Source organism: Cloacibacterium normanense, assembly GCF_002943105.1.
Classification (GTDB): domain Bacteria; phylum Bacteroidota; class Bacteroidia; order Flavobacteriales; family Weeksellaceae; genus Cloacibacterium.
Genome location: NZ_PTPZ01000002.1, coordinates 149,582 through 207,252, shown reverse-complemented (window position 1 = coordinate 207,252; position 57,671 = coordinate 149,582). Strand labels below are relative to the sequence as shown.

The 57,671-nt window shown below is 33.3% G+C and carries 52 protein-coding genes and 2 pseudogenes; 19 read left to right on the top strand and 35 right to left on the bottom strand.

Annotated elements, in window-relative coordinates; translation table 11 throughout:
* Nucleotides 1-69: 69 nt before the first annotated feature.
* Nucleotides 70-1,758 (bottom strand): DUF6909 family protein, encoded by a 1,689-nt coding sequence (locus C3729_RS03965; protein WP_104792968.1) that lies wholly within the window; start codon nt 1,756-1,758, stop codon nt 70-72.
* A 308-nt stretch (nt 1,759-2,066) separates the two neighbouring features.
* On the opposite strand from C3729_RS03965, the gene C3729_RS03960 reads away from it, so the two are divergent.
* The 3 genes from C3729_RS03960 to C3729_RS03950 all read left to right on the top strand — a co-directional run bounded on the left by C3729_RS03960 (nt 2,067) and on the right by C3729_RS03950 (nt 5,736).
* Nucleotides 2,067-4,262 carry a glutamine synthetase III gene (locus C3729_RS03960; RefSeq protein ID WP_104792967.1) on the top strand — a complete coding sequence of 732 codons (2,196 nt, stop codon included), beginning with the start codon at nt 2,067-2,069 and terminating at the stop codon, nt 4,260-4,262.
* Nucleotides 4,263-4,310: 48 nt separating this feature from the next.
* Entirely contained in the window at nt 4,311-4,769 is a 459-nt protein-coding gene (locus C3729_RS03955; protein ID WP_104792966.1) for a GNAT family N-acetyltransferase, read from the top strand.
* 304 nt (nt 4,770-5,073) lie between these two features.
* The gene (locus C3729_RS03950; protein WP_104793213.1) at nt 5,074-5,736 is read left to right on the top strand and encodes a C40 family peptidase; all 663 of its coding nucleotides are present in this window, start codon (nt 5,074-5,076) and stop codon (nt 5,734-5,736) included.
* A 64-nt stretch (nt 5,737-5,800) separates the two neighbouring features.
* On the opposite strand, the gene rodA is transcribed toward C3729_RS03950, so the two are convergent.
* Genes rodA through C3729_RS03925 form a run of 5 tightly spaced genes read right to left on the bottom strand, consistent with a single transcriptional unit; the run spans nt 5,801 to nt 11,420 of the window.
* Complete coding sequence (rodA, locus tag C3729_RS03945) at nt 5,801-7,030, bottom strand: rod shape-determining protein RodA (protein ID WP_104792965.1); 1,230 nt, start codon at nt 7,028-7,030, stop codon at nt 5,801-5,803.
* A 3-nt stretch (nt 7,031-7,033) separates the two neighbouring features.
* On the bottom strand, nt 7,034-9,031 hold the full coding sequence (locus C3729_RS03940) for a peptidoglycan D,D-transpeptidase FtsI family protein (RefSeq protein ID WP_104792964.1): 1,998 nt from the start codon (nt 9,029-9,031) through the stop codon (nt 7,034-7,036).
* Nucleotides 9,028-9,534: a rod shape-determining protein MreD gene (locus C3729_RS03935; protein WP_069797432.1), complete on the bottom strand. Its 507-nt coding sequence runs from the start codon at nt 9,532-9,534 to the stop codon at nt 9,028-9,030. The genes C3729_RS03940 and C3729_RS03935 overlap by 4 nt, the downstream gene beginning before the upstream one ends.
* A complete protein-coding gene (gene mreC, locus C3729_RS03930) occupies nt 9,524-10,375 on the bottom strand; it encodes a rod shape-determining protein MreC (protein ID WP_069797430.1) in 852 nt (283 codons plus the stop codon). Before mreC ends, C3729_RS03935 begins: the two co-directional genes overlap by 11 nt.
* Before the next feature lie 19 nt (nt 10,376-10,394).
* Complete coding sequence (locus C3729_RS03925) at nt 10,395-11,420, bottom strand: rod shape-determining protein (RefSeq protein WP_104792963.1); 1,026 nt, start codon at nt 11,418-11,420, stop codon at nt 10,395-10,397.
* Between the two features lie 201 nt (nt 11,421-11,621).
* On the opposite strand from C3729_RS03925, the gene C3729_RS03920 reads away from it, so the two are divergent.
* From C3729_RS03920 to hemE, 6 genes are all read left to right on the top strand, one after another.
* On the top strand, nt 11,622-12,038 hold the full coding sequence (locus C3729_RS03920; protein WP_104792962.1) for a GNAT family N-acetyltransferase: 417 nt from the start codon (nt 11,622-11,624) through the stop codon (nt 12,036-12,038).
* 68 nt (nt 12,039-12,106) lie between these two features.
* Complete coding sequence (hemA, locus tag C3729_RS03915) at nt 12,107-13,384, top strand: glutamyl-tRNA reductase (RefSeq protein WP_104792961.1); 1,278 nt, start codon at nt 12,107-12,109, stop codon at nt 13,382-13,384.
* A gap of 68 nt (nt 13,385-13,452) precedes the next feature.
* A complete protein-coding gene (locus tag C3729_RS03910) occupies nt 13,453-13,770 on the top strand; it encodes a hypothetical protein (protein ID WP_104792960.1) in 318 nt (105 codons plus the stop codon).
* A gap of 6 nt (nt 13,771-13,776) precedes the next feature.
* Entirely contained in the window at nt 13,777-14,685 is a 909-nt protein-coding gene (gene hemC / locus C3729_RS03905; RefSeq protein WP_104792959.1) for a hydroxymethylbilane synthase, read from the top strand.
* Between the two features lie 7 nt (nt 14,686-14,692).
* Nucleotides 14,693-15,370 (top strand): uroporphyrinogen-III synthase, encoded by a 678-nt coding sequence (locus tag C3729_RS03900; RefSeq protein WP_185117724.1) that lies wholly within the window; start codon nt 14,693-14,695, stop codon nt 15,368-15,370.
* 22 nt (nt 15,371-15,392) lie between these two features.
* Nucleotides 15,393-16,418 (top strand): uroporphyrinogen decarboxylase, encoded by a 1,026-nt coding sequence (hemE, locus tag C3729_RS03895; RefSeq protein ID WP_104792957.1) that lies wholly within the window; start codon nt 15,393-15,395, stop codon nt 16,416-16,418.
* Between the two features lie 53 nt (nt 16,419-16,471).
* Here hemE and C3729_RS03890 read toward each other — a convergent pair whose 3' ends face one another.
* The 17 genes from C3729_RS03890 to mraZ form a co-directional block, all read right to left on the bottom strand.
* The gene (locus C3729_RS03890; protein ID WP_104792956.1) at nt 16,472-17,104 is read right to left on the bottom strand and encodes a nitroreductase family protein; all 633 of its coding nucleotides are present in this window, start codon (nt 17,102-17,104) and stop codon (nt 16,472-16,474) included.
* 105 nt (nt 17,105-17,209) lie between these two features.
* Entirely contained in the window at nt 17,210-18,724 is a 1,515-nt protein-coding gene (locus C3729_RS03885) for a GH3 auxin-responsive promoter family protein (protein WP_104792955.1), read from the bottom strand.
* Between the two features lie 101 nt (nt 18,725-18,825).
* On the bottom strand, nt 18,826-19,236 hold the full coding sequence (locus tag C3729_RS03880) for a BrxA/BrxB family bacilliredoxin (protein ID WP_069797407.1): 411 nt from the start codon (nt 19,234-19,236) through the stop codon (nt 18,826-18,828).
* A gap of 192 nt (nt 19,237-19,428) precedes the next feature.
* A complete protein-coding gene (locus C3729_RS03875; protein WP_069797405.1) occupies nt 19,429-19,875 on the bottom strand; it encodes a GatB/YqeY domain-containing protein in 447 nt (148 codons plus the stop codon).
* Between the two features lie 22 nt (nt 19,876-19,897).
* Nucleotides 19,898-21,817: a cell division protein FtsZ gene (gene ftsZ, locus C3729_RS03870; protein ID WP_104792954.1), complete on the bottom strand. Its 1,920-nt coding sequence runs from the start codon at nt 21,815-21,817 to the stop codon at nt 19,898-19,900.
* A 52-nt stretch (nt 21,818-21,869) separates the two neighbouring features.
* A complete protein-coding gene (gene ftsA / locus C3729_RS03865) occupies nt 21,870-23,225 on the bottom strand; it encodes a cell division protein FtsA (protein WP_104792953.1) in 1,356 nt (451 codons plus the stop codon).
* Between the two features lie 19 nt (nt 23,226-23,244).
* Entirely contained in the window at nt 23,245-24,066 is an 822-nt protein-coding gene (locus C3729_RS03860) for a cell division protein FtsQ/DivIB (RefSeq protein ID WP_104793212.1), read from the bottom strand.
* A gap of 26 nt (nt 24,067-24,092) precedes the next feature.
* Nucleotides 24,093-25,445, bottom strand: coding sequence for a UDP-N-acetylmuramate--L-alanine ligase (gene murC / locus C3729_RS03855; protein ID WP_104792952.1), 1,353 nt, complete (start codon nt 25,443-25,445; stop codon nt 24,093-24,095).
* 60 nt (nt 25,446-25,505) lie between these two features.
* Nucleotides 25,506-26,612 (bottom strand): undecaprenyldiphospho-muramoylpentapeptide beta-N-acetylglucosaminyltransferase, encoded by a 1,107-nt coding sequence (gene murG / locus C3729_RS03850; protein ID WP_104792951.1) that lies wholly within the window; start codon nt 26,610-26,612, stop codon nt 25,506-25,508.
* Nucleotides 26,613-26,648: 36 nt separating this feature from the next.
* Nucleotides 26,649-27,878 carry an FtsW/RodA/SpoVE family cell cycle protein gene (locus C3729_RS03845; protein WP_104792950.1) on the bottom strand — a complete coding sequence of 410 codons (1,230 nt, stop codon included), beginning with the start codon at nt 27,876-27,878 and terminating at the stop codon, nt 26,649-26,651.
* A 59-nt stretch (nt 27,879-27,937) separates the two neighbouring features.
* Nucleotides 27,938-29,269, bottom strand: coding sequence for a UDP-N-acetylmuramoyl-L-alanine--D-glutamate ligase (gene murD, locus C3729_RS03840; protein WP_104793211.1), 1,332 nt, complete (start codon nt 29,267-29,269; stop codon nt 27,938-27,940).
* A gap of 92 nt (nt 29,270-29,361) precedes the next feature.
* Complete coding sequence (gene mraY, locus C3729_RS03835; RefSeq protein ID WP_104792949.1) at nt 29,362-30,600, bottom strand: phospho-N-acetylmuramoyl-pentapeptide-transferase; 1,239 nt, start codon at nt 30,598-30,600, stop codon at nt 29,362-29,364.
* 69 nt (nt 30,601-30,669) lie between these two features.
* Nucleotides 30,670-32,130, bottom strand: a complete 1,461-nt coding sequence (locus C3729_RS03830; protein ID WP_104792948.1) for a UDP-N-acetylmuramoyl-L-alanyl-D-glutamate--2,6-diaminopimelate ligase — start codon at nt 32,128-32,130, stop codon at nt 30,670-30,672.
* Nucleotide 32,131: 1 nt separating this feature from the next.
* Nucleotides 32,132-34,147, bottom strand: coding sequence for a penicillin-binding transpeptidase domain-containing protein (locus C3729_RS03825; protein WP_104792947.1), 2,016 nt, complete (start codon nt 34,145-34,147; stop codon nt 32,132-32,134).
* A complete protein-coding gene (locus C3729_RS03820) occupies nt 34,134-34,502 on the bottom strand; it encodes an FtsL-like putative cell division protein (protein ID WP_104792946.1) in 369 nt (122 codons plus the stop codon). The genes C3729_RS03825 and C3729_RS03820 overlap by 14 nt, the downstream gene beginning before the upstream one ends.
* A gap of 19 nt (nt 34,503-34,521) precedes the next feature.
* On the bottom strand, nt 34,522-35,415 hold the full coding sequence (rsmH, locus tag C3729_RS03815; protein ID WP_104792945.1) for a 16S rRNA (cytosine(1402)-N(4))-methyltransferase RsmH: 894 nt from the start codon (nt 35,413-35,415) through the stop codon (nt 34,522-34,524).
* A gap of 40 nt (nt 35,416-35,455) precedes the next feature.
* Complete coding sequence (mraZ, locus tag C3729_RS03810; protein WP_104792944.1) at nt 35,456-35,920, bottom strand: division/cell wall cluster transcriptional repressor MraZ; 465 nt, start codon at nt 35,918-35,920, stop codon at nt 35,456-35,458.
* A 245-nt stretch (nt 35,921-36,165) separates the two neighbouring features.
* On the opposite strand from mraZ, the gene C3729_RS03805 reads away from it, so the two are divergent.
* Genes C3729_RS03805 through C3729_RS03790 form a run of 4 tightly spaced genes read left to right on the top strand, consistent with a single transcriptional unit; the run spans nt 36,166 to nt 38,569 of the window.
* Nucleotides 36,166-36,927 carry an alpha/beta fold hydrolase gene (locus C3729_RS03805; RefSeq protein ID WP_104792943.1) on the top strand — a complete coding sequence of 254 codons (762 nt, stop codon included), beginning with the start codon at nt 36,166-36,168 and terminating at the stop codon, nt 36,925-36,927.
* A gap of 52 nt (nt 36,928-36,979) precedes the next feature.
* On the top strand, nt 36,980-37,600 hold the full coding sequence (gene yihA / locus C3729_RS03800) for a ribosome biogenesis GTP-binding protein YihA/YsxC (protein WP_104792942.1): 621 nt from the start codon (nt 36,980-36,982) through the stop codon (nt 37,598-37,600).
* 2 nt (nt 37,601-37,602) lie between these two features.
* On the top strand, nt 37,603-38,118 hold the full coding sequence (locus C3729_RS03795) for a hypothetical protein (protein WP_104792941.1): 516 nt from the start codon (nt 37,603-37,605) through the stop codon (nt 38,116-38,118).
* Nucleotides 38,111-38,569 (top strand): GNAT family N-acetyltransferase, encoded by a 459-nt coding sequence (locus C3729_RS03790; protein WP_104792940.1) that lies wholly within the window; start codon nt 38,111-38,113, stop codon nt 38,567-38,569. The genes C3729_RS03795 and C3729_RS03790 overlap by 8 nt, the downstream gene beginning before the upstream one ends.
* 345 nt (nt 38,570-38,914) lie before the next feature.
* Here the strand turns inward: C3729_RS03790 and C3729_RS03785 are convergent, their stop codons facing one another.
* From C3729_RS03785 to C3729_RS13170, 7 genes and pseudogenes are all read right to left on the bottom strand, one after another.
* Nucleotides 38,915-39,580 (bottom strand): response regulator, encoded by a 666-nt coding sequence (locus C3729_RS03785; RefSeq protein WP_260204416.1) that lies wholly within the window; start codon nt 39,578-39,580, stop codon nt 38,915-38,917.
* Between the two features lie 2 nt (nt 39,581-39,582).
* Nucleotides 39,583-41,226 (bottom strand): tetratricopeptide repeat protein, encoded by a 1,644-nt coding sequence (locus C3729_RS03780; RefSeq protein WP_104792939.1) that lies wholly within the window; start codon nt 41,224-41,226, stop codon nt 39,583-39,585.
* A gap of 76 nt (nt 41,227-41,302) precedes the next feature.
* The gene (gene msrA / locus C3729_RS03775) at nt 41,303-41,941 is read right to left on the bottom strand and encodes a peptide-methionine (S)-S-oxide reductase MsrA (protein WP_104792938.1); all 639 of its coding nucleotides are present in this window, start codon (nt 41,939-41,941) and stop codon (nt 41,303-41,305) included.
* A gap of 42 nt (nt 41,942-41,983) precedes the next feature.
* Nucleotides 41,984-42,511, bottom strand: a complete 528-nt coding sequence (locus C3729_RS03770; protein WP_104792937.1) for a DUF3575 domain-containing protein — start codon at nt 42,509-42,511, stop codon at nt 41,984-41,986.
* Between the two features lie 122 nt (nt 42,512-42,633).
* On the bottom strand, nt 42,634-45,708 hold the full coding sequence (gene secA / locus C3729_RS03765) for a preprotein translocase subunit SecA (protein ID WP_104792936.1): 3,075 nt from the start codon (nt 45,706-45,708) through the stop codon (nt 42,634-42,636).
* 107 nt (nt 45,709-45,815) lie between these two features.
* Nucleotides 45,816-46,037, bottom strand: a complete 222-nt coding sequence (locus tag C3729_RS03760) for a DUF2795 domain-containing protein (RefSeq protein WP_002662059.1) — start codon at nt 46,035-46,037, stop codon at nt 45,816-45,818.
* A 248-nt stretch (nt 46,038-46,285) separates the two neighbouring features.
* Nucleotides 46,286-46,369 (bottom strand): annotated as a pseudogene (locus C3729_RS13170) (NAD-dependent epimerase/dehydratase family protein); the annotation flags it as partial.
* 177 nt (nt 46,370-46,546) lie between these two features.
* On the opposite strand from C3729_RS13170, the gene C3729_RS03755 reads away from it, so the two are divergent.
* Complete coding sequence (locus C3729_RS03755) at nt 46,547-47,341, top strand: DUF2797 domain-containing protein (RefSeq protein ID WP_104792935.1); 795 nt, start codon at nt 46,547-46,549, stop codon at nt 47,339-47,341.
* 87 nt (nt 47,342-47,428) lie between these two features.
* Nucleotides 47,429-49,546: a hypothetical protein gene (locus C3729_RS03750; protein ID WP_104792934.1), complete on the top strand. Its 2,118-nt coding sequence runs from the start codon at nt 47,429-47,431 to the stop codon at nt 49,544-49,546.
* A 43-nt stretch (nt 49,547-49,589) separates the two neighbouring features.
* Here C3729_RS03750 and C3729_RS03745 read toward each other — a convergent pair whose 3' ends face one another.
* The 4 genes from C3729_RS03745 to rplU all read right to left on the bottom strand — a co-directional run bounded on the left by C3729_RS03745 (nt 49,590) and on the right by rplU (nt 53,793).
* The gene (locus tag C3729_RS03745; RefSeq protein WP_104792933.1) at nt 49,590-51,704 is read right to left on the bottom strand and encodes a prolyl oligopeptidase family serine peptidase; all 2,115 of its coding nucleotides are present in this window, start codon (nt 51,702-51,704) and stop codon (nt 49,590-49,592) included.
* Nucleotides 51,705-51,767: 63 nt separating this feature from the next.
* Nucleotides 51,768-52,946, bottom strand: a complete 1,179-nt coding sequence (locus C3729_RS03740; protein ID WP_104792932.1) for a T9SS type A sorting domain-containing protein — start codon at nt 52,944-52,946, stop codon at nt 51,768-51,770.
* Nucleotides 52,947-53,077: 131 nt separating this feature from the next.
* Complete coding sequence (gene rpmA / locus C3729_RS03735) at nt 53,078-53,335, bottom strand: 50S ribosomal protein L27 (RefSeq protein ID WP_104792931.1); 258 nt, start codon at nt 53,333-53,335, stop codon at nt 53,078-53,080.
* 29 nt (nt 53,336-53,364) lie between these two features.
* Nucleotides 53,365-53,793, bottom strand: coding sequence for a 50S ribosomal protein L21 (gene rplU, locus C3729_RS03730; RefSeq protein WP_104792930.1), 429 nt, complete (start codon nt 53,791-53,793; stop codon nt 53,365-53,367).
* A gap of 126 nt (nt 53,794-53,919) precedes the next feature.
* On the opposite strand from rplU, the gene C3729_RS03725 reads away from it, so the two are divergent.
* Together C3729_RS03725 and C3729_RS03720 are read left to right on the top strand one after the other, a co-directional pair.
* On the top strand, nt 53,920-55,032 hold the full coding sequence (locus C3729_RS03725; RefSeq protein ID WP_104792929.1) for an acyltransferase family protein: 1,113 nt from the start codon (nt 53,920-53,922) through the stop codon (nt 55,030-55,032).
* Nucleotides 55,033-55,060: 28 nt separating this feature from the next.
* On the top strand, nt 55,061-55,639 hold the full coding sequence (locus C3729_RS03720; RefSeq protein ID WP_104792928.1) for a tRNA-(ms[2]io[6]A)-hydroxylase: 579 nt from the start codon (nt 55,061-55,063) through the stop codon (nt 55,637-55,639).
* Between the two features lie 52 nt (nt 55,640-55,691).
* Here C3729_RS03720 and C3729_RS03715 read toward each other — a convergent pair whose 3' ends face one another.
* The gene (locus C3729_RS03715; protein WP_133159935.1) at nt 55,692-55,898 is read right to left on the bottom strand and encodes a hypothetical protein; all 207 of its coding nucleotides are present in this window, start codon (nt 55,896-55,898) and stop codon (nt 55,692-55,694) included.
* Nucleotides 55,899-56,033: 135 nt separating this feature from the next.
* Between C3729_RS03715 and C3729_RS03710 the strand changes: the two genes are divergently transcribed.
* Nucleotides 56,034-56,663 carry a DUF502 domain-containing protein gene (locus tag C3729_RS03710; protein ID WP_104793209.1) on the top strand — a complete coding sequence of 210 codons (630 nt, stop codon included), beginning with the start codon at nt 56,034-56,036 and terminating at the stop codon, nt 56,661-56,663.
* Nucleotides 56,664-56,755: 92 nt separating this feature from the next.
* Nucleotides 56,756-57,671, top strand: a pseudogene (locus tag C3729_RS03705) (tryptophanase); the annotation flags it as partial.

Below are 57,671 nucleotides of genomic sequence, written 5' to 3'. Positions count from 1 at the left end.
ACTGCTATATTAAATAAAAATCCTTCCAAAAGCAAAGTTTGGAAGGATTTTATTAAAAGTTTATGATTTTTACTTCTTTGTCTTGTTTTTAGCAGAAGATTGTAAAATCTTTTCTAAAATTCTTAACGTGATTAAATAAGTAGGTTTTACACCCGTTAATCCTAATCCGCCAGAAGAAAGGGTAGAACCTGTTTCTAATGGATTATCAGAAGCGTAATATGCATACATTACAAATAAATCTTCTGAAATGTGTTTTCTGATTTTAGAAGCTACTTGAATCGCTTTTTGGTAATGAGCTCCTTCCATTTCTAGACCGATTGATTTCCAAGAAGTAGTCATGAAATAGGTTAAAATATCTTTATTCTGAAGAGAAGTTCCTAGAACGGTAATCATGCTTCCTTCGAAAGCTCTTAATTCATCATCTTGGAAATCTTCTAATTTCAAAGCGTTTTCAAATGGATAATTATCTGCAGTTCCTTCGAAAATGTGAGAAGTAGGAATCATAATGTCTCCTTTTTCACCGGTAAGAATCCCTGCTTTACCCATGATAGAAACAGATTTTACATTCATGGTGTACACATTTCCTTCATATTCGAATGGTCTTAACAACTCATCCATAACTTCATAAGCTTGTTCACCAAAAGCGTAATCGAAAACCATTAGAACATCATCTCCTTTGTATCCAGAATTAGCAAATGGAGAGTTTTTGAGGTCTACTTTTGATAAATCAATTAACTGTACATCTATGTTACTACCAGAATTATCATCTATGTAAATCATTTCTTTAGAAATTGCATATTCCAAAACTTTGTCTCTAAGTTCCTTTTTGTTAGAAATTTCTTCGTAAAGTGAATAATCTATATCTTTAGTATTCTTTTTCTTCAATGCGTCATTGGCAAAAAGCATGTTTTTCACCGAGTGCATATTCGCAGAAATAATATGTAAAGGTCTGTTTAATAAATTGTTATCTCCTAGAACTTGTTTTACGTGATTTGCCCATTTTTCACCGAAATAATGGTGACCAACTCTTTCTTTTAGAATGGCACTGAAATGAATTTCTCTTTCTCTCACTTGTTTCAAGTCGTCAAAACTTACTTTTCCTAAGTGATAAATAATTTTGAAAAGTCTATCAGGATTATTGTCTTCGCCGAAATTATTATAAGCATTAAGCGTTTCTTCGAAAGTTCTTCCCAAAAGTGAAGAAAGATGAATAAGGGCTACTTCTTTTTCTTTTCTGCTGAATTTTTTCTCACCTTTTGCTACTTGTTCTATAATTTTCCAAGAGCGTTTTGGTTCTCCGTCTTCATCGATTAAGAAAGCAATGTTTCTTATTTTGTCTGCTTCTATATATAAAAAGGTAAGGTGAGTAAGAATATCATAAATTTCTGAACGACCGAGTAGAACCTCTATGTTCATTTGGTGTTCATCTATTCTATAGCAATTTCTTCTACGTTTTTTAGGAACTATAGGTTCAAAACTTCCTTTGTCAAAACCTTCGTCTGAAGTAAGGTGAATAAATGCGCATTCTTCTATACCTTCTGGTAATCTGTCTAATACATATAATAAACCATCTAGTTCTACTTTATTAGGAACATTCATGGTTCCGTAGATTTCTGGATTGATGATTTTTAGAAGGCTTCTAATGCTATCACCCGAAACTCCTGAAGGTTTAAAAAATCCTCTGTAAAACAAATGTCTCATAGAGACATAAATTCTTTCGATTGCTTCTGTTGTTTCTCTTGCTCTAGAATTTGCCATATATATTTTGTTTTTAAAAAAGTCTACAAAGATACAACTTTTATTTTGAATTTATGATAAGAGTGCTTAATTGTATTGATTTTGAGTAATTTAAGTTCCTTTTTGTTCAAAATGATTTTGTTTCTCTAAGGTACGAAAAATAACCTAAACTAAAATTAATTTTACATTAAAATAGATTTAAGTTATCGGTTTTATTGATTTTCTACTTTAAAATCTATATAAAATTTACGAATACCCTTAAAATTTTAGGGGTGTTTTATAAAAGTTTCGATTTTTTACTTAAATTTGCTGAAAATTTTAACACCTATATGTCAACATTAAGATTTAAAGCGTTAGAAACGCTTCCTTTTAAAAACTTTAGAAAAGATAATCACGTAGAAGTTCCTGCAAAATTATCAGAATTGTATTGCGAAAATGTTTTCTCTGAAGAAACCATGAGAGAATATTTAACCAAAGAAGCATTTCAGTCTATCTTAGATGCTATAAGAAAAGGAACAAAAATCCAAAGACATATCGCAGATCAGGTTGCTGTAGCAATGAAAGATTGGGCTTTGTCTAAAGGAGTGACTCACTATACTCACTGGTTTCAGCCATTAACAGGAGCTACTGCAGAAAAGCACGATTCATTTTTTACTCCAATTGAAGGGGGAAGAGCTATCGAAAGATTTAATGGTGGAATGCTTATTCAGCAAGAACCAGACGCTTCTTCTTTCCCAAATGGTGGAATTAGAAATACTTTCGAAGCGAGAGGTTATACAGCTTGGGATCCTACTTCTCCAGCTTTTATTATGGGAACTACACTTTGTATTCCTTCTATTTTTATTTCTTATACTGGTGAAACATTAGATTACAAAGCACCATTGTTAAGAGCTTTACACGCTGTAGACGAAGCAGCAACAGAAGTAATGCAATATTTTGACAAAAATGTAACAAAAGTGGTTCCTACTTTAGGTTGGGAACAAGAATACTTTTTAGTTGATTCTGCATTATATCAATCAAGACCAGACTTAGTATTAACTGGTAAAACATTGTTAGGACATTCTCCTGCGAAAGGTCAACAGTTAGATGATCATTATTTCGGTTCTATTCCTACTAGAGTGATGAATTTTATGAAGGAGCTAGAAATAGAATGTATGAAATTAGGAATTCCTGTTACAACAAGACATAATGAAGTAGCTCCAAATCAATTTGAGTTGGCTCCAATGTTTGAAGAAGCAAACGTAGCAGTAGACCACAATTCATTATTAATGGATGTGATGGCAAGAGTAGCTCACAAACATCATTTCCATATTTTATTACATGAAAAACCATTTGCTGGAGTAAACGGAAGTGGAAAACACAATAACTGGTCACTTTCTACAGATACTGGCGAAAATTTACTAAGCCCAGGGAAAAATCCTAAGAAAAACTTACAGTTTTTGACTTTCTTCGTGAATACGATTAAAGCAGTTCATGAATATGCAGACTTATTAAGAGCAAGTATTGCTTCTGCAAGTAATGACCACAGATTAGGAGCAAACGAAGCGCCGCCTGCAATTATTTCTGTTTTCATCGGTTCTCAATTATATAGTGTACTTTCTGAATTAGAAAAAGTGACTAATGGTAAACTTTCTCCAGAAGAAAAGACAGAATTAAAACTAAATGTAGTAGGTAAAATTCCAGAAATTTTATTAGACAATACAGATAGAAACAGAACTTCGCCTTTCGCATTTACAGGAAATAAATTTGAGATTAGAGCAGTAGGTTCTTCTGCAAACTGTGCAGAATCTATGACGGTAATGAATACCATCGCTGCAAAACAATTAAAAGAATTCAAAAAAGAAGTAGATGCTTTAATTGAGAAAGGCCTTAAAAAAGATGAAGCTATTTTCAATGTGTTAAGAGAATACATCAAACAATCGAAAAACATTATGTTCGAAGGTGATGGATATTCTGATGACTGGGCAAAAGAAGCGCAGAAAAGAGGTTTATCTAACCTTAAAACTACTCCAGAAGCTTTAGAAAGAGAAATGGACAAAAAATTCGTGAAACTTTACGAAGAAATGGGCGTTTTCTCTCATGTAGAAGTAGAAGCTAGAAACGAAATTAAGTTAGAAAAATATTCTACAGTAATTGATATTGAAGCTAGAGTTTTGGCAGATATTGCTAGAAATCACATCATTCCAGCAGCATTAAACTATCAGAACAGATTGATAGACAATGTAAAAGGATTAAAAGAAATTTTCGGAGATAAAGAATTCAAGGCTTTGGCAAAAGAACAAATGAGTTTAATTACTCAGATTTCTGAAAACGTTTCTATTATTAAGTTAGGAGTAGAAGAGTTGTTAAAAGCGAAAGATAAGGCTAAATCTACTACCAACTCGCAGAAACAGGCAGAAGCCTATTGTAACGAAGTGAAGCCATTGTTTGATAAAATTAGGGAAGCATCAGACGCATTAGAAATGATGGTAGATGATGAGCTTTGGCCACTCACAAAATACAGAGAATTATTATTCACTAGATAATCACACTTCCCTCTCCTTTTCGAGAGGGTTTTTTTTTTAAAAATTAATATGAAAATAGATATCCTAAAAACCGAATCACATCACAAAGATTTCCAAAAATTAGTCTACGAATTAGATCTTTATCTTGCAGAAATAGATGGAGAAGACCATTCTTTTTATGCTCAATATAATAAGCTAGATGCTATAAAAAACTGTATTATTATTTATATAGACAAAGAACCCATTGCTTGTGGTGCTTATAAAAAATATGATGACCAAACCATCGAAGTTAAAAGAATGTTTACCAAAGAACACTATAGAGGAAAAGGATATGCTAAAATGGTTCTATTGCTTCTTGAAAAATGGGCAAAAGAAGAAGGTTACAATTTTTCTGTTTTAGAAACTGGAGTTCAGCAAGTTTCGGCGGTTCATCTTTATGAAAAGTCCGGCTATTCTCGTATTCCTAATTATGAACCTTATGAAAATGTAGAAAATAGCATTTGTTTTCTAAAACAGTTAGTGTATTGATTTTAAGAAATTTACATAATAAATTTAATAATAAAGAATTTCCTTCGTTAAAGTTTACACCATTATAGACTAGCGTTATATAATTTATAGATTTTGACAATATTTTGTTAAAAAGTCTTAAAAAAAAATTCCGCAGGATTTCCAAAATAGGAGCCTCGCGGAAATTTTTTTTTAACATATGAAAGACAAATGTTAAAAAATGTTAAATTTTTTGATTAGCTGACAATTATCAAGTCCTAAAAAACTTGTATGATATACTTTTGTCTTGTCTAAAAAAGAAATCTACACAGATAATCAAATAAATATGAAGAAAAGAGTTTTGCTAAGTTTGGTTGCAATTATTTCCATCTTCTCGTTGCAATCTTGTGTAACAAACTACGTTGTTTCTACACCTACAAAATACAAATCTAGTACCAAACTAGATAAAATAAATACTAGAAATCTAAATTCTGCAAGCAAAAGTTCTTATGATAGCTATAATGCAACTTTTGAAATGGCAAAAAAATCAGAAATGGCTGCTTTGATTACAGGAGCGATTTCTCATGCTAAAACGATTGATGATATTCTAAGTGAAGCGAATACTTATTTAGGAACTCCTTACAGATTTGGTGGTTCTACCAGAAGTGGAATAGATTGTTCAGCATTCGTTTTAAATGTTTATGAAGAAACTACAGGTTTAGAATTGCCAAGAGTTGCTGCAGAACAAGCTGAGCTAGGAGAAAGAGTAGAGAGACAGCAATTGCAAAAAGGAGATTTAGTTTTCTTTGCGCACAACAGAAGAATCTCTCACGTAGGAATAGTACAAGAAGTTACACCAGAAGGAGAAATTAAATTTATTCACGCAGCTACATCTAAAGGCGTTATGGTTTCTTCACTTAACGATTCTTATTGGGGACCAAAATATAGATTTGCTAAAAGAATTCTAAAAGAAGATCAAAATATTGCTACAGCAGAAGCAACGAATTAATATAGATTAATTAAATTAAATAGTGATAAAAAACCTCCGCAACTAGTTGCGGAGGTTTTTTTATTTATACGAGTGAATTCTTATCTGCGTAATTTAATTTAAAGAAAATAGCGGTCATAATAGAGAAAGCTAAAAGAGAACTCCCTCCATAACTGAAGTAAGGCAGTGGAATTCCCACTGTAGGAAATAGTCCCATTACCATTCCTAAATTGATGGAAAAGTGCATGAGTAATATTCCAGCAAAACAATAACCGAAAACTCGATTAAAAGTATTTTTTTGAGTTTCGGCTAAGTAAAATATTCTGCCAATATAAATAGCATAAAATAACACCAAAAGAAAACTTCCGAAGAAGCCCCATTCTTCTCCCACAGTACAGAAAATGTAATCTGTTTCTTGCTCAGGAACGAATTTCCCTTGAGTTACCGAACCTTGCATGTAACCTTTTCCCCAAAATCCGCCAGAACCAATAGCAGTTTTAGAATACAATAAGTTATAACCAGAAGTATCTCGGAAAGCTTTTTCGCCTTTGTAGAGAACTTCTATTCTTTCTCTCTGGTGATTTGGTAATTTCTCCATGATTTTTGGAGTTCCAAAGCTGATTCCGGCTAAAATTCCTAAACTTCCGACAATGGTGACTATAGTAGGAACGCTCCAATGAATTTTTTGATAATTAAAGAGTATAAAAATGAGGACTAAACCTACTAAAACTCCAGTAATGTATAAAGGATTAAACGCAATCGACAAAAGAAAAACAGCTGCTAAAACAAATCCTACTATAAATAACCAACCATTTAATCCTTCTCTGTATAAAGCAATCGCAAACGCAGTAAATACTAATAATGAACCTACATCTGGAATGGATAAAACAACTAAAGCTGGCACTCCAATAATCGCCAGAACTGTCAACTGTGATTTTCTCATTTTCAGATTAAAATCTGGTCCAGAAACGTAATTGGCGAGCATAAGTGCTGTTCCGATTTTTGCAAATTCAACGGGTTGCATGGTAAATCCGCCAAACTTATACCAGTTTTTTTGACCTAAAATTTCAGTTCCAAAAACATGTAGACCTGCTAATGAAAGGACACCCAATATGAAAAAAATTCCCGCAAAGTTTTCGAAAAACTTTGTTCTCATAGTGAAAATTACAAGTCCTACCACGATGGAAATTCCAAAAAATATAAATTGTTTGGTTCCTAATCCTTCATCTACACTATAAATATTTGCTATTGCAAAAAGTGAAATAGCCAAGTATAGAAAAATGCCAAGTTTATCAATTCCTTCTGCCCATTTCATCTTTTACGTTTTATTATTTTTAGTGGTGTCTTTTAATTTTTTTGGATTTTGTGCTGCCTTTTTTTCATTGAGTAATCTTAGGCTGTCTTCTAGTTTTTTCAATTGAATAGGGTCTGGTTTAGGCGCGGTATACCAACCTTTTTTGGTAAGATGATTGATGTACATACGCTTGTACTCTCCCATGAAACTAGATTTTATCATTCTATCGTAGAGATAAGTTCTCTTAATATCTCCTAACAAATATTTTTCAGCGATAATGGTAGAAGCTGGACCTGCCCAAGTTGCACCAAAACCAGCGTGTTCTATTACTGCAACTACTACAATTTTTGGTTTATCAGCAGGTGCTGCCATTACAAAAATTGAATTATCTCTTCCTCCAGGAACCTGTGCAGTTCCTGTTTTTCCGAGTTGTGTGAATTCTTTAGAAAGTAATCCTCTTGCAGTTCCGCCGATGAAAACATCTTTCATTCCTTTTAGAACCACATCAAAATATCTAGGTTCTACTTTGGTCACATGTTTTTTCTTAAATCTTTCGTCTGGATTAGGTTTTCCATCTATGGATTTTACAATATGTGGCGTAAAATACCAACCTCTATTAACAATAGCGGCAGTAAAATTTGCCATTTGAAGCGGAGTAAGTAGAACGTCTCCTTGTCCCATTCCATTAAAAATAGCAGATTGATACGGATGCCATTTTTCCCCTAATCTTTTCGTGTAAAATTCTCCAGAAGGAATTTTTCCTTTTGCACCAACTGCTAAGTCGTTATTCATGAATTCTCCTAAACCGAAGCTATTCATGATTTCTTTCCATTCATCTATGGCTCTATTTCTTCCTTTTGGACCGTATTTTTCGGTGATTTTATAATAAACACTAGAAAAATAGTTATTGCAAGATTTTTCTATGGCTTTTTCCATTCCGATTGGCCAAAAAGTTCCACAGTGACAACCGATGGTATGTCTTCCCATTCTATAGCCATGTCTACATGTAAATTTTGTAGAATCACTGATGACTTTCATTTGATAACCAGCTAATGCGGTCAACAATTTGAAAGGCGAACCTGGAGGATAAGCTGCTTGAACTGAACGGTCATAAGTAGGTTTGTTGTCATAGATGGTGTCATTTGCCAATCTATAAATATTTCTTTTTTTGTTAGGACCTGTAAAAAGATTTGGATCTATGTCTGGCCCAGTTGCGAGCGCTAATATTTCTCCATTGTTTGGGTCAAGTGCTACAATTGCGCCATGCTTATTCACGAGCATTTCTTCGGCGATTCTTTGCAAATCATAGTCTATGGTAAGCGTTAAATCTTTACCAGAAACCACTTCTTTATCTAACTCACCGTTTTTATAAGGACCTACATTTCTCAGTTTAATGTCTTTCTGAATGTAGCGCATTCCTTTTTCACCACGTAATTGTTTTTCGTAGGCGCGCTCTATTCCTGTAATTCCAGCAATATCACCAGGCAAATAATAAAGAGAATCTTTTTTGATGTAATTTTCGTTGACTTGATTGGTATAACCAAGTAGATTTCCTGAAGTAGAAACTTCATACTTACGTTGAGGTCTTTCTACAATATTAAAAGCCGGATATTTGAAGATAATTTCCTGAATTCTAGCGATTTCCTCTCTGCTCATATCACTTTTGAAAGTCATAGGAGTGAGCTTTGAGTAATATTTTTCCTTTTTAATGGACTCTATTTTTTTGATGAAATCTTTTTTGCTGATTTTTAATAAATTACAAAAACCCAAAGTGTCAAAATCTGGCGTCATTTGACTTTGGGTGAAAGAAATTTCATAAGAAGGTTGGTTACCTACTAAAATTTTTCCGTTTCGGTCAAAGATGATTCCACGTTGAGGAATGACATAGTCTATTTTGATAGAAGTATTGGCGGCATTGAGTGCATATCTATCTGTAAGCAACTGTAAATAGACCAATCTTGCCACAAAAATTGCGGCAATGAGAAAGAGAAATAAGGTAATTTTATAATAGGCTGTTTTCAAACTTTTTCTTTGATTTTAAATGCTAACGAATAGAGGAGTACAAATATTATAGAAATAACACTAGTTACTAAAATATTAAGTATTACTTCAAAAAACCTGTCGAATTTAAAAAATTCTATACTCTGAACTAATAGTTGATGCACAAAAATACTTGAAAAAATATAAAATAGAAACTGCGACCACTGAAGATTATGGAAAGAAAATACATCCGAAGAGACTTCTGTGGAAGTTTTGAAAATAATGGTTCTAAAATAGGCGATAAGTGTAGTGGCAAATGCATTGATACCCCAAGTTCCTAAAAATGCATCTATAGATAATCCTAAAATAAAACTCGCCGATAGGAAAATATAGAGATTTCTATAAAAAGGATAAAACAAAACAAAAATAATGTAGATGACAGGAGTATATTTACCAGCAATATCTATTCTGTTAAATAAAAATATTTGCAATGTGACTAACATTGCGATTAATAAAACATCTGTAAATAAATTTCTACTGATCATTGTTTATCGTGGCATCAAGAGTATCTTGAATTTGTTTTACTTCTAATTTTTTTAAATTTCTTACAACATAAACTTTGTTAAGTTGTCCCATTTTTTGGCTTAATTCTACAGAAATATCCCAATATCCTGTTTTAGAATCTACTTCGTAACCTGCAACTCTACCAATCATAATTCCTTGTGGGAAAATTGCAGATTTGCCATCTGTAACTACCGTGTCGCCAACTTTTATCGGCACATATTTAGGAATGTCTGATAAATGCATCGTTCTAGAATTTTCGCCTCTCCAAGTAAGCGTTCCGAAAAATCCAGAATCTTTTAGCGAAGCATTAATTCTAATTTTGTTCATGCTGAGTACAGATTGTACCAATGCATAATTATTAGTGGTATTGATCACAATTCCTGCAATTCCTTGTGGTGCAATTACACCCATTTTAGGGAAAACACCATGTCTTTTTCCTCTGTTAATGGTAAAATAATTATCTTTTCTAATGATAGAATTATTTACAATTTCACCATCTACGAAAGTGTAAATCTGTCCACCACCAATCGTGTCGGTAACTCTTACAAAACTAGGATTTTTAATTTTTTCTTTACCGTATAATTCCTGCATAAGCGTTTTATTCTGAGCAACTAATTCTTCATTAATTTGCTTCAGTTTTAAGTAGCTGGTTCCTTCGTCTATGTAACCAGAAACCCAAGCATTAAACGCGGTAGTCTGTGCTGCAATAAAAGATTGTTGCATTGAGTTTCTACTGAAAATCAATGTTACGGCAATTATTTGTAAAAAAAGAAAGAACAGAAATAATCCGTTCTTGCTAAATAATCTTATCAAAAACCCCATTCTATAACTAGGTTTTTACTTATTTTATAAGGAAATTAAATTTATCCATGTTTTTAAGAGCAATACCTGTTCCACGAACAACCGCTCTTAATGGGTCTTCTGCTACGAAAACTGGTAATCCTGTTTTCTTGTGAAGTCTGTCTGCTAAACCTCTTAATAAAGCACCACCACCAGCTAAATAAATACCAGTTTTGTAAATATCTGCTGCTAATTCTGGCGGAGTAAGAGAAAGCGTTTCCATTACTGCATCTTCTATTCTGATGATAGATTTATCTAGAGCTCTTGCGATTTCTTTATAACCTACCATAATTTCTTTTGGCTTACCAGTAATTAAATCTCTACCTTGTACTGGAATATCTTCTACTTCTACGTCTAAATCTTCTACTGCAGAACCTACTTCTATTTTCACTCTTTCTGCTGTTCTTTCTCCGATGTATAAGTTGTGATGCGTTCTTAAGTAATAAGCAATATCATTCGTGAAAACATCTCCTGCAATTTTTACAGATTTATCACAAACAATACCACCAAGAGCCACTACTGCAATTTCTGTAGTACCACCACCTATATCGATAATCATGTTACCTTCAGGTTTTTGTACATCAATTCCTACACCTATTGCTGCAGCCATTGGTTCATAAATTAATCTTACTTCTTTAGCATTAACTTTTTGAGCAGAATCTCTTACCGCTCTTTTTTCTACTTCTGTAATACCAGAAGGAATACAAATTACAATTCTAAGAGAAGGTTGAATTAATTTTCCTTTGATACCAGGAATTTGTTTAATAAATTCCTTAATCATGTGTTCTGATGCAGCAAAATCTGCAATTACACCATCTTTTAGCGGACGAATCGTTTTAATATCTTCGTGCGTTTTTCCTTGCATGTGTTTCGCTTGTTCTCCTACAGCAATTGCCTTTCCAGATGAACGCTCGATAGCCACGATTGACGGTTGGTCAATCACGATTTTATTATTATGTATGATAAGTGTGTTCGCTGTTCCTAAGTCTATCGCAATTTCTTGCGTGAACATATCAAATAACCCCATTTTCTTCTATAAATTTTTAAGTGACAAAGATATAAATTTCAGAGCATTTAAAAATAATGAAAAACAAAAAATATCGTTAAAATTTTATTAATTTTTAAATGCTTGTTGTAACTTTAAACTCGAAACTTTAAAAATTATTTTTCTCTGTTGAGAATTTAATGAATTTCAATTCTTAAAATAATTTAACATTCAGATTTTCAAATGATTAAAAGAATTAGCCCAGAAGAAACCTATCTTCTTAGACGAGAAATCCTTAGAAAAAATCTTCCTCAAGAGTCGCATGAGTTCAGTGGTGATTTTGATGACCAAACTTTTCATCTAGGTTATTTCGTGGAAGATAGAATTGTGGGAATTATCACGGTCTTGCAAAATGGAGAAATTGCTCAAATTAGAGGAATGGCAGTTTCAGAAGATTATCAAGGAAAAGGAATAGGAAAAAAATTAGTAGAAAAAGTTGAAGAAATTTTGAGAGAAGCACAAATTCAAAAAATTTGGATGAATGCCAGAGAAACAGCTGCCGAATTTTACGAAAAATTAGGGTATGAAATTGAAGGTGAATTGTTTAACATAAAACCCATCGGGTTTCATTATGTAATGACCAAATATTTCAATTCATAACATCTATTAAAATATGATGAAAATTAGAAAATTTATATCATAATAATGATTAAATTTGCAGACTTGAAATGAATTCTCTTGCGAAGACATATAATACACAGAACTTCACTGTTTTAAGCATTAGTTTTGAAAAAGCCAATGCCGAAATCAGAGGTAAATTTGCGTTTTTTGATGAACACGTAAAACAGTTCGTAAAAGAAATTCATGAAAAGAAACTAGGTGATGCGTTTGTAGTTTCTACTTGTAACAGAACCGAAATCTATACTACTTCTCATAATTATATTGCGATTGCAGAGATGTATTGCAAGAGTGTAGACGTAAGTTTGATGGATTTCATGCAGTTTGTAAATGTGATGAAAAACGAGGAAGCGCTTTATCATCTATTCAGGGTTTCTGCAGGTTTAGAAAGTCAGATTTTAGGAGACTTCGAAATCATAGGTCAGATAAAAAATGCTTATCATCGATTCAAAAAACACAAAAGTTTTAGCAATCCTTACTTAGAGAGAGCCATCAACTCGGCGATTCAAATTTCTAAAAGAATTAAAAACGAAACCGCCCTTTCAAACGGAGCAGCTTCCGTTTCTTATGCAGCGGTTCATTATATCTTAAAAACTCAAAAACAGATTTCAGAGAAGAATATTCTTCTTTTGGGAACTGGCGAAATCGGTCAAAATACTGTAGAAAACTTGGTGAAACATGTTTATCAGCCAAAAGTAAAAATCGCCAACCGTTCTTATGAAAAAGCAGAGAAAATTGCAGAAAAGTATAGTATTCCGCAAATTGCTTTTGAAAATTTCGAAGAAGAACTGAAATCTACAGATATTCTTATCGTTGCAACTGGCGCTTCACATCCTATTATTCACCAAAAACATTTTCCAAATGGAAAAGAAACATTGGTGATAGACCTTTCTATTCCAAATAATGTAGATAAAAAAGTAGCGGAAAATAAAGCGGTGCAATTGGTAGACGTAGACGAATTGTCTAAGCATATTCAGGAAACCATAGAACAGCGCAAGAAAGAAATTCCTAAAGCGGAGAAAATCATCAAGGAAATGACCAAAGAATTTTTGGCTTGGGAAAGAAAAAGAAAATTCGCACCGAATATTCATCAGTTCAAAGCTGCGCTGAAACATATAGAAGACCATGAAATGCATAATTTCCACAGAAAACACAGATATGTGGATATAGAAGACATGGAACTCACTGAAAAATTGATTCAAAAAATTACCAATAGATTTGCGAAATATATCATCGAAAATCCGCTTCGTGCCGAAGAAGTTACTAAGTTGATGAACGAAATTTTGGTAGAACAACCGAAAGAAGAATTTAATAAAAAACATCAATAGATTTTCGATTTGGGATTTATGAATTTTCACACATTTTTGTCATTCCGAAGGAATCTAAATTTTTTTAAATGAAAGCAATCAAAGTTTTAATTACAAAATTTGTAGATAATTCTCAACCAGGTTGGGTAGAATGCGAATTTTTAGATATAAATAATAAAAAACATATTTTTCAAGATAAAGTTCCAATTATTACAACAGAATATCTTGACGAAGAGAGTATTTATCCAAAAAAAGGGTTTCTAGGTTGCGAAATTTTGGAAGAATTAGTTTTTGATGAAAAAAAAGCTTTAAAAGTAACAACTGAAAAACCTTGGGATATTGAAACTTATGAAGGGTTTAATGAGTTTTATGTTTTTCCAAATCAAATAATTGATATCAATATTTAAAATATAATGATTAGAATAGGCACCAGAAATTCGCCATTAGCAATGTGGCAAGCAAAAGAAGTAGAACAAAAATTACAAAATTTAGGTTACGAAACAGTACTGGTTCCTGTGCTTTCTTCTGGTGATAAAAACCTCAATCAACCACTTTATTCTCTAGGAATTACGGGCGTTTTTACCAAAGATTTAGACATTGCATTACTCAATAATGAAATAGATATTGCAGTGCATTCTCTGAAAGATGTTCCTACTATTTTACCTCAAAATATAGAAGTTTCTGCCGTTTTGGAAAGAGATTTTCCACAAGATGTTTTGGTGAGAAAATCTTCTTCTAAAAATAAAGATTTAGCAGAACTTAAAATTGCAACCAGCAGTTTAAGAAGAAGAGCTTTTTGGTCAGAAAAATTCCCGAACACTCAGTTTTCAGATATCAGAGGAAACGTACAGACGCGTTTAAAGAAATTAGAAGAAGGAGATTTTGATGCTACGCTTTTTTCCTTAGCGGGGATTAAAAGAATGGAAATGGAGTTGGAATATGAAATGCTAGATTTTATGATTTCTGCGCCTAGTCAGGGAGTTGTGGCGATTTCAAGTAGAGTAGATGATGTAGAAACCAAAGCAATTTTGCAAAAAATCAATCATAAAACCACTCAAATTTGCGTTGAAATAGAACGTAATTTCCTCAGAACTTTAGAAGGTGGCTGTACTGCGCCAATTGGAGCAATAGCAGTTTTTGAAGAAAATAAAATCAAATTTTCGGGAAGATTAAATTCTTTGGACGGAAGTAAAACGATAAATGTAGTTGAAGAATTTGAATATGATGAATCTGAAAATTACGGTAAAAAGTTTGCAGAATTTGTGCTAGAAAACGGAGGAAAAGAAATGATGGAGGAGATTAAGAAACAAATAAAGGAATAGAGTCATCATGAAAATCCTTTTCACCAAAACCGGAATTGAACATGAGGTTTCAGAGAAATTAGAAACCGGTTTTTCTTGTGATTTTAAGGATTTTATCGCGATTGAAAAAATTAAAACCAAACCTTTTCCACTCAAGAATTCTTCACTTATTTTCACGAGTGTAAACGCTGTAAAATCTTTCTTTGAAAATGGTTTTCAACCGAATGAAAATTTCCAAGAAGCCCATTATAATAAAATCTACGCAGTAGGTCTTAAAACCAAAAAAGAATTGAGAAATAACGGTTTTGGAACTTTTAAAGTGAAGAAACATCTTAATGATTTGTCTGAATTTATTCTCAAGCATAGCCAAAAAGAAAATTTTATTCACTTCTGTGGAAATTTAGCACTTGATATTTTAGATAAAGCATTACCGCTTCAGAATATTTCTTACAAAAAAGTGGTGCTTTACAACACTAAAATTCTCTACCCAGAAATTCATGAAAAATATGAGGCTGTAGTTTTTTTTAGTCCAAGTGGAGTTCGTAGTTTTGCAAAGTTTAATTCTTTAGAAAATTTAAAACTCTTTTCTATCGGACACACCACAGAAAAGGAGCTGAGAAAATTTACACAAAATAAAATTTTTACCAGTAAAGAAAGCAATTTAGAAGATTTGTTAACCATTATAAAGCAAAACGCTCATTCTTAAAAGCCGATTGCAAACAAGAAAAATGATAAAAAACGACCTATATTTAAGAGCATTACGAGGCGAAACTGTAGAAAGGCCACCAGTTTGGATGATGAGACAAGCAGGAAGATATTTGCCAGAATTCATCGCACTTCGTGACCAATATGATTTCTTCACGCGTTGTCAAACTCCAGAATTGGCAGCAGAAATTACTGTTCAACCGATTAGAAGATTTCCGCTAGATGCAGCGATTTTATTTTCTGATATTTTGGTAGTTCCGCAAGCGATGGGAATTGATTTCAAAATGAAAGAATCAGTTGGACCATGGTTAGACACACCAATAAGAACTTTAGAACAAGTACAAAATCTGCAAGTAGAAGGAGCAGAAGAAAATCTGAAATATGTTTATGATGCGATTGACATCACTTTACAGAAATTAGAAAACGAAATTCCTTTGATTGGTTTTGCTGGTTCACCTTGGACTTTGCTTTGCTACTGTGTTGAAGGAAAAGGTTCTAAATCTTTTGATATTGCAAAATCATTTTGCTTTACTCAACCAGAAGCTGCACATTTGCTTTTACAAAAAATTACAGATGTAACCATCGCTTATTTAAAGAGAAAAGTACAAAGCGGAGTTTCTGCGGTACAGATTTTTGATTCTTGGGGTGGAATGCTTTCTCCTGAAGATTATCAAGAGTTTTCTTGGAAATACATTAACCAAATTGTAGAAGCTTTAGCTCCAGAAGCTCACGTTGTAGTTTTTGCGAAAGGTTGTTGGTATGCTTTAGAAGAAATGACGAAATCCAAAGTTTCTGCTCTTGGTGTAGATTGGTCGATTACACCAGAATTGGCAAGAAAATTTACCAATAATTCTATAACCCTTCAAGGGAATTTTGATCCTGCAAGATTACATTCTTCGCCAGAAGTGATTAGAAAAATGGTTCATGAAATGATTGATAGATTTGGCAAAGATAAATACATTACTAATCTAGGTCACGGAATTTTACCTAATGTTCCTTTAGAAAACGCCGAAGCTTTTATTAGAGCGGTAGTAGAATGGAAAGTTTAAAATCCTTCTTTATATCAACTAAAAATCCTCAGAATTTTCTGAGGATTTTTGTATTATTTCACTTCTGTGATAAATTTATCTTTTGGTTTTCTTACTTTTTCAAGTTTTTCTAACCAGTCTTTTTCAGTGTCTCTGTAACCAAGAGGTAAAAGTAAAACACTTCTTAATCCTTTTTCTCTTAAACCAAGAATTTCGTCTACTTTTTCTGGGCTGAAACCTTCCATTGGAGTAGCATCTACGCCTTCGAAAGCGGCAGCAATAATCGCAGCGCCAAATGCAATGTACGCTTGTTTTGCAGTGTGTACGAAGTTTTCTTCTGCAGATTTAGGAACGTAAGCGTTCAATAAAAATTGTCTGTAGTTTTCCCAACCATCATTGGTGAACCCTCTTACTTCGTTCGTTAAATCAAACATATAGTTGATTCTTTCTGCAGTGTAAGTATCCCAAGCTGCGAAAACCAAAACATGAGAAGCATCTGCAACTTGCGGTTGATTACTTGCGGCTTCTCTCAATTGATTTTTAACCTCTTGATTAGACACCACGAAAATTTCGAAAGGCTGTAAACCACTAGAAGTAGGAGCAAGACGTGCTGCTTCTAAAATTCTTTCTAATTTTTCATCACTTACTTTTTCTCCGTTCATCGCTTTTGCAGCGTATCTCCACTTTAATTTATCTAATAATTCCATTTTATAAAAAATTTTTACAAAGATAAGTTATGATGAGCGGTTTTGTCATTGATTTATGTTAAGAAAAGCATAGAAAAAATAAACCGTTCTATTTTTTGAACGGTTTTATTTATTCAGCTCTAAAAGTGGATCTATGTATTCTCTGTCGTTGCTCAATCGTGGCACTTTGTTTTGTCCGCCCAGTTTTCCTCTAGATTCCATCCATTGATAGAAAAGTTTTTCTTTTGCCGTGTGAATAATTGGCGGATTCAGCGTCATGTTGAGGTAACGCTTCGCTTCGTAATCTGAATTGATAGATTTCAAAGTATCATCAAAAATTTTAGAAAATGCCTCAAAATTATTCGGATGTTTGGCAAATTCAATCAACCATTCATGCGCTCCAGATTTTCCTTCGCTCATAAAAACAGGCGCTCCTGTATAATCTAAAACGTGAGCTTCTGTAGCATCACAGGCTTTTTTAAGCGCAGTTTCTACATTGTCTATCATTAATTCTTCGCCAAAAGCATTGATGTAATGTTTGGTTCTGCCAGAAATCTGAATTCGATGCGGAGAAAGAGATGTAAATTTTACGGTATCACCGATTAAGTAACGCCAAAGTCCACCATTGGTAGAAATAACCACTGCATAATTTTTGCCGAGTTCTACTTCTTCCAAAGGAATCGCTTGAAGATTATTGCGGTCAAATTTATCCATCGGAATAAATTCGTAGAAAATTCCGTAATCTAGCATCAGAAGCATTTCGTCACTACCACTTCTGTCTTGAATCCCGAAGAAACCTTCAGAAGCGTTGTAAATTTCGTAGTAATTAATGTCTTTGCCGATGATTTTTTTATATTGTTCTCTGTACGGTTTAAAACTTATTCCACCGTGGAAAAACACTTCTAAATTTGGGAAAATGTCAGAAATATTGCCTTTTCCTGTTTCGGTTAAAATTCTTTGAAGCAAAACCATCATCCAACTTGGAACACCGGTTAAACTTCCTACATCTTGATTTTTAACTTCCGAAACGATGGCTTTCAGTTTGGTTTCCCACTCTGACATGAGGGAAGTTTTTTTGCTGGGAACCGTGGTAATTTCTACCCAAAAAGGAAGATTTTCTATCAAAATAGCAGATAAATCACCGAACTTAGTATTGAAACTTTCGTACAATTCTGCACTTCCGCCTAATCTTAAATTTTTATTGAGAAATAATTGATTATCAGGATGATTGTTTGCATAAATGGAAATTAAATCCTTTCCTGCTTTGTAATGGCACTCTTCTAAACTTTCGTCTGAAATAGGAATGAATTTGCTTTTGGCATTGGTCGTTCCAGAAGATTTCGCAAACTGACGAATAACTCCTGGCCAAGAAATATCTTTTTGACCTTGTCTTGCTTTTTCAATGTAAGGCTCGAACTCTTCATAGTTTACGATAGGAACTTGTTGCTGAAAATCTCGGTAAGAAGAAATGTCTTTGAACCCGAATTTTTTGCCGTATTCTGTTTCTTCTGCATGAAAAAGTTGAGAAAATAAAACTCCGTTTTGAGTTTCAATAGGATGTTTCATAAAATTCTGAATTTGGTCTATTCTTTGTCGAATAAACCAGTTTACAGCCATATTGAAGAGAGCTTTTGTTGCCATTGCTCAAATTTAATAAATTTTTTGAGAATTTTGTAATTTGAATGCAACAAAAATCCGCTCTAAAAATTTAGAACGGATTGAGGATTATTTTAGAGAAAATTTTAGCAAAATTCTTCGTAAGCTGCTTGTAAATTCGCCGCAATAGCACCTGCAGGATTTCCTTCGATGTGGTGTCTTTCTAACATGTGAACCAATTCGCCATCTTTGAAAAGCGCAACACAAGGTGAACTTGGTGGGAATGGCGCAAAATGTTTTCTAGCCTCTGCTACCGCTTCTGTGTCAAAACCTGCAAAAACAGTAGTCAAATGGTCTGGTTTTTTATCGCCAGTTAAAGAATAAATAACGCCTGGTCTTGCTGCTCCTGCTGCGCAACCACAAACAGAATTTACCATAACTAGGGTAGTTCCCGGTTGTTTAAGTGCGTCATTTACTTGTTCTGCTGAGGTAAGGTCTTGGAAACCTTTATCTGTGAGTTCTGCCTTCATTGGCATTACTAAATCTGCTGGATACATAATATATATTTTATTTAATGATTAGAAAATTCAAGATTTTGTAGTGCAAATTTATAATTAAAATTTGGAAAATTCTATTTAATTCTATTATCAAAAATATGCCAAAAATCTATTAAGACAAAATGACTCCTTTTTAATTCAAAAAGCCGATGAAAAATTCATCGGCTCTTTATCGTTAATATGAAAATTTAATTATGATAATAGTTTTTTCACCATTTCAGAGATGGATTTTCCATCTGATTTTCCTGCTAAAGTTTTAGAAGCAGTTCCCATAACTTTTCCTAAGTCTTTTAGAGATTCTGCGCCTACTTCGGTAATGATTTTTTTAATTTCTGCTTCTAATTCTTCCGCAGAAAGTTGAGCAGGTAAAAATTGTTCAATCACTTTCATTTGTGCCAATTCTACCTCTGCTAAATCATTTCTATTTTGAGCAACAAACTGTTCGTAAGAATCTTTTCTTTGCTTAATCATTCTTTGGAGAATGGCAATTTCCTGTTCTGCAGAAACATCAGCTCCTTTTGCTTCAGTTTTGAGCAAGAGAATTTGAGATTTTACGGCTCTTAGAGAGTCAAGAGCAACTTTGTCTTTTTCTCTCATTGCGGTTTTAATCGCTTCGTTTATGGTAAGTTCTAAACTCATTTTTTTCTAAATTTTAAAAATTTTAATCTACGTCTTTGTTTAAAAACTTGTTTTCTCTAAGTTGTACTCTTCCGTTGTTTTCAGAAAGGAAACTAGAAATTTGCTGTTGAGAAGCATTTTCGTGACCTATATTGATGTTTTTTCTTCTGAAAGCAGGAATGTTTTCGAATTCATTTTCGTTTTCTATCGTCTGATAACGAGAGTTGAACTCTTTTAATTTATCTCTTCTTGCCTGAACTTTTTCTGTAGCAGTATTTTTTTCGATAAATTTAAATTCCTCTTCAATTTTAGTTTCTGTAAAAGTGATTTTTTCTTCTGTGTGATTTTCAAAAACGGTTTTTACTTCTTCTATTTCTTCTGCAATCTTGAAGGTAAACTCAATTGGTTTTTCTTCAACTAAAGTTTTCGTTTCTGCTTTTGGTCTATACGTTTCCACAGTTTTTTCCTCTACAATGAAAGAAATTTCTTCTTTGGTTTCTTCCAAAGAAAGTTTCACATTTTCTACTTTTTGTCCAGCATCAAACTGAGTTTCTTCAATAATAGTTGTTTTCTTTTCTTCTGTTTCAAAAGTGAAAGATTGAGATTCTAAAACGTCTTCATCATCAAATGAAAATAATTCTAAAACATTATTTTCTTGTTCTTCTACTTCAAAAGTTTGATGACTGCTTTCGATGCTTAAACTTTCGTCTTCAAAAAATCTAAGTTCTTCTATTCTTTCTTCCAATACTGCCGCTTGTGTTTCTGCAAATTGATTTACAGAATTACTAGGGAAGTCTGGAGTACTGTTGTCATGAGAATCATCTAAGAAAAACATGCTTTTTGATGAATTTTGCATTGGATTTTCTTGAGATTTTTCAGAAGAAGTTCTGCCAAATGGAGATTCTCTCTTCACTTTTGGAGAAGAAGGAGTGTCTTCTAATGTATATCTAATTTTTTCGGTTGGACCTGCATATTTTTGATCATCCGCTGCAAAACCAGTAGCAATAACCAATACGCTGATAGAATCTCCCAATTCTGCATCTGTTCCTACACCGAAAATAATATCTGCAGTGTTTCCTGCTTCGCGCTGAATGTGGTCATTAATTAAGCCGATTTCATCCATAGTAGCTTCTTCGTTTCCACTTCTGATGAGGAGAAGAACGTTTTTAGCTCCTGTGATTTTATTATCATTCAATAATGGAGAATCGAGTGCTTTTTTCACGGCTTCTTCAGCTTTGTTTTCCCCAGAAGCAGTTCCTGTAGACATGAGAGCGGTTCCTGAATTTTGTAAAACTGAACGCGCATCACGGAAGTCTATATTTACATCGAAATAACCAGTAATCACTTCTGCCATACCTTTAGCAGCATTGGCTAACACTTCATCTGCCTTAGCAAAACCAGATTTGAAACCAAGGTTACCAAACTGTTGACGAAGTTTATCGTTATTAATAACAATTAAGGAATCTACATTATTGCGAAGTTTTTCTAAACCATTTTCGGCTTGTTCTAGTCTTCTTTTTCCTTCAAAACTAAAAGGAACGGTAACAATACCAATGGTTAAAATTCCCATTTCTTTGGCAATTTTTGCAATAACAGGAGCAGCACCAGTACCAGTTCCGCCACCCATTCCTGCGGTAATGAAAACCATTTTGGTATTATGACCTAGAACAGCTTTGATTTCATCAATACTTTCTAAGGCAGATTTTTCTCCAACTTCTGGATCTGCTCCAGCTCCTAAACCTTCTGTAATGGCAGCTCCTAACTGAACTTTTGTAGAAATTGGGTTATTATCTAGTGTTTGTGCATCGGTGTTACAAATGATAAAATCTACTCCATGAATTCCTTTCTCGTACATGTGTTTCAACGCATTGTTACCTCCACCACCTACACCAATCACTTTTATGATAGATGAATTTCCTTTTGGTAAATCGAATGAAAACCCTGTATTTAATGTATTTTCCATATATTTTCGATGTATAAAAGTTACTTACTTATTTTAGTATTATTCGTTTTAATTATTCTACTTCTTCGAAGAATTTTTTTACTTTTTCAAGTATGGATTGTCCAAAAGTAGGTTTGTTCTTCTTCACTTCCTCTATGTGTTGTGTAATTTCTTGCTCCTCAGTTTTTACTTCTTCTACTGTATTTTCTGTTTGAGGAACTTCAATTACTTTTGGTTCTTCTACAGGTTTTTCTACAGGTTTTTTATCATGAATTTTTAAACTTTCCATCAATAAACCAATTGAAGTAGCAAATTCTGGAGATTTTAGATATTGGTTTTTGTCATTGGCAATATATTCATTAGCGAAACCAATTCTCGCATCAAATCCTGTTACATAGTTGGCCAACTGACGAAGGTTTTTAAGATTAGAACCGCCACCTGTTAACACAATTCCTGCGATGAGTTTGCGTTTTTGTTCATAAGCTCCATACGCTTTTAATTCTGTATTTACCATTTCGAGAATTTCTTCCACTCTCGCATTGATAATACTTGCCAAAGATTTTAGAGAAATTTCTTTGTCTGGTCTTCCGTGTAAACCAGGAATGGTAACAAACGTAGAGTCTTTTTCTAAATCTGGAACGGCAGACCCGAATTTTACTTTCAGTTGCTCTGCATGTTTTTCTATAATAGAACAGCCTTCTTTAATATCATCTGTAATAATTCCGCCACCATAAGGAATAACGCAAGTGTGGCGAATGATGTTATCTTTAAAAATAGCAATATCTGTAGTACCACCACCGATGTCTACGATGGCAACTCCTGCTTCTTTTTCTTCAGTAGTAAGAACAGCTTCTGAAGAGGCAAGAGGTTCTAGAGTAAGCGCTTCCATTTCTAAACCAGCTTCGCGAACGCAACGTGCGATATTTCTGATGCTTCCCATTTGACCCACGACTACATGGAAATTTGCTTCCAGACGTTTTCCGTGCATACCGATTGGTTCTTGGATTTCGCCTTCAGAATCTACTTTGTACTCTTGTGGAAGCACGTGAATGATTTCTTCACCAGGAAGCATGACCAGTTTTTTTACTTGGTCTTTTAAGATTTCTATATCTTCATCTGTGATATATTTATCTGGGTTTTCTCTCATGATGTAATCTGAGTGTTGCAGACTACGAATGTGTTTGCCTGCGATACCTACGGTTACTCTATGAATAGGAACTCCTGAAGATTTTTCTGCTTCTGAAATAGCAGCTTTGATAGAGCTTATTGTTTGAGAAATATTATTCACAATTCCTTTGTGAACGCCCAAACTTTTAGCTTTACCTACGCCTAAAACTTCAATTTTTCCGTGGGCATTTTTTCTGCCTACAATGGCAACAATTTTCGTGGTACCAATGTCTAAACCTACTGAATAATCATGTGTTTCCATATATTGCTGTTCTCTTTTTTTAATTAGTTGTTTTTTCTTCGGTTTTTTGTGTTCCTGTTACGGTGTTTATTGGGGTTTGTTCATTTGTTTGTAAACTGTCTTCTTCGGGTTTATAACCAGAATTAAGAGTGGTTACGATTTGGTTATCATATTTCACAGAAATTTTAGAATATTTTTCTGGAGCTTGATAGACCAAATATTTTTCTACAAATGTTTTAAAACCTTTTACTTTAAAATCTATTCTATCTAAATCACCGATTTCTACTTTATAATTTCCATCTCTGGTTGCAAGATTGAAGTTTCCGTTTTCTTTTGTAATGCCTACAAAGAAATTTTTGCAGAAACTGTCTTTGTTTATTTTTTCTATTAACTCAATGAGTTTTTTATACTCTTTCTTCTTCACATCGCCAGAAACGAGCATGCAAGGATGAGAGTATGTTTTAGAAATTGGGAATTCTATTCCTTTTTTGTCTACATAAAATCCTTTTCCGCCATTATTTAATCTAAAAACGGGAACTCTTTGTTTGATGTCTACATTCAGTTTTCCATTTAAATTCAAATAAACGTTTGCGCTATCTACAGCAGGCAATTCGTTTAATTTTTTTTCTAAACTCGGGATATCTACATCACCCACTTTTTTTGTGGTATTATATCTTTCTACAATCGTTCTAATGTCTTTTTCGTCTACAAAATAAACAGGAGAGGAGCTATCATTTAATTTTACGATGATAGATTGCTCATCAATTTTTCGGTCATTGAATCTCTTTAAAGAGAAGCTCAATAGAAATCCGAAGATGACTACTGTGACAAAAATTTTGAGAATTCTCCACTTGTTTTTCATAAACTTACTTCCGAGTTTTTCTAATTTTAATTTTTCAATGTACCAATCCAATTCATAATTGGGTCATACAAAGTGTCTATGTTTCCTGCACCTACAGTAAGCAAAATGTCAAAATCTTTTTCTTTGATTTTGTCAAAAGCTTCGCTTAAACTGCACACTTCTTTTTTCTCTAACTGTACTTTTTCTAGCAACCAATCAGATGTTACACCTTCAAAATCTTTCTGCAATTCTCTTGCAGGATAAATGTCTAATAATAACAATTCATCTGCTGCAGCTAAGCTTTCCGCAAAACCATCTGCAAAATCTCTGGTTCTGCTGAATAAATGTGGCTGAAACGCTACCAACAGTTTTTTATTTGGGTTAAAAGTTCTAATGGAACCAATTACCGCATTCAGTTCTGTAGGGTGGTGCGCATAATCATCTACATAAATCTTTCCGTTTTCAAAAGTATGTTTGGTATAACGTCTTTTAATTCCTTTAAAGCTAGAAATCCCTTCTTGAATTGCCGAAAAATCTGCTCCCAAATTGTGCAAAACAGCAATCGCAGCTGTTGCATTTTCTACATTATGCGTTCCCGGAATTTGCCATGCAAATTCTATGGTTTGTTCGTCGGCATGAAAATCAAACATCATCCAACCATCAATAATTCTAAGGTTATCAGAATAATAATCAGCTTCTTCATTCACTGCATACGTTTTACAAGGTCTGCCAATATTTACACCTTTTCTCACGAAAAGTTGGTCGTTTTCTGGCACTAAATCTGCAAAATCTCTAAATCCTTGTTCTATGGTTTCTGTATCTCCATAAATATCAAGATGGTCTGCATCAATAGAAGTAATAATTGCCCAATCTGGTGAAAGATTAAGGAAACTTCTGTCATACTCATCTGCTTCTAAAACAGACATTTCTGTTCCGTTAAAGATGAAATTTGACTTATAATTTTCTGCAATTCCACCTAAAAATCCTGAAAATGGAAGATTCGCCACTTTGCAAAGATGTGCTACCAAACTTGAAGTAGTTGTTTTGCCATGCGTTCCAGCTACTGCGATACAATTGGTATCTTCGGTAATCATGCCGAGAACTTTTGCGCGTTTTAAAATTTCAAAACCATTTTCATTGAAATAATCTAAAATTCCTAAAACTTTAATCGCAGGTGTATAAATCACTAATGTTTCTTCTTTCTTCAAAGACGAAATTTTCTCATCTACCACATCTTCAAAAGTGATAGAAATTCCTTCCTTCTGAAGCTCTGTAGTGAGTTTGGTTTCGGTTTTATCATAACCCAAAACATTTTTCCCAGCAGCATGGAAATATCTTGCCAAAGCAGACATCCCGATTCCACCGATTCCTACGAAGTAAAAGTTTTGATAGTTTTTCATAATTTCTTGTATAATGTACTATTTACAAAGTACCATGTATTTTAAATTACATTTTACTTTTTAAAATTGTACAGTTTTAAAAATTTCATCTACAATTTCTTCTGTCGCTTTTTGTTTTGCAAAAAAGTCTAAATTTTGAGACATTTCTTTTCTCAAAGATTCATTTTCACAAATTTCTGAAAGCGTGTTCCAGAATTTCTCTTTCATTTCAGTGTCTTTCACCATTTTAGCAGCGTTTTTGTCTACCAAAGTCTGAGCGTTTTTGGTTTGATGATCTTCTGCTGCAAACGGAAAAGGAACCAGCAAAACTGGCTTTTTAGCAATGGCTAATTCAGAAATCGCAATCGCTCCAGCTCTAGAAACAATAACATCTGCCGCAGAATAAGCCATTTCCATGTTTTTAATAAATTCTACAATTTGTATGTTTCTGCTGTGAATGTCTTTCGTTTCTTCTAAAATATTTTTATAATCTAGTTTACCCGTTTGCCAAATGAGTTGGTAATCTTTTTCTAAAACATTGTTGAGGTTTTCTTTCCAGCCGTTGTTCAAAGTTCTAGAACCTAAAGAACCGCCTACTGAAAGTATCGTTAATTTTCCTTTTTCTAAACCTAATTTTTCTTTGGCTAAATCGCTGTCAATGATATCAGTAATAATGTTTTTTCTGATAGGATTTCCTAAAAATAATGTTTTCGTTCCGTGGAAGAATTTTTCCATATTTGGATAGGCGGTGAAAACAGTTTTTGCCTTTTTAGCATTGAAAATATTGGTTTTCCCAGGAAGAGAATTCTGCTCTTGAATAAAAGTAGGGATTCCCATTCTCGCAGCGATGAATAAAGCGGGACCGCTTGCAAAACCACCTGTTCCTACCGCAAAATCTGGTTGGAATTCTTTGATGATTTTTCTAGCTTTCAATAAACTAGAAATCACTTTAAATGGTAAATTAACATTAGCCAAAAGATTACCTCTGTCAAAGCCAGCAATATTCAATCCTACAATTTTGAAGCCAGCTTGAGGAACTTTTTCCATCTCCATTTTTCCATTGGCACCCATGAACAAAAATTCTGCATCAGGAAAACGTTTTTGTATTTCCTGCGCAATGGCAACAGCAGGAAAGATGTGACCACCAGTTCCACCACCACTCATTAAAACTTTTAATTTTTTGCTCATTTCTTTATCATTTTTTTGACAAGTCGAGACTTGTCACTACGCTATATCATTAATTTCTTCTACATTCTGTTTTTTGCCCATTCCTTCTTCTTCGAAGGTGAGAATTCTTGAACTTACATTCAGAATAATTCCTAATTGAAGATAAGTTACGAGCATTGATGTTCCACCGTAACTTATTAAAGGCAAAGGCTGTCCTGTTACAGGAATTAAATTCACCGCAACTGCAATATTTACTGCCAGTTGCACGAAAATCATAATTCCTAAACTCAGCACCAATAAACTCCCGAAAAATGCTCGCATTTTACTGGCAATCATCACTATTCTAATCATCATAATCATGTATAAAGTGATGAGTGCGAATGCTCCAAAAAAACCATATTCTTCTACAATAATGGCGAAAATAAAATCCGAAGCAGACTGTGGAAGCATCTGTTTCAATGCAGATTTTCCTGGTCCCATTCCTGTAATTCCGCCATGAACTATGGCTGCTTTTGCTTGGTTGACTTGGTAATTTTTTGCTTTTACAGTTTCGTCTTCTACATTGGCATTTTTCTTAGAATTGGCAAAAGTTTCTATTCTACTTACCCAAGTATGAACACGATTGCTGCCAATTAAATCTGTTTTTAAAGCCAAAAACAAGAAAATTCCCACAAAAAGTCCTGAAATTCCTAAAAATCCTAAAATGTATTTTGCGGAAAGTTGACCAACTAACATTACTGCTAATGAAACCATTAGAATCATCAAAGCAGTAGAACCATTATCTTTGGCAACCAATCCGAAAACCAATAAAACTGGTCCGAAAATGTAAAATATGTTCTCTATTGGAAGTCTTTCTCTTTTAATTTTTTTAGTTAAATATCTGCACAAATAGATAATTAACATGAGGTATGCAAAACTTGAAGGCTGAAAAGAAATAGGAGTTCCAGGGATTTTTAACCAACGAGAAGCAGACGCTCCGTCGATTTTTTGTCCTGTAAACATGGTTACAAATAGTAAAATCACCATAATTCCGAGAAGGATACTGCTCAGTTTTCCGATGTGTTCGTATTTTACAGTTCCTACAGCTCTCATAATGGCTAAACCTAAGAAAACAAAAAACATATGCTTGATAACGTGTCCCGTAGTTGTACCATTCTGCACAATGTATTCTAGGTTAGAACTTGCAGAATATACAGGGAACACGGAAAAGAAGGAGATTAAAATAATCACCATCCAAAGCACTTTGTCGCCTTTTAAAAGTTCAAATTTGTTTTCTTGTTGTTCCATTCTTTATTTCATAGGGTTGAAATCCTATTTTATTTCTTATCGCCACTTCGTGGCTTTTTTTAATTATTTTTTAAAACTTCTTCTTTAAATAATTGTCCTCTGTGTTCATAGTTATTGAATAAATCAAAACTTGCACAACAAGGAGAAAGTAAAACGGTATCGCCTTTTTCTGCTAAAGATTTTGCAGTTTTCACAGCTTCTTCCATGCTAGAAGTATCTACGATAATGTCTTTTTTGTCTTTGAAAAATTCTATGATTTTAGAATTATCTAATCCAAGACAAACAATCGCTTTTACTTTTCTTTTTACTAAATCTTCTATTTCTGTATAATCATTTCCTTTGTCTGTTCCACCAACAATCCAAACCGTTGGTGTTTTCATGCTTTCTAAAGCATAGTAGGTAGCGTTTACATTGGTTGCTTTAGAATCGTTAATGAATTTTACACCATTAATTTCGGCTACACCTTCTAATCTGTGTTCTACCGCTTGGAAAGTCATCAAAGAATTTCTAATGCTTTCGTTGCTGATATTCAATAATTTACCAGCGATAGAGGCGGCTAAACTATTCGCAACATTATGCGTTCCCATCAATGATAAATCTTCAATTTTCATAGAAAATTCATCGCGAAGTTTTACCACAATTTTTTCTTCTTCTGTAAAACCACCTTCTTCTAATTTTTCCTTCATAGAGAAAGGAATTTGCTTCACTCGCAAATCTAATTCTTGAAGCAGTTTTTGACTCATTTCATCGTCTTTATTATAGATGAAATAATTGTCGTTTTCTTGGTTTTCGGCAATTCTAAATTTTGCCAAAGCATATTCTTCGTAGTTGTAATTGTATTGGTCAAGATGATCTGGACTCAAATTCAACAATAAAGAAATGTAAGGTCTAAAATTCTGAATATCATCTAATTGGAAGCTGCTAACTTCCAATACATAATAATCAAAATTCTCTTGCGCAACTTGCATTGCGAAACTTTTGCCGATGTTTCCGCCCAAACCTACATTCAAATTGTCATTTTTCAGAATGTGATAAATGAGCGATGTAGTAGTGGTTTTCCCATTACTTCCTGTGATGGCGATGATTTTGGCATTGGTAAATTCTGCACCGAATTCTATCTCCGAAGAAAGTCTGATTCCTTTCGCTTTGATTTTTTGAACCATTTCAGCTTTTTTAGGAACACCTGGAGATTTTATAACCCAGTCAGCAGCAAGAATTCTTTCTTCATCGTGGTTTTTTTCTTCAAACTCGATACCGTTTTCTACCAAAACTTTTTTGTAATTCTCTTTAATTTCGCCTTTGTCTGAAAGAAAAACTTCCAAACCTTTAGTTTTAGCCAAAATTGCAGCGCCCACTCCACTTTCTCCTCCTCCTAGAATTACGACTTTCATTTTTTCCATTTCGATTTTTATTTCAAACCTTTTTATTTTGTTGGATTAAAAACCAACGTTCTCATATCTTTTGTTCCTTTGGAACTTAATTTTTATCTAATTTTCAGTGTTATTAAACAGATGATTGCCAACATAACTCCTATGATAATCATTCTGTTAACAATTTTGCTTTCATGGAAACCACTTTTCTGATAATGGTGATGAAGTGGAGACATTTTAAACAATCTGTTGTTCTGAGCGTACTCTAATCCGTACTTTTTCTTTCTGTATTTAAAAACCGCTACTTGCAGCATTACTGAAAGATTTTCTATTAAGAAAATTCCACATAAAACTGGAATCAATAATTCTTTTCTTAAGATAATTGCCAAAACTGCAATTACACCTCCTAACATTAAACTACCAGTGTCGCCCATGAAAACTTGAGCTGGATAAGTGTTGTACCAGAAAAATCCTATGGTTGCTCCAATTAGAGCCACTGCGAAAATGGTGGTTTCTCCCATGTTCGGAAGGAACATAATGTTCAGATAATCAGCGAAAATGATGTTTCCTGAGAGGTAGGCAAAAAATGCAAGGGTTCCTAAAATTACTACACTCGTTCCTGCAGCAAGTCCATCAATTCCGTCTGTAATATTGGCTCCATTAGAAACAGCTGTTACAATGAAAATTACCAGTGGAATAAAAATAATCCAAGCCCATTCTTCTTGCGAAGCTTCGTCCATCCAGAAAAGAATTTTACTGTAGTCAAATTCATTATTTTTCATAAATGGAACGGTAGAAATGGTTTCTCTTTCGGCTGGAGCGAAGTTTTGAGAAACGCTTGTTCTATTGATTTCGTGAGCATCAGCATATTTTCTTTTGATGGTAATGTCGGGATGAAAATACATGGTAACTCCTACGATTAAACCTAAACCAACTTGTCCTATAATTTTAAATATTCCGCTTAAACCGTCTTTATTTTTCTTTATTTTTTTGAGATAATCGTCTATAAAACCGATGGCGCCCATCCAAAGCATAGAAACTATTAACAGAAGAACATAAATATTAAATTTTGTAAATAAAAGAACAGGAATAATGGTGGCAAAAATGATGATTAAACCTCCCATAGTTGGTGTACCTTCTTTTTGTTTTTGTCCTTCTAACCCGAGATCTCTTACCAATTCTCCCATCTGTTTGTTGCGCAGATAATTGATGATTTTTTTACCATAAACCAGAGCAATCAACAGTGACAAAAGCACAGCAAAAGCCGCTCTGAAAGAGATGTATTTCAGTAAGTTTAATCCAGGAATGTGAATTCCGTGATTGGTAAGATATTCGTATAGATAGTACAACATATTTTCTAATTTTAGATTTTAGATTTCGGATTTTAGATGTTTTAATACAAGAAAAATCTTCATCAAAAATTATTTACTCATCAATTTATATAGTTCTATAATCGTCTCTTTGTCATCGAAATGATGTCTCACTCCATTGATTTCCTGATATGTTTCGTGACCTTTTCCTGCAACGAGAACAATATCTTTAGGTTCGGCAAATTTTATTGCCATCTTTATCGCTTCTCTTCTGTCTGGAATAGAAGTGTATTTGCTGAAATTCTGCGGTTCTACACCTGCTTCAATTTCTTTGATAATATCTTGAGGATTTTCAGTTCTCGGATTGTCTGTGGTAATGATGGCCAAAGTAGATTTTCTGGTTGCAATTTTCCCCATTTCTGGTCTTTTTGCGTGATCTCTATCTCCACCACAACCGAAAACGGTGATTAATCTTTCGTTTTTGGTTCTGATTTCGTTGATGGAATCTAAAACATTTTCCAAAGCATCTGGAGTGTGAGCATAATCTACGATGAAGAAAATTCCGCCATCAGATTTTATGGTTTCAAATCTTCCGTTCACTCTTTTTAGAGTTGAAATCGCTTGTAAAACTTCTTCTTCATTAAATCCTAATTCTACCGCAATTGCAAAAGCCAAAAGCAAATTATAAACATTGAATTTCCCAGTTAAAGTCGTCCAGAATTCTTTTCCGTTGAAATTAAGAAGCATTCCATTGAAGTCTACTTCTAATATTTTTCCGTGATAATCTGCCAAAGTTTTCAAAGCGTAATCTTTCTTTTTCGCTTTGGTGTTTTGTAGCATTACATCGCCATTTTTATCATCAGCATTGGTAATCGCTACTGCAGTTTCTGGTAATTCGTCAAAGAATCTTTTTTTAGTTTTCAGATATTCATCAAACGTTTTATGATAATCAAGATGATCATGCGTAAGATTGGTAAAACCAGCCACAGTAAAGTGTAAACCTTCAATTCTGTCTTGGTGAATTCCGTGAGAAGAAACTTCCATAAAAGCATATTCGCAACCGCTTTCTACAGCTTTTGCCAACATTTGGTTCAATCGGATTACATCTGGAGTGGTGTGAGTTGAAGGAATAATTTCATCACTAATTCTGTATTCTACGGTAGAAATCAGCGCACTTTGATAACCTAAATTTTTGAAAATATCAAAAAGTAGAGTAGAAGCGGTGGTTTTTCCGTTGGTTCCTGTAATCCCGATTAATTTCAGATTTTCTGAAGGATTTCCATAAAAGTTAGCAGCGAGTTTGCCTAAAGTTTTAGATGAATTTTTAACTTGAATATAATTAATTCCATCAATTAAATTTTCTGGAAAAACTTCGCAAACAATGGTTTTTGCTCCCTTTTCGATTGCCGAAGAAATATAAGAATGTCCGTCTGAAACTGTCCCTTTTACAGCAATATAGAGCGAACCTTCGGTAACTTTTCTGCTATCGAATACAATTTCTGAAACTTCCGAACTGAGATTTCCAAAAGTTTCTAAAACTGGGATTTTATGTAATAATTCTGATAAAATCATTTTAATTCTGTAATTCCAAATAAATTCTTTGGTTTTTATTAATGACAGTTCCAGCCATTGGGAACTGATTTTTTATTTTCCCAACACCTTTATAATCAACTCGGTAACCTTGGTTTTCTAATTGTGGAATAATGTTTTTCCCCATTAAACCTTTTAGATTAGGCAGAACTCCGTTTTTCACATTTACCTTTACATTGGGTTCTAGCATTTTATTAAGGTTCACCTTTTTATCAACTAAAAGCTCTTTTTCTACATTAAGTGGTGTTTTAAGGAACACTTTTCCTGCAATTTCTTTAAAAACTGGCGCCGAAACTACTGAACCATAATATCCTTTTGAAGTATTCGGCTGGTTCACCATCACAATACAAGTGTATTTAGGATTATCTGCTGGGAAAAATCCTGCAAAACTTGCTTGATATTTTGTTGGTCCTGGTTTCCAATATTCAAATCTTGCGGTTCCAGTTTTTCCTGCCAATTTGATATTTGGCGTAAAAATACTTTTTGCGGTTCCTTTTTCTACCGCTTTGGTAAGCATCGCCGTCATTAGATTAATCGCCTCAGTTGAAGCCATTTTGTCCACCAAAACTTGAGGTTCCGCTTCGTAAGAAGTTTTACCATCTTTCATGATTTTTTCTATGAAAAGTGGTTTCACCATTTTTCCTTTATTGGCAATTCCGTTATAGAATGTAGTGAGCTGTAATAAATTGAGGCTCACACTATAACCATATCCTAGAGAAGCCAATGTAGCTTTATTCCATCTTTTATTTTCTGGCGTTACAATTGAAGGTTTGGTAACACCTGGAAGTTCGATTTCTAATTTTTCAAAAAGTTTCCATCTTTTTAGATGCTTTAAGAAAACATCTGGTTTATCTGCGTAATGCTGTGTGATGATTTTAGCTGCACCAATGTTACTTGATTGTGCTAAAATATCACTGATGTCATACGTTCCACCTGCGTGAGAATCTGTAATTTTTTGACTGTAATAAGTCCAAGAAATTCCACCAATGTTTATTTTGGTATTTTCATCTATGAAACCATCGTCCATTGCAGCCAAAAGCGAAACCGTCTTAAATGTAGAACCCGGTTCTGTAGCATCTTTCAGTGCATAATTGTAAGCATCTATATAATTTCCTTCTTCATTTCTTCTAAGGTTTACCATAGCTCTTACTTTTCCTGTAGCGGTTTCCATCACGAGAACAGAACCATGATCTGCTTCGAAATGTAGCAGTTGTTTTTCTAAAGCAGAATGAGCAATATCTTGAATTCTTAAATCTATTGTGGTGTAAACATCTTGACCATCAATTGGGTCTTGAACTTTCCAGTAATCAATTGGTTTCCACTGAGATGAATTGATTCTTTGCTCTAGCCTTTTGCCATCAGTACCAGTAAGATATTTAGAAAAAGCACCTTCTAATCCAGATTTTCCAATCTCGTTATCCATTCCTATGGTTCCTGCACCAATTTGAGCTGTTGCTAGTTCTCTTCGGAATTTTCTATCGATAATGAGACATCTATTTTTCTTAAATTTCCCTGTTTTTTTATCTTTTTTACTGAAAATTGGGAATTTTTTAATTCTGTCATACTGGTCAAAATCTAAACCTCTAACCAATGAAAAATATTGATTTTTCTTCTTTTTTTGTTCGTCAAATATTTTTCGGTAATGAACTCTAGGTTTACCAAACATTTGGCTTAATGAATCAGTCAATGCGCCAATATTATTGTCGTAAACAGAATCCTTGATGGTCTTAAAATCGATATACGCATCGTATCTCATTACGGTGGTTGCTAAAATAGAACCATCCGATGCAAAAAGGTTTCCACGAGCTGCTTTTAAAGTGGCTTCTCTGTAATTTTTACTGATATAATTGTCTTCAAATTCTTCTACATTGGTATTTTGTAGAAAAAGAATTCTCGCCAAAAACATAATAAATACGATGAAAGCTACCCCTGCAAAAAGGTAACCCCATTTTAACGCTTTGCCGCGTTTGATATCATATTCATTACTATTTATCGCCATTTTCTAAACTGTCTACTTTTATTAAAAGTTTATGTGGATGATTTTCTAAAGACATTAGAGAATCTCCTTCCATTTCTTTGCTTAGCTCACTTTCCATTCTTACTTTTATCAATCTGCTCTGTGCGTAAGCATTTCTAGATTTATATTCTTCTGCTTGTTCTTTGAGTAGGTTTACGGTTTCTATTTTTTTGTTGACCAAGTGATTGCTGTAAATCATAATCATCAACAAGGAAAAGATGAGTAAAAAATATTTGTAATGAACTTTTACTTCATCACGGTTTAAGAAGTTTCCCTTCATGATATCCATGAAAGTAAGTTTCTTTGGTTTTTTATTATATGTTACTCTTTTTGCCACAGACTTTGTCTGATTTTAATTATATTTTTATTCCCACTCGCATTTTTGCGCTTCTTGCTCTAGAATTTTCTTCTATTTCTTCTTCTGTTGGAATGATGGCTTTGCTTTTTAACAATTCAAAAGCTTTAGCATAATTTCCATAAATATCTCGTTCTGGTTCTCCTTCGAACATTCCGTTTTTTAGGAATCGTTTTACCAATCTGTCTTCTAAAGAATGATAAGAAATCACGACTAATCTCCCTTCTTTTTTCAAGATTTTAAAAGATTGTAGCAACATTTCTTTTAAAACTTCTAGCTCCTGGTTTACCTCTATTCTAATCGCTTGGAATAACTGTGCAAAAAATTTATTCTGCTTAAACTGAGGAATATAACTAAAGACTTTTTTCAAATCTTCGGTGGTTACAATTTCCTTAGTTTTCCTAGCATGAACAATTTCTCTCGCTAGTTTTCTGGCTTCTCTTATCTCGCCATAGTAGTAGAAAATATCGGCCAAATGTTCTTCTTCATATTCATTCACAACTTTTCTCGCGTCAAGATGTTGCATCACGTTCATTCTCATGTCTAGAGGAGCATCACTTCTGGTAGAAAAACCACGTTCTGCAGCATCAAACTGATGAGAAGAAACGCCTAAATCTCCTAAAATTCCGTCTACTTCAGTTACACCGTGCATCAAAAGAGAATTTTCTAAAAATCTAAAATTCTGATTGATTAATGTAAATCTTTCATCATCAATAGAATTGTTAAGCGCGTCTAAATCTTGGTCAAAACTGTATAGTTTTCCTTTGCTGGAAAGTCTTTTTAATATTTCACGAGAATGCCCGCCTCCTCCGAAAGTTACATCTACGTAAACTCCATCAGGATTAGTGATGAGAGCGTCTATACTTTCCTTTAATAATACAGGATTGTGATACATTCTATTAGATTTAAAAAATTATAAAATTGAGGTGTAGAGATTATTCTTCGTCAAAATTGATTTCGCCCATCACCTCTTCGGTTAGTTTCCCGAAATCAACTTCGTTGGTAGCAATTACTTTTTCATACGCTTCTTTGTCCCAAATTTCAAACAGTTCACCCGCTCCTGAAATCACGATTTCTTTATGAAGATTGGCAAATTGTTTCAAATCTTTTGGAATAAGAATCCTCTCAGAAGAATCCAGCTCTACGTTTTTTACACCGGCGGTAAACATTCTGATGAAATCTGCATTCTTTTTCACGAAACGGTTCAGTCCGTTTATCTTTTTCATCAGTTTTTCCCAAGGCTGCATCGGGTAAACTTCTAAGCAATTCTGAAACACAGCACGCTTAATTACAAAGTTCTTATCCTCAGAACTTTGCAATAGTTTTACTAATGACGAAGGAAGCTTTATTCTGCCTTTGTCATCAATCTTGCATTCATATGTTTCGTAGAAATGAATCATTTGGAGCAAATTTATTTATTATTTTCTAAAATTTCCCACTTTTTCCCACTTTTTAACTTAATGTTGATAACTTTTTACCAGTAGAGCTTTATGTAGCTAACTTGTTGATTAATAAAATGTTAATAAATGAGTGTGATATGAGGGTAGATGTATGCCCAATTGACATACTTTAAATGAAATTAACATAACAAAAACCGGTCAAAATTCTATTTTTTTTGTATTTTTGCGTTTGACAGATACGTTATATGATTTTTAATACCAAAAAGGAGAAGAAATATACATTTATAGAAAGCGGAGAAGGTCATCCTATGGTACTTCTACATGGATTGATGGGAGGCTTAAGTAATTTTGATAAAATGATTACTTATTTCTCAGAAAGAGGCTATAAAGTTTATGTTCCGCAACTTCCTATTTATGATTTGCCAGTGCTGAATACTAATCTTACCAGCATCGCAAAATATGTAGCAAGATTTATAAAAGATAAAATAGGACAACCCGTAACTTTAGTGGGGAATTCTATGGGTGGTCATATTGGCCTTATTCTAACATTAGCTAATCCAGAGTTAGTGCATTCTTTAGTTTTAACAGGAAGTTCTGGTTTGTACGAAAAAAGTTTTGGAGAAACTTTCCCAAGAAGAGGAGACAGAGACTATATCAAAAAGAAAACAGAAGAAGTTTTCTTTGACCCGAAAGTAGCTACAGATGAATTAGTAGACGAGGTTTTCTCGGTGGTAAATGATAGAATGAAAGGCATTAAAACAGTGCTTTTAGCGAAAAGTGCCATCAAGCATAACATGCTCCATGATTTGCCAAAAATAAAACAACCAACTTGTATTATTTGGGGAAAACAAGACGGAGTAACTCCACCAGATGTAGCAGAAGAAATGGATAGGCAAATTCCTAATTCAGACTTGTTCTGGTTAGATGAATGCGGTCACGCTGCGATGATGGAAAAACCAGAAGAATTTAATGAAATTCTTTATAACTGGTTAAAAGATAAAATTTAGAATTAAGAAGAAAAAATAATGATGGAAGTTGAAAAGCTTCCATTTTTTGAATATGATAGTAAAGACTGTAAACTTTGTAAAATCTAGTGGGAAATGGCAAGAATGCCCAGAACCTACGATTCCTGAATATGCTTTTATTGGGAGAAGTAACGTGGGGAAATCTTCGTTAATCAATGCCATTATGAATCATAAAGATTTGGCAAAAACCTCTCAAACTCCTGGTAAAACACAATTGATTAATCATTTTTTGGTGAATGAAAATTGGTATCTTACTGATTTACCTGGCTATGGTTATGCTAAGGTTTCTAAAAGTTTGAGAAAAGATTTTGAAAAACTCATCACCAATTATATTCTGAATAGAAAAAATTTGGTAAACCTTTTTGTTTTAGTTGATATAAGACATACTCCTCAAAAAATAGATTTAGAATTTATGGAATGGTGCGGAGAAAATGGAGTGCCGTTTTCTATCGTTTTTACCAAGCAGGATAAACTAAAACCTGGAGCTGCAGACAGAAATGTAGAAGTATATAAAACCAAACTTCTAGAAACTTGGGAAGATTTACCAGATATTTATATTACTTCTGCTGAAAAGAAAATGGGTGGTGATGAAATTCTGAAATTTATTGAAAAAACCAATGCTTATTTGGTTAAAAATAAAGTGAAGTTCGTGTAGTTATGTCAACAAAGTTTTATAAAATTTTTGTTTATAGTTTTTTGTTTATTTTTCTATTAATTGTTTCTATATCATATTATTTCATCATTAATTCGGAAAAAATTAAATATGATTCAAGTTTAGCAGATCATAAATTTTTAAACCAAAGAAGCACGGAAATAATTTTTGAAGATGAGGAAAAAGTAAATTATGATGTTGTTTTTTTTGATTTTTGTAAAGTTTTAAAGAATAATGACCACTCATATTATTTTATTATAGGAAAAGAAGATAAACCCTTTAATGGATTTTCACTGTTCACCTTGAAGCATAAATTTTCTAAAATAAAATATTATTTTCCAAACAATAAAAAATATTATAAAGTTGACCTGGAAGAATTAACAATTAGTAAGCCTTATTTAAAAATTGGAGATTCGATATTTGGAAAATTAAAAGTTGAAATCGAGCCACAATATATTGGTGCAAATAAAAAATATAAAGGAACTATTTTTTTCAAAACAGTTGTAAAGAGATATGAGTGATGTTTTTAATATAACATGGAAAATAAAATCATTCGAAGAGTTATCTATTCATGAATTGTATGAGATATTGAAAGTGAGACAAGAGGTTTTCGTGGTAGAGCAAACTTGTTATTACTTAGATGCAGATGGTTATGACCAGAAAGCGCTTCATCTTTTTGCAGAAAAAGAAGGAAAAGTGGTTGCGTATTGTAGGATTTTTCCTGAAGGTGTAAAATATCCAGAAACTTCCATCGGAAGAGTTCTTACCCATCCTGATTTTAGAAATTTAAAATTAGGAAAAACTCTTATCAAATTTGCTTTAGAAGCTATAAAAACTAGATTTAACAACACTGAATGTAGAATTTCTGCACAAGATTATCTCATTAAATTTTATAGTGATTTTGGGTTTCAAGACACTGGGAAAAAATATCTGGAAGATGATATTCCACATACAGAAATGGCGAGAAAATAATTCTCGCCATTCATGTTTTCGCTTGTGTTTTCTTCTTTGATTTTAAAAATCCATAATTTTGAAAGTACTGAAAAAAATAAATGGTGAGATTTCTCCCACCATTTCCCCGTTTAAAACTTACTCTACTCTCAATGCAAGTGTGTTGTTATATAAAAAGTTATTAGTTTAAAAATAAAATTTTGCATTTATTAAAAAGAGTATGTAGAAGATTACTTCTGCAAATGTAGACTGATAAAAATTTGTTTCATTACGGTTTTCCGTAATTGGGTTTTATTTTTTGTTTTTATATTGCCTAAATTTACTAATGAGGAGTTTTGTAAAATAATTTCGTAAAAAAAGGATTATTTAAATAATCCCCAAATCCTTACAAAGTACCACCATTTCCGTGTTATTTTTGGCGCTTAAACTTTCGCGGAGTTCACTTAATCTTTTTTCTATAGAACTTCTGCTGTCTGGTTTTATATTGGTGTTTTTAAAATGGTCTTCTATTTCTTGTTGACGCCAACCTTTAGCCAAAAGTTCTACCAAATACACATCATAATTGGTAAATTCAAATGAGTTATTTCTGATGGAATTAATGATTTCTTGAGGAATCACAATTTTGTTTTCAAAAACTTTTTTGATGGCACTTTTCAGTTCTTTACCATCATTTCTGCCTTTGCTTACAAAACCATTGATGTGATGTTTTTTAAAAAGTTCATCAATAATAGAAGGTTTTTTCTCGATAGAAAAAGCGATGATTTTAATATTGGGTTGCAATTGTCTCACTTCAGCGATGAGTTCTTGTCCAGAAGTCAATTTTTGCTCTCTGAAATCGGTGTCAAAAGATAAATCCGTAATGAGTAAATCATAAGGTTTTTCTTCTGAAATAGCAGTTTTTAGTTTAGAAACGGCATCATCACAATAACTTACAAACTCATAATCTGTAATTTGCAATTCTTCTAGAGTTTTGATGACTCCTAGATTTCTGATTTCGTGGTCTTCGGCTATTAGTACTTTATTAAACATCATTTTTAATGAATTGGAATAGATATATTTACTTGTAATCCTTTTTGTAGATTTTTTTCAAAATTAATATCTCCGCCAATGTTCTCAATACGGTTTTCCGTATTTTTGATTCCAGAAAGTTTTTTATTTTCTGCATTGCCCATTCCAAGGCCATTATCGGTGTATTTTATTTTTAAAATATTTTCAATTTTTTCAAATTTTACCGAAACTAATGTCGCTTGACTGTGTTTTTTCATGTTAATCATGAGTTCTCTAAGTGCATAGAAAATTTCTGATTGTATATTCTGAGAAACGTTTTGCCAAATATTCTGCTCGTTTCCTATGACTAAAACTTTTTGCTGAAGTGAAGAATAAGAAGAAATCATTTCAAAAAGCTTAACCGAAAATTCTTTTTTTATTTGTTTATTAATGTCTACATGAGCAATGTCTCTTGATTCTTCGTACATTTTTTCTAGTTTATCAAGGAGTTTTTCTTTGTCTAGCTCTTCTTGATTTTCTACTTCTACCATAGTTTGGTATAAACCATTGGCTACTACATCATGTATTTTTTTAGAATATTTAATTTGAGTGTTTTTTACCTCAATTTCTTTTTCTTGTTCCAGTCTTTTTTTTCTTCTTAAATACCAAAATAAACCAACCAATAAACCTGTGACGAGAAATGCAATCGCCACTTTTTGTCTAAAAATGTGATTTTCTTTTTCTATATTTTCTGTTTTGGCTTTTTCGGTTTCATAGCGAATCAGTGCAAATTGATTTCTGGCTTTTGCTCTAGCTGTTTGCAAACTGTCATTCAGTTTTTGATATTCGAAAAAATATTTTTTTGAGTTTTCTGATTTTTCTAAAGCGATTAATTTTTCTAGTGCTTCTAATCTATCATCAGGATTTTCTATTTTTAATGCAACTTCGTACATTTTTTTAGCATAAAAAATAGATTTTAGAGGATTTATTTCTTTATAATAGTCTGCTAAAGTTCCATAGCTGGAATTAAGTCCCCAATAATCTTTTAAAATCGTTCTAATGAGTAAAGCTTTTTGAAAATAAGGCAAAACTTTGGTGTTTTTGTTTTCTAGGTACAAGCATCTTCCCCAATTGTTTAAAGCTCTTGCGTAACTTAAGCTATCTTGGGTTTTCAATGCTTTTTTATAATATGTTTTTGCACTTTGGTAATTTTTTTGATCTAAAAAATTATTTGCAATATTATTATAAAATATGAGCTTAGATAAAGAATTATTAGATTGATTAAGAGCTAAGAAATAATATTTTTCTGATTTTTTGTAATCCTTTAATTCAACATGTGCCAGTGCAAGATTATTATAATTAGATGACTTAATCTCTCTTGTAATCTCGTCATTCTTTTTGAGATATTTTTCCGCTTCTAATGAAGTTTCAATTCCTCCAAAATTATCACCTTTTTCTGTTTGAATAATGGCCATATTGACAAGACATTTAGCTACAAAGATGGAATCATTTTTTTTCAAAAAATCATCCTTTGCTAATGCATAATAAATATAAGCAGAGTCTTTTTCGCCAGCATCTCTCAAGTCTGTGGCTTTTAAATACGTTTTATTTTTTGCAGAATCAGATTCTACAGTGTTTTTAATGCAGGAAAATATAATGGTTAAAAATAAAAGTGGAATTAGTTTTTTCAACGGGAAAATTTTTACTCTAAATTACAAAAAAAGAGCAGACTTTTTAGTCTGCTCAAAAGTTAAATTTTTCAATTCTTTATTTCAATAACCCAAGTTCGCCGAAATGTTTTTTGAATTTGGCTACTTTTGGACCTACTACAGCGCTGCAATATGGCTGATTAGGATTGATTTCAAAATAATTTTGGTGATATTTTTCTGCGCCCCAGAATTTTTCAAAAGGAACGATTTGAGTAACATATTTTCCGTTCCATTTTCCAGATTTTTCTGAATTTTCCATAGAAACTTGTGCTTCTTCTTTTTGTTTTTCAGAATGATAGAAAATTACGGAACGGTATTGTGTGCCGATGTCTTCACCCTGTCTGTTTAATTGTGTAGGATCGTGCAGGAACCAAAAAGATTCTAACAATTGTGAAAAAGAAATTACAGAAGGATCAAAGGCGATTTGTACCACTTCTGCATGACCTGTTTCTCCTGTGCAAACTTCTTCGTAAGTAGGATTTTCTTTATGACCACCAGAATAGCCAGAAGTTACAGATTCTACACCCTTCAGCATATCAAAACATGCTTCTACACACCAAAAACAACCGCCACCAAAAGTAGCATATTCTAGATTTTTGTTTTCCATTTTAAGATTTTTTTTCTTTGAAACTTTATTTTCTTGTCCGTTACAAGAAATCAGTAAAATACTCATCAAAAATATAAAAAACTTTTTCATTTAGAAATAACGTTGTTGTTTTAATTTTTATTTTAATAATAGTTAAAATCTTTTGCCAATTCCTAACATTCCTGTGGTGTTTACTTTATTTTCGCCTCCAAAATTTCGTCCTAATCCTGTTCCGATTTCTAAGACAATGTCGTTTTTTACCACCCATTTTCCTCCAAATTTAAATCCGACACCAAAATTGGTTTCTTTTTCTGTAGTATACATCGTGTATCCTCCATATTGAGAAGAAACATAATAAGATTTTTCTACATCTCCACTGTTAATGCTGCAATATCCGCCAATATAAAAACCATTGGCTCTTTTTTTACCAAAATAATAATTATAATAAGGTGTTATACTGAACCCATTATTATCTTCTATTATATAGTCATCAAGAAGAAAAGAAGTGGTTACTCCAATTCCTGAATTTTCTGAAATAATTCTTTCGTATTCTACATTTACAGCTCCTAAAACTAATGCAACAGGATTTATCACAATGTCATTTGATTTTAAAGTTGTAGAATTTTGAGAAAATGTAAACGTGCTAACAGCTAGAGTAAAAATTGTAATCAGTTTTTTCATTGTATTGTTTTTAATTACTGCTAAAGTATTAAAATTTTTCTCAGAAAATCTTGATTGTAATCAATTTCAAAAAAAAACCGAAGAATTTCTTCGGTTTTTTATCAATATATGTATTTTTGGTCTTAAGAAGTTGGGATTTCTCCTTTGAATAAGAAAGAAATAATTTCTTTGTTTACTTTATCCATCATTTCGCTGAACAAATGGAAAGACTCTTGTTTGTAAATTACCAATGGGTCTTTTTGCTCATAAACTGCACCTTGTGAAGATTTACGTAAATCATCCATTTCTTTAAGGTGATGTTTCCAGTTTTCGTCTATAATGGTTAAACAGATATTCTTCTCGAAATCATTAATCATAGATTCGCACTGTGTTTCATAAGCTTGCTTAAGATCAGTAACGATGGTAAGTGTTTTGGTTCCGTCAGAGAAAGGTACTTGTACGTTTTTGAACATGTGACCTTGCTGTTTAAACACATTTTCTATGATTGGGAAAGAGTTTTCTTTCAATAAAACCAATCTGTTTTTGTAGTCTTCTTCAGCTTTTTTGAAAACGATATCTGTGATTTCTCTTTCAGTTTTTGCTTTGAATTCAGCTTCAGTAAGTGGAGCCTCCATTGTGAAGAATTTGATGATTTCGTATTCAAATTCTTTGAATTGGTTGCCCCCTTTTGTATTGCTTACGATAGATGCTGCTACATCATAAATGGTATTAATGATGTCATATTTTAAATGGTCGCCAAACAATGCATTTTTTCTACGTTTGTAGATTACATCACGTTGTTTGTTCATTACATCATCATATTCCAGCAATCTTTTTCTGATACCGAAGTTGTTTTCTTCTACTTTTTTCTGAGCTCTTTCGATAGATTTGGTAATCATAGAGTGCTGAATAACTTCGCCTTCTTTGTGTCCCATTTTATCCATCATTTTTGCGATTCTTTCAGAACCGAAAAGTCTCATTAAGTTATCTTCCAGAGAAACATAGAATTGCGAACTTCCTGGGTCTCCTTGTCTACCAGCTCTACCTCTTAACTGTCTGTCTACACGTCTAGAATCGTGTCTTTCTGTACCTATAATTGCTAAACCTCCGTTTGCTTTTACGTCTCCTTGCAATTTAATATCGGTACCACGACCAGCCATGTTGGTAGCAATGGTTACTACACCAGCTCTACCAGCTTCAGCTACGATGTCTGCTTCTTTTTTGTGCAATTTCGCATTCAATACATTATGCGGAATTTTTCTTAATTGAAGCGCTTTTGACAAGAACTGAGAAATTTCTACAGAAGTTGTACCTACTAGTACTGGTCTTCCTGCCGCTGTAAGTCTTTCGATTTCGTCAATTACAGCATTAAATTTTTCTCTGTTGGTTTTATAAACTAAATCTTGTCTATCATCTCTGATGATAGGTCTGTTGGTAGGAATTACTACTACGTCTAATTTATAAATTTGCCAGAATTCGCCTGCTTCAGTTTCTGCAGTACCCGTCATCCCAGCTAATTTATTATACATTCTGAAGTAGTTCTGTAACGTAATGGTAGCGAAAGTTTGAGTAGCTGCTTCGATTTTTACATTTTCTTTAGCTTCAATCGCTTGGTGAAGTCCGTCAGAATAACGTCTTCCTTCCATGATACGTCCAGTTTGCTCGTCTACAATTTTTACTTCTCCATCGATGACTACATATTCGTCATCTTTTTCAAATAATGTATATGCTTTTAACAACTGGCTTAACGTGTGTATTCTTTCAGATTTTACAGCATAATTTCTGAAAAGTTCTTCTTTTTGAGCAAATTCTTCTTCTTTAGTAAGATTTTTTGCCTCTAGTTCAGCAATCAAGGTTCCGATGTCTTCTAAAACGAAGAAATTGGCATCTTGGTTCCCTTGAGACATATATTCTACACCTTTGTCTGTAAGGTCTATTTGATTATTTTTCTCGTCGATTACAAAATAAAGGTCTTTGTCTACAATACGCATTCTCTTGCTATTGTCTTGCATGTATTCCCCTTCTGTTTTTTGTAAAAGCACTCTTATTCCTTCTTCTGAAAGGAATTTGATGAGGTGTTTGTTTTTAGGCAAACCTCTGTAAGCTTGCAAAAGTTTAAACCCACCGTCTGTTTTATTACCTGCTGCAATTAATTTCTTCGCTTCGGTTAATAAATTAGAAACGATTTGTTTCTGAACGGCAACAATTCTATCTACAGATGGTTTTAACACATCGAATTCCTGTCTGTCACCTTGAGGCATCGGCCCAGAAATAATCAATGGAGTTCTCGCATCATCAATTAATACTGAGTCAACTTCGTCTACAATTGCAAAATTTAATTCACCTTGAACTAATTCTTCAGGCGAAGAAACCATGTTGTCTCTTAAATAGTCAAAACCGAACTCATTATTGGTTCCATAAGTGATATCTGCTTGATAAGCTTTTCTTCTTGCATCTGTATTGGGTTGATGTAAATCGATACAATCGATGCTTAAACCGTGGAACTGATAAATTGGTCCCATCCAAGCCGAGTCTCTTTTTGCCAAATAATCATTCACAGTAACTACGTGAACACCACGACCAGGAAGTGCATTTAAGTAAATAGGTAGCGTTCCTACTAAAGTTTTACCTTCACCAGTTGCCATTTCGGCGATTCTACCACTGTGAAGTGCAACCCCACCGATAAATTGAGTGTCATAGTGAACCATGTCCCAAACTACTTCTTTACCAGCAGCATCCCATTTATTTTTCCAGAAAGCTTTGTCTCCTTTAATTTCTACAAAATCTTTAGCAGCAGCTAATTCTTGGTCATGCTCAGTTGCTGTAACGGTAAGTCCACCATTTTGAGCCAATCTTCTTGCAGTTTCTTTGATAACCGCAAAAGCTTCTGGAAGAATATCGTTCAAAACTTTTTCTTCAATTTGATAAGAATCCTTTTTCAGCGCTTCAATTTGCCCAAAAAGTTTTTCTTTTTCGTCTATGTCAGAAGATTTTGCAATTTGCTCATGAACTTCTACTACCTGATTGGTAATGTGTTCTGTAGCTGCATCAATTTTATCTTTGAATTCTTGAGTTTTTGCTCTCAATTCATCATCCGAAAGCTCGGCAATTGCTGGCTCTACTTTCTTAATTTTGTCTACAACTTTTTTGATTTCTTTGAGGTCTTTAGCGTTTTTGTCGCCTAAGAATCCTTGAAGAACTTTATTTAAAAAACTCATAATAATTGCTTTTGGCTAGTAGCAAATTGCTTCAGCCATATTAATGTTAAATTTATAAAAATTCAAAAAAAAGCCGATTGCCGATTGCCGACAGCCGACTGCATTTTTTAGTATTCGTCTTCGTTCCAGAGGAAGTCTTCGTCTGTAGGATAATCACTCCAGACTTCTTCTATGCTTTCATAGATTTCTCCTTCGTCTTCAATGGCTTGAAGATTTTCTACTACTTCCATTGGTGCACCTGTTCTAATAGCATAATCGATAAGCTCTGCTTTAGTCATCGGCCAAGGTGCGTCGCTTAAATATGAAGCTAATTCTAATGTCCAATACATAATATTTAAATTTTTTGCAAAAGTATAAAATTAGGTGAGATTTCAAAATTTTTCTATCTGATTTTCAACAGATTTATAAAATCTAAACTTAATTTTTAATAATGTTCTAATATAATTGTTTTATCTGTTTCTCAAAAACCATTCCACAAAAATTTTTATGCCATTTTGGTATTTTGTTTTGGGTGAATAGTGAAATTAGTTATCGCTTTGACTTAAAAATTTAAGGAAATATAAAGCTTTTATTCAAAAATGACAAAATGTCCATCTTTCAACAAATGTTCTACCAAATGTGAACCAATAAATCCAGAACCGCCTGTTACTAAATAATTCATTTGTGCGTTTTACAAAGAATAGCAAATTTAAGAATTTGGAAATGATTATGGTCAAATATAAAATAAATTTTTGCGCAGATTGAGCAAATTAGGCTGATTCTTTATAATTATGCTCAATCAGTAAAATCAGCGAAACATTTAATATCTTTTTCCTTATTTTTACTCAAAATTTTCGCAATGCAATTTAAAGGACAAATTCTCAAAATGTCTTCCGTTCTCGGGAATCCAATTCAGTATTACCTCAATCTTTCAGGAGATTTAATTTCTATGAATCAGCTATTTGGTAAAAATTTTACAATAAAACATGTTGGCTATCAGTGTGTAGAATGTGGTAAAGATGAAAAAATCTATAGAATGGGATTTTGTAAAAAATGTTTTTTCGAAAGTCCTTATGCAAGTGATACGATTTTGAAGCCAGAACTTTCTACAGCACATCTTGGGATTGAAGAGCGTGATTTAGAAATAGAAAAAGAGATACAATTGCAGCCGCATATTGTTTATTTGGCTTATACAGGTGATGTAAAAGTTGGGGTAACGCGCGAAAGTCAAGTTCCAACTCGTTGGATTGATCAAGGTGCGACTTTTGCCTTGCCGATTGCAAAAACTGAAAACCGCTACGAAGCGGGAATGATAGAAGTAGAGCTCAAAAAACATATTGCAGATAAAACCAATTGGAGAAAAATGCTTCAAGACGACAGAGAAAGCGATGTAGATTTATTGGATTTTCGCAACCAGATTGCGGAACTTTTTCCTAAAGATTTTAAAAATTTTTCGATTGATGGTCAAGAAATGGTGCGTTTAGACTTTCCGTATGAACCGCCTGCGAAAATTAATTCTTTCACCCTAGATTCTAAACCAGAGTTTGAAGGGGTGTTAAAAGGAATTAAAGGACAGTATTTGTATTTTAATGAAGGAGATTTTATCAATGTGAGAAGCCACGAAGGTTATGTGATTGAACTTGATATTCAATGATATAACTGAATTATAAAACTTAAAATAAAATAAGAAAATGCTGTAATCTTGTAACCCAAAAAGCTAATAACCAAATACTTTTGCTCTATGAAGAGAGCTTTACGAATTCTATTTTCCGTTATTTTTGGGTTTGCTGTGCTTTTGGTTTCGGCAAATCTGTATTTCCATTATTGGTTGCAGCATCATTTGCCGCAGTACATCGAAAATAAATCCCCGTATCATATTCATTATCAGAATTTAAACATAGAATTTGTAAGCGGAAATATTTCTGCAAGTAAACTTAAAATTACTCCAAAAATCACAGATAATCAAAACGTTTTACAGCTTAACGGAACTGTAGATTCTCTTTTTATTTCAAATCTAGGGATTTATGATGCCATTCTAAATAAGAAAATTAATGCTAAATACTTAAAGCTTTTTCGTCCAAATCTTCAGATTGTTCTACCTGAAAATCAACAAGGTGATAAGAAAAATAAGCAACCTTTGATTTCTAAAAATTTGATGATTGAAAACGGCAATATTGAAATTTTAAAATTTGATAAAAGTAAATTTTTGTCAATTGAAAATTTAAGTTTAAATATTGAAAATCTGAAACTTACAGAGAAAGAGGTGTCGCGTAAATTGCCCATTGTTTTTGACCAATATTCTATAAAAAGTAAAGCATTTCAATTTTATCCAGATGAAGTGTATCACATTTCAGCTTCCGAAATTAATACAGAAAATGGACAAATGTCTGTTACAGATTTTTCAATGAAACCTTTGATGAATTTTTCTGAATCTTCGAGAAAATTCCCTAGAAAATCACTTTTGGATATTTCTTCTCAAAAAATGAATTTCAAAGATATTGTGCTGAAGAAGAATAAAATCAGTTTGTCTGAAGTTCGGTTTTCTGAACCGAATTTAACGATGTATACATCTGAAAATCAGAATAAAAACAAAAATAAACCTTTTATTTATACTGTTGAATTACAAAATGTTTTCTTTGATAATGGAAAAGCAAAAATTATCAAAAACGGACAAAACAAATTTTCCGTAGACAATGTGAATGCTCATTTTGAACAATTGGTTTTAGATGAAAAAAATCCCAAAAATGAATTGCCTTTTCGATATGAAAATCACCAAATTTCGGGAAGAAATATATTTTTAGATGCTGGAAAATTCTATCAGTTGTTCATTAATAATGCTGATTTTCAAAAAAATTCTATGGATTTAAGAGGATTGCATTTACAGCCCAAGTTTACTAAAACCCAATTTACTTCTAAAATTTCTACCGAAAAAGATTGGTATAATGTAAAAATTGCACAAACGAGAATTACTGATTTTCATTGGAAATTAAAAGATAGCCAACCGAAAATAAATGTTGATAATGTAATGATTATCAATTTACAAGCTCAAATTTATAGAAGTAAAAGTCCTAAAGATGATCTAACTAGAAAAAAACTTTACAGTGAATTGCTCCGTTCCATAAAATTTCCTCTTTTGGTGAAAAATTTGAACATTAGAAATTCAAATTTTGTTTATGAAGAAGATTTGCCGAATGGAAATAAACCTGGAAGATTGACGTTTAGCCAATTTAATTTAAATGCACAGAATCTGAATTCAAATAAAGGTTTCAAAAATACGGTTGTTCCGATTAAAATTCACACCCAATTTATGAATGTAGCGCCTATGAAAGTAAACTGGAGTTTTGATACGGCAAATCTTCAGGATGACTTTTCGATTTCAGGGCAAATTAATGATTTACCAGCCGAAAGTATTAACGCTTTTGTTACACCCTATTCTCATAAAAAAGTAGAAGGGAATATTCACGAAGTGCGATTTAATTTCAAAGGAAACAGAAATGAGATTTCTGGAAATTACACGATGAAACATGAAAATGTGAAGGTGACGGTTTTAGATGAAAAGACGAGAAAAGAGAAGAAATTGATGAGTGCCGTTACAAATTTAATCGTCCGAACCAATTCTAAATCCGAAACAGAAAATGTAGAAGTTCACACCACTAGAAATCCTACGAAGTCATTTTTTAATTTGCTTTGGAAAGGAGTAGAAGAAGGTTTAAAGAAAACTTTGGTGGGTAAAAATGTAGAAAAAATCGAGAAAACGGTAAAACAGGTAAAGCAAAAGTTAGGTTTGCAAGATTCTGGAAATCAAAAAGAAAAGTCTAAAAAAGAAAAAGGATTTTTAAAAAATTTATTCAAAAAATAAACCGCAGAAATTTCTGCGGTTTGATTTTATGGTAGATTAGTAATTATTTTTTCAATTCTTTAATTCCCATTTCATAGAGTGCAAAACTCATCAAATCTGTGTTTTCGCCGATGACTTGGTCTGTACTTCTACCAGCTCCGTGTCCTGCATTTACTTCAATTCTGATTAAAGCAGGGTTGTTACAACTTTGTTTTTCTTGTAATTCTGCCCCGAATTTAAAAGAGTGCGCCGGAACTACTCTGTCATCATGATCGCTCGTGATAATCATCGTAGAAGGATAACAAACGCCTTTTCTCACATTGTGAACTGGTGAATAAGATTTCAAATATTCGAACATTTCTTTTGAATCTTCCGCTGTTCCGTAATCGAATGACCAACCAGCTCCTGCTGTAAATTTATTGTATCTCAACATATCAAGAACACCAACCCCTGGGAAAGCTACTTTCGCTAAATCAGGTCTCATCGTCATAGTTGCGCCAACTAATAAACCACCGTTTGAACGACCAGAAAGTGCCATGAATTCTGGCGAAGTGTAGCCGTTTTTCTGTAAATATTCACCCGCAGCTATAAAATCTTCAAAAACATTTTTCTTTTGCATTTGTGTTCCTGCAACGTGCCATTTTTTGCCATATTCGCCTCCTCCTCTAAGATTCGGAACGGCATAAATTCCGCCATTTTCCATCCAGATTGCATTCACTACTGAGAAATTTGGAGTTACAGAAATATTGAAACCGCCGTAACCGTATAAAATAGATGGATTTTTACCGTTTAGTTTAATTCCTTTTTTGTAAGAAATCATCATCGGCACTTTTGTTCCATCTTTTGAAGTGAAAAATACTTGCTCAGAAACATAATCTTCTGGATTGAATTTTACATTTGGTTTTTGGTAAATTTCAGAAGTTCCATTTTCTACATTAAATTTATAAGTAGTTCCCGGCGTGATATAATTGCTGAAAGAGTAATACAATTCTTTTGCAGTTTCTTTGCCTCCAATATTAGAAGCGGTGCCAATTCCAGGAAGAGTGATTTCTCTAATTAATTTACCGTTATAATCAAACTGTTTCATGTAAGAGACAGCATCTTTCATATATTTAGCGAAGATATAACCACCACCAGTTGAAGCGCTTAGAACGTTTTCGGTTTCTGGGATAACGTCTGTCCAAACAGAAGGGTTTTTAATGTCAAATTTCTGCAATTTCATATTTGGAGCATTTTTATCGGTCATGATGTAGATAAAATCTCCTTTGGTGTCTAAAACATCGGTATTGTAATCATATCCTTTTTGAATAGCAATCCAATCTGTATTGTTTTTAAGGTCTTTGACGTACAATTCATTTCCGTTGGTTGCAGTTGCAGCACTTAGAATCAAGAATCTTTCGTCATCTGAAACGCCAATGTTCATGTATCTGCGTTTGAAATTTTCATCGCCGATGATATGTTTGTCTTCAGATTGCTTGGTCCCTAATTTATGGAAATAGACTTTGTGCATGTCTGTTTTTACAGAAAGTTCAGAGCCTTGTACTTTTCCGTAACTAGAGTAGAAAAAACCTTCGTCTCCCAACCAAGAAGCGCCAGAAAATTTAACATCGGTAATGGTTTCGTCTATTTTTTCTTTGGTAATTGCATTGATGATGACAATTTTTTGCCAATCGCTTCCTCCTTCAGAAATATTGTAAGCTGCAAGTGTTCCTTTTTTGTTAAAAGACAAGCCAGACATAGAAGTAGTTCCTTTTTCTGAAAATTTATTTGGGTCAAGGAAAACTTCGGTGTTGCCATTTTTATCTGTTCTGTAGAGTACAGATTGTGCTTGTAAACCGTCATTTTTGTAGAAATATGTATAATCTCCTTCTTTAAATGGAGCTGAGATTTTCTCGTAGTTCCAAATGTTTTTTAACTGTGCACGAATTTCTTCACGAAACGGAATTTGACTAAGATAATTTTGTGTAAAAGCCACTTCACGCTGAACCCAATCTTTAGTATCTTCAGCACGATCGTCTTCTAACCATCGGTAAGGATCTGCTACTTTAGTCCCAAAATATTCGTCCGTATGTTCTACTTTTTTGGTTTCAGGATAGTTCAATGAATTTTTCATAACTTGTGATGAGCACGAGGCGAGGAATAATCCCGCTAATGCCATAGTGAATGTATTGATTTTCATTTGTTGAGAATTTTCTCAAAAATAAATAAAAAAAACCGAAGAAGTTCTTCGGTTGGTGTGGAATTATTTTTTTTCGACTTTAAAGTTTTTAAAACCTTTATCATTTTTGATGACTAAGTAGTAAATTCCTTTAGGATAAGAGGTTATGCTAATCTTGTCTGTGTTAGGAATACTTTGCAAAACTTTTCCAGAAGAATCGATTAAGGTTAAGTGGTATTTTTCTGAATTTTTGCTTTGCACATAAACATAATCACTACTTGGATTAGGATAAATATTTACCGAAAGTTCTGGTTTCATAATGTCATCTGTGGCTAATCCTGAAGATGTAGCTAGCCAAATTACAGAATTAATTAAAAGAGGTCTGTGATTTCCTGAAGCATCTGTGAAATAGCCATCATACAATGTGTCTCCAGTATCACCAGTTCCATCATCAGGAACAGAACTGTCTCCTAATGCACAGACTTTCCCAGCTCCGTAAGTTGCAGTAGCAAACATTACATTGGTGGTTCCTGTGGTTGAAGCTCCTGTTTTAAAAACCAAACCTTGAACGGAAGGATTAGCGGTTTTATTAAGCATCATACTTGCACCCGCAGAAAACTGCATAGCTCTAGGAGTTCCAGCACTTCCATTTAAAATAGTATTAGAGGGAATATTCGCAAAATTAGTAGTGGTTTGTGAAAAACTTACTACATCAAAGGTAATCCCGAAAGGATTGGCAACTACAGAATTGGTAGAAACTAAATCGTTCCAAATGGCTGGAGAATCCCAACCGTCACCATTTCTATCACTATTGTCATGGTCGGCAATCATATAAAGTCCGCCTCCGTTTTTCACGAAATTAATAATAGCGTCTTTTTCTGCCATCGTAAATTGGCTATTTGGCTCGGTAACGATAAATACTTTGTAATTAGATAAATCTTGGTCGTTATTTGGATTTCCATAAGAAATTACACCTTCTGTTTTTGGGAGTGTTTCTACATAGTATCCTTGTTTTACTAAATCAATTGCCCATGCACTTATTCCGCCAGTCCAATAAGTTTCTGAGGTAGAAGCGGTAATTCCGCTTTGTGCAGGAGTGGGAATTCTTTGTGGATTAGATTCTCCACCAGATTTAGAATCTGCATCAATTACCCAATCTGCGTTTCCTGCCATTTCGGCTTTTGTAGCATCAAATAAAATTTTGATTTGGGCATTGGTTGATAAAAATAAAATGCATGCAATAGTTGATAATATTTTCTTCATAAAAAGTTTAAATAAAAAGGGTAGCGAAGTTACAGATTTTCAAGGCAATGACAAAGAAATTTTTTGATGAATAATAACATAAAAAAACCTCAGCGAAAAGCTGAGGTTTCTAAATTTTTATAACGCTTAAATTATGCGTTTGGTTCTACAGATACAAAAGATCTGTTGTTTGCTTTCTTAGTAAAAACTACTTTGCCGTCTACTAATGCATGCAAAGTGTGGTCTTTACCCATTCCCACGTTTTCACCTGGGTGGTGTTGAGTACCTCTTTGTCTTACAATAATATTACCAGCAATAGCGTTTTGTCCACCGAAAATCTTCACACCTAATCTTTTAGAGTGAGATTCTCTACCGTTTTTGGAACTACCAACTCCTTTCTTGTGTGCCATTTTATTTTAAGGTTTTTTGGTTTTTAAAATTAATCTTCAGTGTCTTTTTTTGCAGTTTTCTTAGCAGCTGGTTTTTTAGCTGGTTTTTCTTCTGCTACTACTTCTTCAGTTGTTTCTTTTTTGGTAGCTTTTTTAGCTTTTGGAGCATCTGCACCACCAATTGATACAATTTGAATTTGAGTTAATTGTTGTCTGTGACCATTTTTCACTTTGTAACCTTTTCTTCTTTTCTTTTTGAAAACGATTACTTTATCTGCTTGTACATGGTCTAGGATTTCTGCTTGAACAGAAACACCCTCTACAGCTGGGGCACCTACAGTGATTGCTCCGTCAATAGTAAGAAGAACTTTGTCAAAAGAAACTTTGTCTCCTTTTTCTCCTTTTAGACGGTTTACAAACAACTTTTGGTTTTGCTCAACTTTGTATTGAAGCCCTGCTATCTCTACGATTGCTAACATTGTTTATAATTTTTTTAGTTAATTCAGGGTGCAAAAGTAAGAAATATTTTTGAGTTATCCACAATAATGCTAAAATTTTTTATTTACACTGATAAATTGTAAATTTGAAATTACTTAATAAACTATATGAAACGAGACCTCTACATTGATTTTGCCAAAGGCTTGGCTACTCTTTCTATTATTTTTATTCATACCGCTTTTTGGAGTGGTCAACTTTATCTTCCTTCGGAAGTGAGAACGCTGAGTTTACTCATAGACGTTCCGGTGTTTTTTGCTTTAAGTGGCTTAACTTCTGGGAATAATGTAGAGAAAACTTTGTACAGATTGCTGAAACTTCAAGTCACCTATATGATTTTCGTGACGTTCTTATTTTTCTTGGATGGATTTATGAAACTCGGAATTTTTAATATTTTTGGAGCAGAAAGAATGCAATCTTATTACACCGTTTTCGGAACTAAATATGGTGTACCTAATCTAGATTCAGCATTTAATTGGGATATGCTTGGCAATTGGTGGCTTCATAGTTATAGCAATTGTGATAGTTTTCCTGTGGTGATGGGAAGTTTTTGGTATCTTAAAGTCTATTACATTGTAACTGTTTTTGGAGTTTTAGCCTTGAAATTTTTCCCAAAACATATCAAATGGTTAATAGGAGTTTGTTTAGCGCTCACTGTTTATTTCAATATTGATAATGATGTGATGAAAAACTTTGCGCCATATTATCCGAGCGGACAAGTTGGTTATGTTGCTTTTTATCTTGCCATTTTCTTAATCGCCACTCAATTAAAAGGAAAAAAAATTAAAAATGTTTTTGTTCCTGTTTTGTATGGATTGGTAGCTTTGAGTTTGGTTTTGGTTTTCTGGTATTTTGGGAACGAAGTTTTCTATAAATTCAATAAGCAAAAGTTTCCGCCAAAAATTCCTTACATTGTTTGGAGTTTACTTTCTTTGGTGACCATTTTTGTATTGTATAACCGATTGAAAATCACCAAAGACAATTTCATTAACTACATCGGGAAAAATGCTATTTTCTATTATTTTGCGCAAGGAATGAGCTCTTCAGTAGTGTATTTTTTAATTCCGCCTCTTAAAGACAGCGTAAATATTTGGATTTTGATGGTGATTGTATATGTTTTGAATGTGATTTTAGCTATTCTTTTTGCAGAAGTTTTGAAAAAAGTAGACGATTACGGCTGGAAAGTTTTAGAATTTCTAAGAAAGAAAACTGCCGAGAATTAATGTAAATTTGCAAAAAATTAGAAATAAAATGTTCAAATTAAAATTACCTACAGATCCACGTTGGGCAAATATAGCAGAAGGAAATTTAGAAGAAATCCTTACAGATCACGCTTGGTGCGAACAAAAAGCTGCCACTAATGCGATTGGTTTAATCACCATGATTCCTGAATATACAGAAATTGTGACCGAACTTTTGGCAATTGCACAAGAAGAAATGGACCATTTCAATCAAGTTCACGAAATCATCAAAAAGAGAGGTTATATTTTAGGAAGAACCAGAAAAGACGATTATGTAAATCAACTTTTTAAATTCATTATTCAAGGAAGTAGAGAAGATTTAATTATAGATAAAATGCTTTTCGCAGCGATGATTGAGGCGAGAAGTTGTGAGCGTTTTAAAGTTTTGACAGAAAACATAAAAGATGAAGAGCTGAAAGAATTCTACAAAGAACTCATGATTTCTGAAGCCAATCATTACACCACTTTCATCGGTTTCGCAAGACAATTAGGCGACCCAGAAAAAGTAAACAAACGCTGGGAAGAATGGTTAGAATATGAAGGCGAAATCATAAAATCTTACGGAAATAAAGAAACCATTCATGGTTAAAAATAAAAAAGCTCATCAATTTTTGATGAGCTTTTTGGTGAAATTAAAGGGATTAATCTTTGTTGCCACTTCTTGATACAATCGCGATAATTGCAATAAGAGCTACTGCTCCTATAACCCAATAAAGCGGATTAGTGTACCATTCTTCTGTGGTGGTAGTGGTAGAAGTGGTTACTTCTACTGCTTTTTCTTGAGCAAATGCTAAAAAGCTTACCAATAATGCAAATAAACTTGCACTCATTTTCTGTAAATTTTTCATAGGTCTTGTGATTTAATAGTTGTTAATATTTTGGTGTGGTAAAAGTAGAATGAAACATTAAAATTTAGTTTACATTTTTTATCAGAAAGTTTATGAAATTATTATCTTTACTGCGATATTTTTAAGAAAGTGAGAATTAAAAAGCCAAAACCCGAAGACTACTTAAATCTTTTCGTGAAATCTTTCTTGAAAGGACTGATTATCATTGGTCCTATCGCCGCGACTTTGTATCTCATTTTTTTGGTTTTTGACACGATTGATAACATTATTCCGTTTGAAAAATTCTTCCCTTTCCTCAATAGAACTGGAGTTGGTTTTTTGTCTTTGATTCTATTTATTTCTGGAGTAGGTTATTTCTTTAACAAATTTGTTTTTGGGAAAGTCGTTTTCGAGAGTTTAGACCATTTTTTAGAAAAAACACCAGGAGTAAAACATATTTACACACCTACTAAAGATGTAATGTCTTCATTTGTAGGAGATAAAAAGAAATTTAACACGCCAGTTTGGGTAAAAACCAATGAAAATCCAGAAATCTGGAGAATAGGATTTTTGACTCAAAAAGAAATGGGTGAAGTAGAAAAACACAATTTTGTGGCGGTGTATTTGCCTCATTCTTACGCTATTTCTGGCTGGGTAATTGTCACTGAAGAAAAAAACATAAAACCTGTAGTGGGAATGAACGCTGCCGAAGCTATGAAATTTGCAGTTTCTGGTGGAGTGGCAGGTTTCCACAGTGATAAAAACGTTTTCAAAGCACCGGAATGAGATTTAGGTAAAGACAAAGGTTTAGAAATTTAAAATTTTGTCAAAAAATGGTAGTGTAATTCACTCAACCTCAACCTTAATCTTAATCTAAAATGAAACTTCCTTACGCAGAACCCTTCCGCATAAAAATGGTGGAAGAAATTTCGCAATCTACACGCGAACAAAGAGAAATTTGGCTTCAAGAAGCACATTATAACTTATTTAATTTAAAATCCTCTCAGGTTTTTATCGATTTGCTTACCGATTCAGGAACGGGAGCAATGAGTGATAAACAATGGGGAGAACTCATGACAGGAGATGAATCTTATGCAGGTTCTCGCTCTTTCGAAAAACTCCAAAAACAAGTCGAAAAATTAACGGGATTTCAGTTTCTTTTACCCGTTCATCAAGGTAGAGCAGCAGAAAATGTGCTTTTTTCTACGATGATTAAAGAAAATGACATGATTCCTGGAAATTCTCATTTTGACACGACTAAAGGACATATAGAATTCAGAAAAGCTCATGCCGTAGATTGTACGATTGATGAGGCTTTTGATATAGAAAATCTTCATCCTTTCAAAGGAAATTTAGATGTTCAAAAATTAGAAAAAGTTTACCAGTCTTATCCAAAAGAACAAATTCCGTTTTGTTTGATTACCGTTACTTGCAATACTTCTGGCGGACAACCTGTTTCTTTGGAAAATATAAAAGCGGTTAAAAAACTCTCGGATCAATACGGAATTCCGGTGATTTTTGATGCTGCGAGATTTGCTGAAAATGCTTATTTCATCAAACAAAGAGAAGAAAATTACAAAAATTGGAGCATCAAAGAAATCTGTAAAGAAATGTTTTCTTACGGAATTGGGATGACCATGAGTTCTAAAAAAGATGGTTTGGTGAATATTGGTGGTTTTATCGCTTTAAATGACGAGGGAATTTTCAGAAAAGCGTCTAATTTTACCATTATTTATGAAGGTTTTATCACTTACGGTGGAATGGCGGGAAGAGATATGGCTGCACTTGCGCAAG

Coding starts and splice junctions, on each gene's coding strand:
- C3729_RS03965 (WP_104792968.1), bottom strand. CDS start 1,758: ATGGCAAATTCTAGAGCAAGAGAAACAACAGAAGCAATCGAAAGAATT.
- C3729_RS03960 (WP_104792967.1), top strand. CDS start 2,067: ATGTCAACATTAAGATTTAAAGCGTTAGAAACGCTTCCTTTTAAAAAC.
- C3729_RS03955 (WP_104792966.1), top strand. CDS start 4,311: ATGAAAATAGATATCCTAAAAACCGAATCACATCACAAAGATTTCCAA.
- C3729_RS03950 (WP_104793213.1), top strand. CDS start 5,074: ATGAAGAAAAGAGTTTTGCTAAGTTTGGTTGCAATTATTTCCATCTTC.
- rodA (WP_104792965.1), bottom strand. CDS start 7,030: ATGAAATGGGCAGAAGGAATTGATAAACTTGGCATTTTTCTATACTTG.
- C3729_RS03935 (WP_069797432.1), bottom strand. CDS start 9,534: ATGATCAGTAGAAATTTATTTACAGATGTTTTATTAATCGCAATGTTA.
- mreC (WP_069797430.1), bottom strand. CDS start 10,375: ATGGGGTTTTTGATAAGATTATTTAGCAAGAACGGATTATTTCTGTTC.
- C3729_RS03925 (WP_104792963.1), bottom strand. CDS start 11,420: ATGGGGTTATTTGATATGTTCACGCAAGAAATTGCGATAGACTTAGGA.
- C3729_RS03920 (WP_104792962.1), top strand. CDS start 11,622: ATGATTAAAAGAATTAGCCCAGAAGAAACCTATCTTCTTAGACGAGAA.
- hemA (WP_104792961.1), top strand. CDS start 12,107: ATGAATTCTCTTGCGAAGACATATAATACACAGAACTTCACTGTTTTA.
- C3729_RS03910 (WP_104792960.1), top strand. CDS start 13,453: ATGAAAGCAATCAAAGTTTTAATTACAAAATTTGTAGATAATTCTCAA.
- hemC (WP_104792959.1), top strand. CDS start 13,777: ATGATTAGAATAGGCACCAGAAATTCGCCATTAGCAATGTGGCAAGCA.
- C3729_RS03900 (WP_185117724.1), top strand. CDS start 14,693: ATGAAAATCCTTTTCACCAAAACCGGAATTGAACATGAGGTTTCAGAG.
- hemE (WP_104792957.1), top strand. CDS start 15,393: ATGATAAAAAACGACCTATATTTAAGAGCATTACGAGGCGAAACTGTA.
- C3729_RS03890 (WP_104792956.1), bottom strand. CDS start 17,104: ATGGAATTATTAGATAAATTAAAGTGGAGATACGCTGCAAAAGCGATG.
- C3729_RS03885 (WP_104792955.1), bottom strand. CDS start 18,724: ATGGCAACAAAAGCTCTCTTCAATATGGCTGTAAACTGGTTTATTCGA.
- C3729_RS03880 (WP_069797407.1), bottom strand. CDS start 19,236: ATGTATCCAGCAGATTTAGTAATGCCAATGAAGGCAGAACTCACAGAT.
- C3729_RS03875 (WP_069797405.1), bottom strand. CDS start 19,875: ATGAGTTTAGAACTTACCATAAACGAAGCGATTAAAACCGCAATGAGA.
- ftsZ (WP_104792954.1), bottom strand. CDS start 21,817: ATGGAAAATACATTAAATACAGGGTTTTCATTCGATTTACCAAAAGGA.
- ftsA (WP_104792953.1), bottom strand. CDS start 23,225: ATGGAAACACATGATTATTCAGTAGGTTTAGACATTGGTACCACGAAA.
- C3729_RS03860 (WP_104793212.1), bottom strand. CDS start 24,066: ATGAAAAACAAGTGGAGAATTCTCAAAATTTTTGTCACAGTAGTCATC.
- murC (WP_104792952.1), bottom strand. CDS start 25,445: ATGAAAAACTATCAAAACTTTTACTTCGTAGGAATCGGTGGAATCGGG.
- murG (WP_104792951.1), bottom strand. CDS start 26,612: ATGAGCAAAAAATTAAAAGTTTTAATGAGTGGTGGTGGAACTGGTGGT.
- C3729_RS03845 (WP_104792950.1), bottom strand. CDS start 27,878: ATGGAACAACAAGAAAACAAATTTGAACTTTTAAAAGGCGACAAAGTG.
- murD (WP_104793211.1), bottom strand. CDS start 29,269: ATGAAAGTCGTAATTCTAGGAGGAGGAGAAAGTGGAGTGGGCGCTGCA.
- mraY (WP_104792949.1), bottom strand. CDS start 30,600: ATGTTGTACTATCTATACGAATATCTTACCAATCACGGAATTCACATT.
- C3729_RS03830 (WP_104792948.1), bottom strand. CDS start 32,130: ATGATTTTATCAGAATTATTACATAAAATCCCAGTTTTAGAAACTTTT.
- C3729_RS03825 (WP_104792947.1), bottom strand. CDS start 34,147: ATGGCGATAAATAGTAATGAATATGATATCAAACGCGGCAAAGCGTTA.
- rsmH (WP_104792945.1), bottom strand. CDS start 35,415: ATGTATCACAATCCTGTATTATTAAAGGAAAGTATAGACGCTCTCATC.
- mraZ (WP_104792944.1), bottom strand. CDS start 35,920: ATGATTCATTTCTACGAAACATATGAATGCAAGATTGATGACAAAGGC.
- C3729_RS03805 (WP_104792943.1), top strand. CDS start 36,166: ATGATTTTTAATACCAAAAAGGAGAAGAAATATACATTTATAGAAAGC.
- yihA (WP_104792942.1), top strand. CDS start 36,980: ATGATAGTAAAGACTGTAAACTTTGTAAAATCTAGTGGGAAATGGCAA.
- C3729_RS03795 (WP_104792941.1), top strand. CDS start 37,603: ATGTCAACAAAGTTTTATAAAATTTTTGTTTATAGTTTTTTGTTTATT.
- C3729_RS03790 (WP_104792940.1), top strand. CDS start 38,111: ATGAGTGATGTTTTTAATATAACATGGAAAATAAAATCATTCGAAGAG.
- C3729_RS03785 (WP_260204416.1), bottom strand. CDS start 39,580: ATGATGTTTAATAAAGTACTAATAGCCGAAGACCACGAAATCAGAAAT.
- msrA (WP_104792938.1), bottom strand. CDS start 41,941: ATGAAAAAGTTTTTTATATTTTTGATGAGTATTTTACTGATTTCTTGT.
- C3729_RS03770 (WP_104792937.1), bottom strand. CDS start 42,511: ATGAAAAAACTGATTACAATTTTTACTCTAGCTGTTAGCACGTTTACA.
- secA (WP_104792936.1), bottom strand. CDS start 45,708: ATGAGTTTTTTAAATAAAGTTCTTCAAGGATTCTTAGGCGACAAAAAC.
- C3729_RS03760 (WP_002662059.1), bottom strand. CDS start 46,037: ATGTATTGGACATTAGAATTAGCTTCATATTTAAGCGACGCACCTTGG.
- C3729_RS03755 (WP_104792935.1), top strand. CDS start 46,547: ATGCAATTTAAAGGACAAATTCTCAAAATGTCTTCCGTTCTCGGGAAT.
- C3729_RS03750 (WP_104792934.1), top strand. CDS start 47,429: ATGAAGAGAGCTTTACGAATTCTATTTTCCGTTATTTTTGGGTTTGCT.
- C3729_RS03745 (WP_104792933.1), bottom strand. CDS start 51,704: ATGAAAATCAATACATTCACTATGGCATTAGCGGGATTATTCCTCGCC.
- C3729_RS03740 (WP_104792932.1), bottom strand. CDS start 52,946: ATGAAGAAAATATTATCAACTATTGCATGCATTTTATTTTTATCAACC.
- rpmA (WP_104792931.1), bottom strand. CDS start 53,335: ATGGCACACAAGAAAGGAGTTGGTAGTTCCAAAAACGGTAGAGAATCT.
- rplU (WP_104792930.1), bottom strand. CDS start 53,793: ATGTTAGCAATCGTAGAGATAGCAGGGCTTCAATACAAAGTTGAGCAA.
- C3729_RS03725 (WP_104792929.1), top strand. CDS start 53,920: ATGAAACGAGACCTCTACATTGATTTTGCCAAAGGCTTGGCTACTCTT.
- C3729_RS03720 (WP_104792928.1), top strand. CDS start 55,061: ATGTTCAAATTAAAATTACCTACAGATCCACGTTGGGCAAATATAGCA.
- C3729_RS03715 (WP_133159935.1), bottom strand. CDS start 55,898: ATGAAAAATTTACAGAAAATGAGTGCAAGTTTATTTGCATTATTGGTA.